Annotated in this window: 52 protein-coding genes and 1 pseudogene; 20 read left to right on the forward strand and 33 right to left on the reverse strand. The window is 60.0% G+C overall.

Annotation, left to right across the window (positions count from 1 at the left end):
* Positions 1–79 precede the first annotated feature (79 nt).
* From AAEZ05_RS07520 to AAEZ05_RS07530, 3 genes are read left to right on the forward strand one after another with little or no spacing between them, the layout of a single operon-like run.
* A complete protein-coding gene (locus AAEZ05_RS07520; protein WP_045058155.1) occupies positions 80–421 on the forward strand; it encodes a helix-turn-helix domain-containing protein in 342 nt (113 codons plus the stop codon).
* Positions 418–789 (forward strand): hypothetical protein, encoded by a 372-nt coding sequence (locus AAEZ05_RS07525; RefSeq protein WP_045058069.1) that lies wholly within the window; start codon positions 418–420, stop codon positions 787–789. The genes AAEZ05_RS07520 and AAEZ05_RS07525 overlap by 4 nt, the downstream gene beginning before the upstream one ends.
* Positions 790–1,200 (forward strand): SEL1-like repeat protein, encoded by a 411-nt coding sequence (locus AAEZ05_RS07530; RefSeq protein WP_045058070.1) that lies wholly within the window; start codon positions 790–792, stop codon positions 1,198–1,200.
* A gap of 43 nt (positions 1,201–1,243) precedes the next feature.
* Here AAEZ05_RS07530 and AAEZ05_RS07535 read toward each other — a convergent pair whose 3' ends face one another.
* Positions 1,244–3,073 (reverse strand): bifunctional diguanylate cyclase/phosphodiesterase, encoded by a 1,830-nt coding sequence (locus tag AAEZ05_RS07535; protein WP_082069122.1) that lies wholly within the window; start codon positions 3,071–3,073, stop codon positions 1,244–1,246.
* Between the two features lie 130 nt (positions 3,074–3,203).
* A complete protein-coding gene (locus AAEZ05_RS07540; RefSeq protein WP_177328527.1) occupies positions 3,204–5,285 on the reverse strand; it encodes a carboxy terminal-processing peptidase in 2,082 nt (693 codons plus the stop codon).
* Between the two features lie 139 nt (positions 5,286–5,424).
* On the opposite strand from AAEZ05_RS07540, the gene AAEZ05_RS07545 reads away from it, so the two are divergent.
* Positions 5,425–6,387, forward strand: a complete 963-nt coding sequence (locus AAEZ05_RS07545; RefSeq protein ID WP_045058072.1) for a zinc-binding dehydrogenase — start codon at positions 5,425–5,427, stop codon at positions 6,385–6,387.
* Positions 6,388–6,558: 171 nt separating this feature from the next.
* Here AAEZ05_RS07545 and AAEZ05_RS07550 read toward each other — a convergent pair whose 3' ends face one another.
* The 6 genes from AAEZ05_RS07550 to AAEZ05_RS07575 form a co-directional block, all read right to left on the reverse strand.
* Entirely contained in the window at positions 6,559–7,212 is a 654-nt protein-coding gene (locus AAEZ05_RS07550; RefSeq protein WP_045058073.1) for an HAD family hydrolase, read from the reverse strand.
* Positions 7,213–7,246: 34 nt separating this feature from the next.
* Positions 7,247–8,236, reverse strand: coding sequence for an ABC transporter ATP-binding protein (locus tag AAEZ05_RS07555; RefSeq protein WP_045058074.1), 990 nt, complete (start codon positions 8,234–8,236; stop codon positions 7,247–7,249).
* Complete coding sequence (locus AAEZ05_RS07560; RefSeq protein WP_045058075.1) at positions 8,233–9,033, reverse strand: ABC transporter permease; 801 nt, start codon at positions 9,031–9,033, stop codon at positions 8,233–8,235. Before AAEZ05_RS07560 ends, AAEZ05_RS07555 begins: the two co-directional genes overlap by 4 nt.
* Positions 9,020–9,865: an ABC transporter permease gene (locus AAEZ05_RS07565; protein ID WP_045058076.1), complete on the reverse strand. Its 846-nt coding sequence runs from the start codon at positions 9,863–9,865 to the stop codon at positions 9,020–9,022. The genes AAEZ05_RS07560 and AAEZ05_RS07565 overlap by 14 nt, the downstream gene beginning before the upstream one ends.
* Positions 9,862–10,668 (reverse strand): alkaline phosphatase family protein, encoded by an 807-nt coding sequence (locus AAEZ05_RS07570; RefSeq protein WP_045058077.1) that lies wholly within the window; start codon positions 10,666–10,668, stop codon positions 9,862–9,864. The genes AAEZ05_RS07565 and AAEZ05_RS07570 overlap by 4 nt, the downstream gene beginning before the upstream one ends.
* A 119-nt stretch (positions 10,669–10,787) precedes the next feature.
* Positions 10,788–11,852: an ABC transporter substrate-binding protein gene (locus AAEZ05_RS07575; protein WP_045058078.1), complete on the reverse strand. Its 1,065-nt coding sequence runs from the start codon at positions 11,850–11,852 to the stop codon at positions 10,788–10,790.
* A 339-nt stretch (positions 11,853–12,191) separates the two neighbouring features.
* On the opposite strand from AAEZ05_RS07575, the gene AAEZ05_RS07580 reads away from it, so the two are divergent.
* A complete protein-coding gene (locus tag AAEZ05_RS07580) occupies positions 12,192–12,905 on the forward strand; it encodes a UTRA domain-containing protein (RefSeq protein WP_350646881.1) in 714 nt (237 codons plus the stop codon).
* A 29-nt stretch (positions 12,906–12,934) separates the two neighbouring features.
* On the opposite strand, the gene AAEZ05_RS07585 is transcribed toward AAEZ05_RS07580, so the two are convergent.
* Positions 12,935–13,702 carry a DODA-type extradiol aromatic ring-opening family dioxygenase gene (locus tag AAEZ05_RS07585; RefSeq protein WP_045058080.1) on the reverse strand — a complete coding sequence of 256 codons (768 nt, stop codon included), beginning with the start codon at positions 13,700–13,702 and terminating at the stop codon, positions 12,935–12,937.
* Between the two features lie 103 nt (positions 13,703–13,805).
* Between AAEZ05_RS07585 and AAEZ05_RS07590 the strand changes: the two genes are divergently transcribed.
* Entirely contained in the window at positions 13,806–14,462 is a 657-nt protein-coding gene (locus AAEZ05_RS07590; RefSeq protein ID WP_045058081.1) for a thiopurine S-methyltransferase, read from the forward strand.
* 121 nt (positions 14,463–14,583) lie between these two features.
* Here the strand turns inward: AAEZ05_RS07590 and htpX are convergent, their stop codons facing one another.
* Together htpX and AAEZ05_RS07600 are read right to left on the reverse strand one after the other, a co-directional pair.
* Positions 14,584–15,471, reverse strand: a complete 888-nt coding sequence (gene htpX / locus AAEZ05_RS07595) for a protease HtpX (RefSeq protein ID WP_045058082.1) — start codon at positions 15,469–15,471, stop codon at positions 14,584–14,586.
* Between the two features lie 318 nt (positions 15,472–15,789).
* Positions 15,790–17,001 carry a pyridoxal phosphate-dependent aminotransferase gene (locus tag AAEZ05_RS07600; protein ID WP_008030363.1) on the reverse strand — a complete coding sequence of 404 codons (1,212 nt, stop codon included), beginning with the start codon at positions 16,999–17,001 and terminating at the stop codon, positions 15,790–15,792.
* A gap of 226 nt (positions 17,002–17,227) precedes the next feature.
* Between AAEZ05_RS07600 and msrB the strand changes: the two genes are divergently transcribed.
* The 3 genes from msrB to AAEZ05_RS07615 all read left to right on the forward strand — a co-directional run bounded on the left by msrB (position 17,228) and on the right by AAEZ05_RS07615 (position 19,668).
* Positions 17,228–17,623, forward strand: coding sequence for a peptide-methionine (R)-S-oxide reductase MsrB (msrB, locus tag AAEZ05_RS07605; RefSeq protein ID WP_045058083.1), 396 nt, complete (start codon positions 17,228–17,230; stop codon positions 17,621–17,623).
* 1,104 nt (positions 17,624–18,727) lie between these two features.
* Positions 18,728–19,213 (forward strand): glutathione peroxidase, encoded by a 486-nt coding sequence (locus tag AAEZ05_RS07610; protein WP_045058084.1) that lies wholly within the window; start codon positions 18,728–18,730, stop codon positions 19,211–19,213.
* Complete coding sequence (locus AAEZ05_RS07615; RefSeq protein ID WP_045058085.1) at positions 19,210–19,668, forward strand: MarR family winged helix-turn-helix transcriptional regulator; 459 nt, start codon at positions 19,210–19,212, stop codon at positions 19,666–19,668. The genes AAEZ05_RS07610 and AAEZ05_RS07615 overlap by 4 nt, the downstream gene beginning before the upstream one ends.
* Here the strand turns inward: AAEZ05_RS07615 and AAEZ05_RS07620 are convergent.
* Positions 19,652–21,973, reverse strand: coding sequence for a hybrid sensor histidine kinase/response regulator (locus tag AAEZ05_RS07620; RefSeq protein ID WP_350646882.1), 2,322 nt, complete (start codon positions 21,971–21,973; stop codon positions 19,652–19,654). The two genes, AAEZ05_RS07615 and AAEZ05_RS07620, sit on opposite strands and share 17 nt — an antisense overlap.
* Positions 21,974–22,139: 166 nt before the next feature.
* On the opposite strand from AAEZ05_RS07620, the gene AAEZ05_RS07625 reads away from it, so the two are divergent.
* Together AAEZ05_RS07625 and msrC are read left to right on the forward strand one after the other, a co-directional pair.
* Positions 22,140–23,030 carry a DUF815 domain-containing protein gene (locus AAEZ05_RS07625; RefSeq protein ID WP_205892142.1) on the forward strand — a complete coding sequence of 297 codons (891 nt, stop codon included), beginning with the start codon at positions 22,140–22,142 and terminating at the stop codon, positions 23,028–23,030.
* On the forward strand, positions 23,027–23,509 hold the full coding sequence (gene msrC / locus AAEZ05_RS07630; RefSeq protein WP_045058088.1) for a free L-methionine (R)-S-oxide reductase MsrC: 483 nt from the start codon (positions 23,027–23,029) through the stop codon (positions 23,507–23,509). The genes AAEZ05_RS07625 and msrC overlap by 4 nt, the downstream gene beginning before the upstream one ends.
* On the opposite strand, the gene AAEZ05_RS07635 is transcribed toward msrC, so the two are convergent.
* The 9 genes from AAEZ05_RS07635 to AAEZ05_RS07675 all read right to left on the reverse strand — a co-directional run bounded on the left by AAEZ05_RS07635 (position 23,510) and on the right by AAEZ05_RS07675 (position 35,346).
* Positions 23,510–26,455 carry an HD domain-containing phosphohydrolase gene (locus AAEZ05_RS07635; protein ID WP_350646883.1) on the reverse strand — a complete coding sequence of 982 codons (2,946 nt, stop codon included), beginning with the start codon at positions 26,453–26,455 and terminating at the stop codon, positions 23,510–23,512.
* Positions 26,456–26,504: 49 nt separating this feature from the next.
* Positions 26,505–30,149 (reverse strand): transporter substrate-binding domain-containing protein, encoded by a 3,645-nt coding sequence (locus tag AAEZ05_RS07640; protein WP_350646884.1) that lies wholly within the window; start codon positions 30,147–30,149, stop codon positions 26,505–26,507.
* An 8-nt stretch (positions 30,150–30,157) separates the two neighbouring features.
* On the reverse strand, positions 30,158–30,784 hold the full coding sequence (locus AAEZ05_RS07645; protein ID WP_045058091.1) for a response regulator transcription factor: 627 nt from the start codon (positions 30,782–30,784) through the stop codon (positions 30,158–30,160).
* Positions 30,785–31,035: 251 nt separating this feature from the next.
* Complete coding sequence (locus AAEZ05_RS07650) at positions 31,036–31,425, reverse strand: response regulator (protein WP_045058092.1); 390 nt, start codon at positions 31,423–31,425, stop codon at positions 31,036–31,038.
* Between the two features lie 180 nt (positions 31,426–31,605).
* Complete coding sequence (locus tag AAEZ05_RS07655) at positions 31,606–32,934, reverse strand: deoxyguanosinetriphosphate triphosphohydrolase (protein ID WP_045058093.1); 1,329 nt, start codon at positions 32,932–32,934, stop codon at positions 31,606–31,608.
* Between the two features lie 69 nt (positions 32,935–33,003).
* Positions 33,004–34,167, reverse strand: a complete 1,164-nt coding sequence (locus tag AAEZ05_RS07660) for an EAL domain-containing protein (RefSeq protein ID WP_045058094.1) — start codon at positions 34,165–34,167, stop codon at positions 33,004–33,006.
* A gap of 135 nt (positions 34,168–34,302) precedes the next feature.
* Positions 34,303–34,644: a hypothetical protein gene (locus AAEZ05_RS07665; RefSeq protein ID WP_045058095.1), complete on the reverse strand. Its 342-nt coding sequence runs from the start codon at positions 34,642–34,644 to the stop codon at positions 34,303–34,305.
* Complete coding sequence (locus AAEZ05_RS07670) at positions 34,641–35,030, reverse strand: phage holin family protein (protein WP_045058096.1); 390 nt, start codon at positions 35,028–35,030, stop codon at positions 34,641–34,643. Before AAEZ05_RS07670 ends, AAEZ05_RS07665 begins: the two co-directional genes overlap by 4 nt.
* Position 35,031: 1 nt before the next feature.
* A complete protein-coding gene (locus AAEZ05_RS07675) occupies positions 35,032–35,346 on the reverse strand; it encodes an ElaB/YgaM/YqjD family protein (RefSeq protein ID WP_045058097.1) in 315 nt (104 codons plus the stop codon).
* Positions 35,347–35,651: 305 nt separating this feature from the next.
* On the opposite strand from AAEZ05_RS07675, the gene AAEZ05_RS07680 reads away from it, so the two are divergent.
* Positions 35,652–36,860 (forward strand): ammonium transporter, encoded by a 1,209-nt coding sequence (locus AAEZ05_RS07680; RefSeq protein ID WP_045058098.1) that lies wholly within the window; start codon positions 35,652–35,654, stop codon positions 36,858–36,860.
* A gap of 1 nt (position 36,861) precedes the next feature.
* Here the strand turns inward: AAEZ05_RS07680 and AAEZ05_RS07685 are convergent, their stop codons facing one another.
* On the reverse strand, positions 36,862–38,574 hold the full coding sequence (locus tag AAEZ05_RS07685) for a cation:proton antiporter (protein ID WP_045058099.1): 1,713 nt from the start codon (positions 38,572–38,574) through the stop codon (positions 36,862–36,864).
* 205 nt (positions 38,575–38,779) lie between these two features.
* Between AAEZ05_RS07685 and AAEZ05_RS07690 the strand changes: the two genes are divergently transcribed.
* The 3 genes from AAEZ05_RS07690 to AAEZ05_RS07700 all read left to right on the forward strand — a co-directional run bounded on the left by AAEZ05_RS07690 (position 38,780) and on the right by AAEZ05_RS07700 (position 40,425).
* Positions 38,780–39,016: a glutaredoxin family protein gene (locus AAEZ05_RS07690; protein ID WP_045058100.1), complete on the forward strand. Its 237-nt coding sequence runs from the start codon at positions 38,780–38,782 to the stop codon at positions 39,014–39,016.
* A 129-nt stretch (positions 39,017–39,145) separates the two neighbouring features.
* Positions 39,146–39,463 (forward strand): transcriptional regulator, encoded by a 318-nt coding sequence (locus AAEZ05_RS07695; protein ID WP_122841352.1) that lies wholly within the window; start codon positions 39,146–39,148, stop codon positions 39,461–39,463.
* Positions 39,464–39,534: 71 nt separating this feature from the next.
* A complete protein-coding gene (locus tag AAEZ05_RS07700; RefSeq protein ID WP_350646885.1) occupies positions 39,535–40,425 on the forward strand; it encodes a pseudouridine synthase in 891 nt (296 codons plus the stop codon).
* Between the two features lie 68 nt (positions 40,426–40,493).
* On the opposite strand, the gene AAEZ05_RS07705 is transcribed toward AAEZ05_RS07700, so the two are convergent.
* Together AAEZ05_RS07705 and mobA are read right to left on the reverse strand one after the other, a co-directional pair.
* A complete protein-coding gene (locus tag AAEZ05_RS07705) occupies positions 40,494–40,715 on the reverse strand; it encodes a YgdI/YgdR family lipoprotein (protein WP_045058103.1) in 222 nt (73 codons plus the stop codon).
* A 77-nt stretch (positions 40,716–40,792) separates the two neighbouring features.
* A complete protein-coding gene (gene mobA, locus AAEZ05_RS07710) occupies positions 40,793–41,395 on the reverse strand; it encodes a molybdenum cofactor guanylyltransferase MobA (RefSeq protein ID WP_045058104.1) in 603 nt (200 codons plus the stop codon).
* An 80-nt stretch (positions 41,396–41,475) separates the two neighbouring features.
* On the opposite strand from mobA, the gene moaB reads away from it, so the two are divergent.
* The 3 genes from moaB to yegS all read left to right on the forward strand — a co-directional run bounded on the left by moaB (position 41,476) and on the right by yegS (position 44,318).
* Entirely contained in the window at positions 41,476–42,015 is a 540-nt protein-coding gene (gene moaB, locus AAEZ05_RS07715) for a molybdenum cofactor biosynthesis protein B (RefSeq protein WP_045058105.1), read from the forward strand.
* 22 nt (positions 42,016–42,037) lie between these two features.
* On the forward strand, positions 42,038–43,225 hold the full coding sequence (locus tag AAEZ05_RS07720; protein WP_177328529.1) for a molybdopterin molybdotransferase MoeA: 1,188 nt from the start codon (positions 42,038–42,040) through the stop codon (positions 43,223–43,225).
* 175 nt (positions 43,226–43,400) lie between these two features.
* Entirely contained in the window at positions 43,401–44,318 is a 918-nt protein-coding gene (gene yegS, locus AAEZ05_RS07725; protein WP_045058107.1) for a lipid kinase YegS, read from the forward strand.
* Here yegS and AAEZ05_RS07730 read toward each other — a convergent pair.
* Positions 44,302–44,508 (reverse strand): annotated as a pseudogene (locus tag AAEZ05_RS07730) (response regulator transcription factor); the annotation flags it as partial. The gene yegS and the pseudogene AAEZ05_RS07730 sit on opposite strands and share 17 nt — an antisense overlap.
* Before the next feature lie 260 nt (positions 44,509–44,768).
* Between AAEZ05_RS07730 and AAEZ05_RS07735 the strand changes: the two are divergent.
* Positions 44,769–45,704: a chemotaxis protein CheV gene (locus AAEZ05_RS07735; RefSeq protein WP_205892155.1), complete on the forward strand. Its 936-nt coding sequence runs from the start codon at positions 44,769–44,771 to the stop codon at positions 45,702–45,704.
* 76 nt (positions 45,705–45,780) lie between these two features.
* On the forward strand, positions 45,781–46,587 hold the full coding sequence (locus AAEZ05_RS07740) for an MOSC domain-containing protein (protein WP_205892156.1): 807 nt from the start codon (positions 45,781–45,783) through the stop codon (positions 46,585–46,587).
* Positions 46,588–46,655: 68 nt separating this feature from the next.
* On the opposite strand, the gene ppnP is transcribed toward AAEZ05_RS07740, so the two are convergent.
* The 8 genes from ppnP to AAEZ05_RS07780 form a co-directional block, all read right to left on the reverse strand.
* Positions 46,656–46,940: a pyrimidine/purine nucleoside phosphorylase gene (gene ppnP, locus AAEZ05_RS07745; protein ID WP_045058110.1), complete on the reverse strand. Its 285-nt coding sequence runs from the start codon at positions 46,938–46,940 to the stop codon at positions 46,656–46,658.
* Between the two features lie 69 nt (positions 46,941–47,009).
* The gene (locus tag AAEZ05_RS07750; RefSeq protein WP_045058111.1) at positions 47,010–47,552 is read right to left on the reverse strand and encodes a 3'-5' exonuclease; all 543 of its coding nucleotides are present in this window, start codon (positions 47,550–47,552) and stop codon (positions 47,010–47,012) included.
* Positions 47,553–47,623: 71 nt separating this feature from the next.
* The gene (locus AAEZ05_RS07755) at positions 47,624–49,585 is read right to left on the reverse strand and encodes an acetyl/propionyl/methylcrotonyl-CoA carboxylase subunit alpha (RefSeq protein WP_350646886.1); all 1,962 of its coding nucleotides are present in this window, start codon (positions 49,583–49,585) and stop codon (positions 47,624–47,626) included.
* Positions 49,586–49,702: 117 nt separating this feature from the next.
* The gene (locus tag AAEZ05_RS07760) at positions 49,703–50,500 is read right to left on the reverse strand and encodes an enoyl-CoA hydratase/isomerase family protein (protein ID WP_045058113.1); all 798 of its coding nucleotides are present in this window, start codon (positions 50,498–50,500) and stop codon (positions 49,703–49,705) included.
* Positions 50,497–51,654, reverse strand: coding sequence for a citronellyl-CoA dehydrogenase (atuD, locus tag AAEZ05_RS07765; protein WP_045058114.1), 1,158 nt, complete (start codon positions 51,652–51,654; stop codon positions 50,497–50,499). Before atuD ends, AAEZ05_RS07760 begins: the two co-directional genes overlap by 4 nt.
* A 24-nt stretch (positions 51,655–51,678) precedes the next feature.
* Entirely contained in the window at positions 51,679–53,295 is a 1,617-nt protein-coding gene (atuC, locus tag AAEZ05_RS07770) for a geranyl-CoA carboxylase subunit beta (protein ID WP_045058115.1), read from the reverse strand.
* A 3-nt stretch (positions 53,296–53,298) separates the two neighbouring features.
* Complete coding sequence (locus AAEZ05_RS07775; protein WP_205892158.1) at positions 53,299–54,168, reverse strand: SDR family oxidoreductase; 870 nt, start codon at positions 54,166–54,168, stop codon at positions 53,299–53,301.
* 12 nt (positions 54,169–54,180) lie between these two features.
* Positions 54,181–55,971, reverse strand: a complete 1,791-nt coding sequence (locus tag AAEZ05_RS07780; protein ID WP_177328530.1) for an acyclic terpene utilization AtuA family protein — start codon at positions 55,969–55,971, stop codon at positions 54,181–54,183.
* Position 55,972 lies beyond the last annotated feature (1 nt).

Raw genomic sequence — 55,972 nt, forward strand, 5'->3', positions numbered from 1 at the left:
GCGACCGTGGTCGCTGTTAGGATTACACTTCAAGGGAAAAGTGCCGACTCGCAAAGTGTCGTTGTCCTACGGGGAAGTCATGGATATTCAGATAATCACACGCGAAGGCGAGCCCGAGTATGCGGTTTTGCCGTGGGCTCAGTACCAGGCTTTATTGAAAGCAGCAGGCATCGACCAGCCATCGCCGCGGGTCGCACCACAACCTCCCGTGGCAAACCCGGACCAGATTCTTCCTGGTCTGGATCAACTACGCAGTTTGCGCGAAGCAAAGGGCATCGCCATTGAGGCGCTCGCCCGCACGGTAGGCATCAGCCCGTCTTATCTGGCCTTGATTGAAAGTGGCGAGCGTCTACCCGACGCTGCGATTCGCCGCAGCCTGGCCTGGGAACTGACGGTGCCAGGGTGGAGGGACGAATCGTGACGGTACGCATCAGTCGTCAACATTGGGACGGGTTGCTGGGAGAGCTGGATCAGGCGCGACGACAGCGACATTTGCTGACCTACCGCGCATTGCTGGAGCGATTGCAGCTGCCGACACCTGCCATGCAGACCCTGACTGCGGCACTTGAGCACCTGGCCGCACTGGACGCCAAGGCGGAACAGCCATTGCGCAGCTCGCTGGTGATCAGCCAGGGTGCCAGCCGCCTGCCACGTACCGGTTTTTTCGAATGTGTTGAACGCCTTGGGCGTTTTTCCGGGCCGTCGGATGGTGTGGCCGCCGCGTCCTGGCACGCTTCGGAGGTGGTTCGGGTGTTTGAGTACGAATACCCCGAATCGGCAGAGGCCTGAGTGTTCCTCAAGCTCAAGGCTCGGGCCGGTTACTGGCTGGCCCGCCGGCTGTTCCACTGGTCGTGGTTCGTGCGTCAGCCCCGGGGGTGGAGCTGGCTCGAAGGTCAGTTCGCACGCATGGCCAACCTGGGCGATGCAGGGGCGCAAAGCTTCTATGGGCACATCCTGGCCTTTCGTGGTGTCGGCCTGGGTGCTCGTGAGGAAGGCGTGCGATTGTTGCGTCTGGCGGCGTTGGCGGGGGATGGCAAGGCAGCGTATCAGGTAGGCGTGTTCAGTTTGGCCGGGACGGCGAGCAAGGCGCCGGATCCGGTTGAAGCGACGCGGTTCTGGAAGATTGCGGCGAAGGCCGGGCATCCGTTGGCTGAGATCAAGCTGCAGGAGTTGGCGTCTCGCGGTCCTTTGGATAATTAGTGCCTGGTCTGACGCCTTCGCGGGCAAGCCCGCTCCCACAGGTTTATGTGTCGTTTGCAAAATCCTTTACCAACACAGGTCCCTGTGGGAGCGGGCTTGCCCGCGAAGGCGCCCGCCCGGACATCACCAGACTATCAATCAAATACACGCTATACCCCGGTACATTCTTCGCATGATGCTTGGCCTGGGAGGCCATCTCCGCCAATTGACTCGCATCGAGTTGCGCGCATGCCTGAGGATGCAGGTGCACCACGCCAATCGACAATGACAGCAATGCAAATTCCTGGCGCACACCCTGCCGGTTTGGGGCGATAAAGCAGCCGGCCTCCAGGTGTTCGCTGCGGTAGAACCGCCGGCATTGGCTCTGGAAATCATCCACCAGCTGGTTCAAGCGTTTGCGCCAGTCTTCGGGTCCAAGTACCAGCAAAAAATCATCGCCGCCGATATGGCCAACGAAGTCGCGGGAGGGGTCCACGCGGTCATTCAGGCATTGCGCCAGGCACAGCAGCACTTCATCCCCACGACCGTAGCCATAGATGTCGTTGAAGGGCTTGAAGCTGTCGATGTCCACGTAACAGATCACCGACTCACGTTGCTGCTGGAGCAAACGAGTGAGGCACTGCTGGATTGGCACGTTGCCTGGTAGCAAGGTCAGCGGATTGGCGTAGCGGGCCTGCTGAATCTTCAGTTCGGTGATCAGCTTCAGCACGTCGATTACCCGGCCCAGGCCCAGGTAGCCGCCATCGAGGGTAATGATGAAATCCTCTTCGATGCGCTGCCGCGCCCTGCTGGTGATCAGCCGGCTGACCTGCTGCAGCGATTGGGTCATCTCCACGGCTAGAAAGTCATCGTTCATCAGGCGGCTGATCGGCTTGCGGGCAAACAGGTCTGTGGCGAAGGGCTTGAGCAATGCGTCCGAGAGGGAATGCCTGTGGACGATGCCACAGGGGTGGCCCTGGGCGTCCAGTACCGCCAGCGAGTTCAGGTTGGCCTGGCGGCGAAAGGCTTCCAGTACCGTGGCTGTCGGCGTCTCGCGGGCCACCGCCGGTTGTTCATTGAGCAAGGCGCTGAGGTCGCAACCTTCATCGTTCAGCGCCACGGTGCTGCTGTCGTGTTTGGGCAGCATTTTGCGCGCATCCCTCGGCGGTTGCTCCTGAGGGCGGCACAGCAGATAGCCCTGGACCAGGTCGACCCCCATCTCCGTCAGCACTGCAAGTTCTTCCGCCAGCTCGATGCCTTCGGCGATCACCTGCGCACGGGAGGCCTTGGCGATTTGCAGGATCGAGCCGACGAATTCGCGTTTGAGCGCGTCCTGATGGATACCGTCAATGAAGTGCCGATCGATCTTCACGTAGTCCGGGCGCAGTTCCGACCATAGCCGCAAGCTGGAATACCCTGCGCCCAGGTCATCCAGTGCGATGGAAAAACCCATGGCCCGATAATGATGCAACGCGGTTTGTAACAGCTGGAAGTCATCAGTCGGGGTTTGTTCGGTCAGCTCGATCACCACCTGGCTGGGCGGAATCCCGAAGTCCTGCAGCAACTGCAACGTGCGTCCGGGTTGATGCGCGGCTTCCAGTAGCGATTCCGGCGAGACGTTCAGGAACAGCTTGCCGGGGAGTTGCTGTTCATTGAAGCGTCGGCAGGCACTCTGGCGACAAGCGATCTCCAGCTCGCTCAGACGGCCTGCCTGGCGGGCCACGGCGAACAATGCGAGCGGGGAGTGCAGCGGGCTGTTGGAGGGGCCGCGACTGAGGGCTTCGTAGCCGATCACGCGTTTTTCCGAGAGGCACACAATTGGCTGGAACAGGCTGTGCAATCCACCCTGAGTCAATATTGAACCCAGTGCGCTCAGCTGTTCGGTTGTGGTCATGGCAATCTCTGGCAAAAAAAAAGGACCGGACGAGCGCTTGGTCAAGCGCGCTTCCGGTCCCGTATTTCACGACAGATTGATGACTATTTGATGACGCTCCGCAGAGCGTCGCCGTTATATCGCCATCATCCTAGTGCTTGGCCACCGCAGTATTGAGCTTCAGGTAGTCCAGCAGGATGCGACCGGTCTCGCTCAGATAAGCGTCGTCTTCCGGTTTGGTCTTGTCCGGCTCCGCCGCGAGGGCGTCTTCGTCTTCCTTCTTCAGCTCCTTGAGCGGCTCTTCGCCTTTGGCCTTGCGGCGGATGTTCTCCATCACCAGCTGCTTGTTTTCAATATCGGCGTGCTGGGCGCGGCGCTCGGCTTCATTAAGGCTGACGGTTTTTTCTTCCATCAGCTTCTGGGCCAGTGCCAGCTTGTCACGAATGAACACGAACTCGGCGTCCTTGCCCGAACGCAGGTCGTGCTCGGATTTGAGCTGCGCCAGGTAGGGCTTGAACGGGTCGGCTGCCGGCTTGATGGCGGGTTTGATGGTGTCCCACGGCATGGCCTCGGGCAGCGCGCTCTCACCGATTTCCTTGGTGTCGATGATCGACGGGTAGTCGATGTCCGGCAGAACGCCCTGATGCTGGGTGCTCTGGCCGGATACCCGGTAGAACTTCGCCAGGGTCAGTTTCAATTCGCCATGGTTCAGCGGCTGAATGGTCTGCACGGTGCCTTTGCCGAAGGTCTGGCCGCCGATGATCAGTGCACGGTGGTAGTCCTGCATGGCGCCGGCGAAGATCTCCGAAGCCGAGGCCGACAAGCGGTTGACCAGCAACGCCATCGGGCCTTTGTAGAAAGCGCCGGGGTTTTCGTCTTCCAGGACATCGACACGGCCATCGGCATTACGCACCAGGACGGTCGGGCCTTTGTCGATGAACAGGCTGGTCAGCTCGGTGGCTTCCTGCAGGGAGCCGCCGCCGTTGTTGCGCAAGTCGATGACCACGCCATCCACTTTCTCTTTCTGCAACTCGGTCAGCAGTTTCTTGACGTCACGAGTGGTGCTCTTGTAGTCCGGATCACCTGCACGGAAGGCCTTGAAGTCCAGGTAGAACGCTGGAATCTCGATCACTCCCAGCTTGTAGTCCTTGCCATCCTGCTTGAGGTTGAGGACCGACTTCTTCACCGCCTGGTCTTCAAGCTTCACCGCTTCGCGGGTAATCGGCACGATCCGGGTGGTCTGGTCATTCGGCGCATTGCTGGCTGGAATCACTTCCAGGCGCACCACGGTGCCTTTTGGACCGCGGATCAGCTTGACCACTTCGTCCAGGCGCCAGCCGACCACGTCGACCATTTCCTTGTTGCCCTGGGCAACGCCGATAATCTTGTCGGCGGGTGCCACCAGCTTGGTCTTGTCGGCCGGGCCAGCGGGCACCAGGCGCACGACTTTCACCTGGTCATTGTCGCTTTGCAACACGGCGCCGATGCCCTCGAGGGACAGGCTCATGTTGATGTCGAAGTTCTCCGCGTTATCCGGTGACAGATAATTGGTGTGCGGGTCGTAGGACATGGCAAAGGTGTTGATGTAGGCCTGGAAGATATCTTCCGCGCGGGTCTGGTCCAGACGCGCCAGTTGATTCTTGTAGCGCTTGGTCAGGGTTTCCTGGATTTGCTTGGAGTCCTTGCCCGCGATCTTCTGACGCAGCACTTCGTCCTTGACGCGTTTGCGCCACAGGTCGTCGAGCTCGGCAGTGGACTTGAGCCAAGGTGCGTCCTTGCGGTCGATCAGCAAGGTTTCCTTGGTCGTGAAGTCGATCTTGTCGACGCCCTTGTTCAACTCGGCAAGGGCAAAGTCCAGACGCGACTTGACGCGGTCCAGGTAGCGCTTGTAGATGGTGAACCCGGCGTTGAGGTCGCCGCTTTTGAGGAAGTCGTCGAACTGGGTCTTCCACTTGTTGAATTCGTTGATGTCGCTGGCCATGAAATAGCTGCGCGACGGATCCAGCAGCTTCAGGTAGCTGTCGTAGATGATCACCGAGCGCGCGTCGTCAAGCGGCGGCTTGCTGTAGTGATGGCGCTTGAGCAACTCGACGACGTTCAGGCTGGCGATCACTTCGTCACGATCAGGCTGAAGCTTGTCCCAGCTATTGGCTGCAAACGAATTGGTCGACATCGGCAGCAGGCCGATACCAATGACTAGAGCTAGGGCGGTGCTGGGGAAAAAATGCTTCATGCTGATTCGACGCGGGGACAATTGATCACGCATATTAGGCCGTCTTTGAAGTCGCCGGTTCCACGAGGGCCGGTCGCATAATGCAAGAAAGCCCGACGCTACAGCTACGGGCTCAGTCCAGACTCACTATGGAGGCACTGTGAAAGCATTGCAAGGCGTGGAAGGTCAAGTGGTATGGGCGCAAGTGCCCAGTCCTACCTGTGATGTAGGGCAAGTTCGCATTCAAGTGTCGGCTGCGGGACTCAATCGGGCGGATTTGCTACAGAAAGCGGGACTGTATCCACCCCCTCCCGGGGCCAGTCATGTGCTGGGGCTGGAGTGTTCCGGGATCATCAGCGAGGTCGGCGCGGGGTCTTCATGGCAGGTGGGTGATCGCGTCTGCGCGTTGTTGGCAGGGGGTGGGATGGCCGAAGAGGTGGTTGTCGACGGGCGGCATGTGCTGCCGGTCCCGGACGGATTGTCCCTGACCGAAGCGGCAGCGCTGCCTGAGGTTTACGCCACTGTCTGGCTGAATCTGTTTCAACTTGCGGCGCTCAAACCCGGTGAGAAAGTTCTGCTGCATGCCGGAGCGAGTGGAATCGGTTCAGCTGCCATTCAGCTGTGCAAGGCATTTGGCAACCCGTGCTGGGTCAGCGTCGGGTCGAAAGAGCGTTTGGCCTACTGCGAGGCTCTGGGAGCCCAGGGTGGGGTGATCCGTGGCGATGACCTGGACAGCCTGAGCGACCTGGGGCCGTTCGATGTCATCCTCGATCCGGTGGGGGGCAATTACGCAGCGCTGAATCTCAAGCTGCTGGCCAGTGATGGCCGCTGGGTCCTGATCGGCCTGATGGGCGGTCGGGAGGCCAAGCTGGACCTGGCCCAGGTGCTGGCCAAGCGCGTGCAACTGTTGGGTTCGACGCTGCGCGCCAGAGATGACCAGTTCAAGGCCGACCTGTTCAGCGACTTGAGTCAGCACGTCTGGCCGCTGTTTGCCGAAGGACGGTTAAGTCCGCAGTTGGCCAAGACTTTTGCGATCAAGGATGCCGAAGCGGCGTTTGCAGAGTTGGCGAGTAATACCGTGGCGGGAAAGGTGGTGCTGTTGATCGACGAGAGCCTCGCCTGACAACACGCGACCTTTGGGGGCAACGCTGAGCTTGTCGAAGCAAAGCTGAGCTTATGGAAGCGAAGCTGAGCTGTGGGAGCAAGGCTTGCCCGCGATGGGTTCGACTCGGCGTGCCAGCTTACCCGCGTTATCGTACCTCGCGCGCAAGCCGTGCTCCTGCAGGGTTTTGCGTTATTTCCAGAGATGGATCGGCCAGCCGGCTTTTTCGGCGTGCTCAAGCAACACCGGGTCCGGGTTCACCACGTGCGGGAAATCCACCTTGAGCAACAGCGGCAGGTCGTTACGTGAGTCCGAATAAAAACTCGCGCCTTCCAGATTCTCTTCTTCGGCATCCAGCCATTCCAGCAACCGGGTGATCTTGCCTTCGCGGTAGGTCAGGGTGCCGACGGTGTGGCCGCTGTACACGCCATGTGCGACTTCCAGCTCTATCCCGAGAATCTCGTCAATGCCCAGGCGATCGGCAATCGGCCTGACCAGATGGGTGCCCGAGGCGGAAATCACCAGGATCCGGTCGCCTGCCTTGCGGTGGGCGGCGATGGCCTTGGTGGCGTCGCTGAAGATAATCGGCTCGATAAAATCCTCCACCCACGGTCCCACCAGATGATCGACCTCTTCGGGGGTGCGACCGATCATGGGTTCCAGGCTGAAGGTCATGTAATCCTCCATCCGCAGCTTGCCGTGGCTGTAAGCGTCCATCAGTTCGTTGTTCTGGCGCATGAACGACTCGGGATCGACCCAGCCCAGCCTGCCCATCTGTTCGCTCCAGAGGGTGGCGCAGTCGCCGTGAATCAAGGTTTCGTCCAGATCAAAAATTGCCAGGGCCATCAGTACGGTTCTCTCTTCAACATCAGCAAGGCCATCAGGCTACCTCACACAGGGCTGTCGGATCGATGGAAAGTGCCAGGCGCTGACCATCGGGGTGCAGATCCGCGGCTGAGCGGTTGAGCACATCCACCACCAGTTCCACGCCGCGTGCTTCGATCCGGTACCGAATCACGTTGCCTAGCAGGCTGTGGCTGCGCACTTGGGCATCCAGCGCGCCATTGAGGCTGAGCTCGATGGCTTCCGGACGAATGGCGATGCGTCCGGTGACCGGTCTTTGCAGCAGTTTCGAGGCACTGTCGGCATCCAGCAGGTTGTAGTTGCCGATGAAGCCGGCCGCAAATGCATCGACTGGCGCGGTGTACAGGGTTTCCGCGTCGCCGCTTTGTACGATCTTTCCCTGATTCATCAGGAATATTCTGTCAGACATCGTCAGGGCTTCTTCCTGGTCATGTGTGACAAAGATCGTGGTCAGGCCCAGTTCACGCTGGATCTGACGGATCTGTTCGCGCAAATGCTTGCGAATTCGCGCATCCAGCGCCGACAGCGGTTCATCGAGCAGTAACAACCGCGGACGCGTCACCAACGAGCGAGCGAGGGCGACTCGCTGGCATTGGCCGCCGGACAGCTGGTGGGGATAGCGAGCGGCGAAATCGTTCAACTCCACCAGCCCCAGCACTTCGGCGACGCGTTTGTGGCTGTCGTCGGCATTGACCTTCTGCATGCGCAGGCCGAATGCCACGTTTTGCTCCACGGTCATGTTCGGGAACAGCGCGTAGCTCTGAAACACCATGCCGATCCCGCGTTTTTGCGGGCTCATGGGCACCAGGTCGACACCGTCCAGCAAAATCTGCCCGCCATCTACCGGGGTCAGCCCGGCGATACAGCGCAACAGGGTTGATTTTCCGCAGCCCGACGGCCCAAGCAAGGTGACAAACTCGCCTTTGTGGATTTCGCAGTTGATGTCACTGAACACCGTGGTGCCTGCGTAATTTTTCTCCAGATGTTGGACGCTGACGTAGCTCATTCGCTTTTGTCCTTGTTCAAAATAGTGGCCACCCAGGTCAGAACCAGCACAAAAAAGAAGTAGGAAATGACCAGCGCACTGGTGAAGTGGCCGCTGCTGTTACGCATATTGTTGAGGTAGACCTGCAGGGTTTCGTAACGGGTGCCCACCAGGATGTTGGCGAACACGAACTCACCGAACAGGAACGAGAACGACAGCAGTAGTGCCACCATCAGACCTTTGCGCAGGTTCGGCAGGACAACCAGGAATGCCGCTTGCCAGGTGCTGGCGCCGAGCAATTGGGCGGCGTCCATCAGGTCGCGCAGGTTGATCGCCTGCAGATTGTTGGTGATTGCCCGGTACATGAAGGGCAGCGCCACGGTGAAGTAGCAGCCGATCAGGATCCACGGCGTACCGACCATTGCGAACGGGCCGGAACCATACAGCTGCAACAGCCCCACCGACGACACCACCGGCGGCACCGCGAACGGAAGCAGGATCAGGATGTTCATCAACGCGTCGAGTTTCGGGAAGTGGTAATGCACCACGAACAACAGCGGCAAGATCAGCACCACTGACAGGATCAGCGCACCGACGCACACCAGCAGCGACTGGCCGAATGCATGGAGGAAGCGCGGATCACTCCACAATTGCACGTACCATTTGAACGTGAAGCCGCTCGGCAGGATGGTCGCCGACCAACTGCTGGCGATTGAATAGATCAGGGTGCCAGCCAGAGGCAGCAACAGAATGGCAAACAGCAGGTACACCACAACCCGGTGGTAGATGCCGGCGGGACCCAGTTCAGCGCGAGACATGGTAGCTCCTCTTCAACAGCAACTGATGCACGATGGTCACCAGGGTCATCAACGCCACGAGTACCACGGCCAGGGCGCTGGCGAGGTTAGGGTCCAGGGAAATGTCGCCGGAAACCATGGCGGCGATACGGATCGGCAGTACGTTGAAGTTGCCGGTGGTCAGGGCGTAAACCGTGGCGTAGGCACCCAGCGCGTTGGCCAGCAGGATCACGAAGGTGCCTAGCAGCGCGGGCGTCAGCACCGGCAGGCCGATGTGGCGCCAGAATTGCCAGCCGCTGGCACCGAGCAGCGCCGCAGACTCGCGCCAGTCTTCACGCAGCGCATCAAATGCCGGATACAGCAGCAGCACACCGAGGGGAATCTGGAAGTAGGTGTAGAGAATGATCAGCCCGGTTTTCGAGTACAGGTTGAAATCCTGAATGATCCCGGCCTGCTTGAGCAGGATGGTGAAACTGCCGTTGAATCCCAGCAGGATGATGAACGCAAACGCCAGGGGCACGCCGGCAAAGTTGCTGGTCATGTTGGCGAAGGCGTTGACGAAGTTACGCAGCCTGGAATCGACCCGGCGCAGGGAGTAGGCGCCGAGCACCGCGATGATGATGCCGAATACGCTCGACCAGAAACTGATCTCGAGGCTGTACTGGATCGCCTGCAGATAGAACTTTGAATTGAAGATTTTCGTAAAGTTGGCAAGGCCCCAGCCAAACTCCTGTGATTCCAGGCTGTTGATCATGACCCACAGCAGCGGGGCAATCTGGAACACGATAAAGAACAGTGCAAAAGGCACCAGGCACAGGGCTGCCAACCATTTGCCACGAGTCATGGTGTTCATTTGAGCAGCTCCCGGCACACAGGTTTATCGTGGGCCACGCCCAGCAGCTCGCAGACCGTACCGCAGATCTCGATCTGTTTCGGCGCAGCACCGGCATCGAGGCTGAAGGCGTCGCCGAGCACGAACAGCGGTACTTCGCGTTCTTCGGCCAACAGGCCGTTGTGCGATCGGTCATTGTTCATGCCGTGATCGGCGGTCACCAGTACCTGGTAGCCCGCGTCGAGCCAGCCTTGCAGGTAGTCGGCGAGAATGATGTCGGCGGAGCGGGCGCTGTTGCGGTATTGCGCGGAGTCGAGGCCGTGCTTGTGCCCGGCGTCGTCGATGTTCATCGGGTGGACCAGCAGGAAGTTTGGCGAGTGGCGCTGGCGCAGGTGTTCGGCGTCGGCAAACAGGTGTGAATCGGGGTAGTGGTCATTCCAGTAGAAATGCGCATGCTGGATCGGCAGGTCGGGATCGTCGGTGTGACGGTCCCGGGCGGCCACGAACGGTGATCGGTTGTACAGCTCACTGACCCAGTGATAGGCCGCCGCCGCAGTCTTGAGCCCGGCGTCGCGTGCGTAGTGATAGATGCTGCGCTGACTGGACAGGCGCGAGACATTGTTATGAACGATACCGCTGTCAATTGGCGTGACGCCGGTCAGGATGCATTCGTAAAGCGGACGGGACAACGCCGGCAATTCGCACTCCAGCTTGTAGAGCGCCGCGCGTCCTGCGCCGACGTACGCCTGCAGGTGCCCCATGGCGTGGCGAGCAACCTCATGGTTGAGGCCGTCGAGCACGACAAGGATGACGTTGTGGTTCATAGGGGCGATGACTCCAGAATCATTGCTGAACGGTGCAGGAGCTGCCAAAGGCTTTGATCTTTTGATGTTGCTTGAAAAAACAAAGATCGCAGCCTGCGCCAGCTCCTACGGATGCAGCATTACTGCATGTTGATAATCACTTCTTCCTGCCACTTCTGCGGCAGCGACTTGGAGGTTTTTTCCCACGCATCTGCGTCCTTGATCGGCGTCACGCCTTTGTACTGTTCGTTCGGCAACAGCTTGGCTTTGACGTCATCCGGCAGCTTCACGTGTTCGGCGCGGATCGGGCGGGCGTTGCCGCGTGCCAGGTTGGTCTGGCCGGCGTCGCTGAAGATGTATTCGCGGGTCAGTTTGGCCGCATTAGGGTTTTTCGCGTATTTGTTGATGATGGTGGTGTAGCCGGAAATGACCGAGCCATCGGAAGGGATCAGCACGGTGTAATCATCCGGATTCGCCATCTTGGCCTTGTAACTCAGGCCGTTGAAATCCCAAACCACGCCGACTTCGATCTCGCCCTTTTCCATGGTGGCAATGGTCGGGTTAGCCATCGACAGGCGGCCTTGCTTGGCAATGTCGGCAAACATCAGCAGGGCTGGCTGGATGTTCTTCTCGTCACCCCCGTTGGCCAATGCGGCAGCCAGGACACCGTTGGCCGCCTGGGCCGCAGTGCTGACGTCGCCAATGGAGACCTTGTACTTGCCGCTCTTGAGATCGGCCCACTTGGTCGGTGCTTCGGAACCGTGCAGCAGTTTTTTGTTGATGATGAAGGCGATGGTTCCGGTGTAGGCCAGCGCCCAGTTGCCATCCTTGTCCTTGGCCCAGTCCGGCACCTGGTCCCAGGTCGTTGGTTTATACGGTTGCACCACGCCTTGCTTGACTGCGATAGGCCCGAAAGCTGCACCTACGTCACCGATGTCCGCGCTGGCGTTATCTTTTTCGGCGGCGAATTTGGCGATTTCCTGCGCGGAACTCATGTCGGTATCGATGTGTTTCAGGCCGTAGGTCTTGGCCAGGTCATCCCAAGTGCCTTTCCAGTTGGCCCAGTCATCGGGCATGCCGACGCTGTTGACTGTGCCTTCCGCTTTCGCTGCGGCCTCAAGGGTTTTCAAATCATCAGCCGCCATGGCGGCGGTGCACATGGCAATGGTCGAGCCTAACAGTGATGCCAGGAAAAGCTGTTTCATCCGAAGCTCCTTTGGGCGTTTTCAACGCTGCGATTGCGGTTGTGTTGGTCTAGGTCAGCAATACCTGAGCCAATCTAGGCGGTCTGGATGACATTTTGATGTCGATGAGTGGCCTGCCCAAATTTCCTGTAGGGGAACACTCAGGCTGCAAAGTAAGCGTAGACCATGGCTAAGAGGCTGATATGAAAGGACATGGCCGTAATATTGCAGGCAACGTTCAACACCGTTCGGCACGTTTGTCATCCACCAGTCACATGCAGGGCCTAGGCTACTTGGAGGGTAAACCAATGCAGGTTCCGCCCCGAAACAGTGCTGGTCTAGTCCAGATAGGTAACGTTGATGCGCGTCGAGACCACCAAAGCGGTGACAGCCATAGGGCAGGTGCTACAGGAACAGCTCGATCACGGGCTGTTGGCGCCCGGAAGCAAACTGCCAGCGGAGCGCAAGCTCAGTGAGTTGTTCGGTACCACCCGAATTACCGTGCGCGAGGCGTTGTTGCAACTGGAGGCACAAGGGCAGATCTATCGCGAGGAACGCCGGGGCTGGTTCGTCTCGCCACCACGCCTGGCCTATAACCTGATGCAACGCAGTCACTTTCACGCAATGGTCAGCGCCCAGGGCCGGGTGCCGTCCACCGAGGTGATTAGCGCTCGCCTGCAACCGGCGTCAGCGGCGGTCTGTGCCTGGTTGCAGTTACCCGCACTGTCCAGCGTGATCCAGATCTGCCGGGCGCGGCGCATTGACGAGCGGCTGGTGCTGTACGTCGAGCACTATCTGAACCCACGGTTTTTCCCGGGAATACTCGACTTCGACCTGAATCAGTCCATTACCGAACTGTACGCCCGGCATTACGACCTGCACTACGGCAGGGTACGTTTTGAAATCGTGCCGACGGCGCTCTCCGTGGACGCTTCGGCAGCGCTGCGAGTGTCGGTGGGTAGCCCGGGATTGCGTATTGCCCGGGTCAACTACGACCAGCACGAGCGACTGATCGATTGCGACCTGGAATTCTGGCGACACGATGCCATTCACGTGGGCGTCGATGTCACCTGAGCCAGGTCGCCGGCGGTTGCAACAGCTCTTTATCCGAATCGATAGATGTCCATGCCCAAGGCGCCCATGGTGAAGCCCTTGTGGCTGACGCTGAACGGACCTCCGGCAGCGCGAGCGAAATACAACGGCAGCAGGTGTTCATCGCTGGGATGGTTACGCACGGCATTTGGCGCCTGGCGGCGGTAATCATGCAGCGCGGCTTCATCGTTGGCAGAGAGTTTCTCGATCATCCATTCACGGAACGCTTCGGCCCAGGGCTCCACGCTTTCCGGGCCGGCGTGCCAGTCCAGTTCACCGAGGTTATGGGTGATGCTGCCTGACCCGATCAACAGCACCCCTTGTTCACGCAGGCTGGAGAGGGCGTGTCCGACCTGAGTCTGCAACGCGGGGCCGCCCCGTGTGGGCAGAGAGACCTGTACCACCGGGATGTCGGCCTGCGGGTACATCAGCGAAAGCGGTACCCAGACACCGTGGTCAAACGGCCTTTTGGCATCGATGCGAGCGGGCAAGTCGGCGCATTTGAGCAGGTCGACTACCTCCACCGCCAGTTGCGGATCACCGGGCGCGGGGTATTGCACTTCGAACAGCGCCTTGGGGAAACCGCCGAAGTCGTGCCAGGTGTCCGGATGCGGATTAGCGCTGACCAGCAGTTCATTGCTCTCCCAATGCGCCGAGACAATCACGATCGCCCTGGGTCGCGGCAATTGGGCCGCAAGCCTCGCCAGTGCGGGGCCGCTGGCGCCCGGTTGCAGCGCCAGCATGGGGGAGCCGTGGGATATATACAGGCTGGGGAACATGTAGGAGCTCCTGAGAGTTAAGATGGGCTCATCTTCAGTCAGATCATTGATCTAAATCTAATATAAGTTTTAGGGTGTTTTGATCGAATTTTCGGGGTTATTTATGCAGCCGGAGTTTTGGCACAAGCGTTGGCAGTCAGATCAGATCGGCTTCCATCTGCGGGAAGTGAATCCTTATCTGCAACGGTTCTGGCCACAATTGGACCTGGAAGAGGGCGCTCGCGTGTTGGTGCCGTTGTGTGGAAAAAGTCTGGATTTGCTGTGGCTTGCTCATCAGGGCCATGAAGTACTGGGGATTGAACTGTCGGAAAAGGCCGTTGAGGACTTCTTCAGCGAGCATCAGTTTGATCCTGATGTCAGTGAACAGGGGCCGTTCAAGGTTTATCGCGCCGGTTCGATCGAACTGTGGTGCGGGGACTTTTTCGAGTTGACTGCAGGGGATGTGGCCGACTGCGCCGGTCTGTACGACCGTGCTGCGCTGATTGCGCTGCCACCCGCCATGCGCGAGCAGTACGCGGCGCACCTGAACCGCATACTGCCGAAGGACGCGATGGGGTTGCTGATAACCCTCGATTACGATCAGACGCAAAAGGACGGACCGCCGTTCGCTGTGCTTGATGATGAGGTACGGCACTTGTTCGGCAACTTCTGGGCGCTGAAGATCCTGGAAGATCAGGATGTGCTGGGTGAGAGCTGGAAATTTATCGAGAGTGGCGTGACGCGCCTTGAAGAGCGGGTTTATCGGGTTTCTGCCCGGTAAGAAAGCTGTCTGCGCTGGCGATTCGTGAGCAGGCTCGCTCTTACATAAGGTCAGCAGCACAAATCTGGACAGACAAAAAAGGCCCGCATCTGTGCGGGCCTTTCTGTTTTAGCGCAACCTGTCAGCCGCGACGACGCAGTGCGTCGATACGCTCTTCCAGCGGCGGGTGGCTCATGAACATGCGAGCGAACCCTTGCTTGATGCCGCCGTTGATACCGAATGCATTCAGCGTGTCCGGCATATGTACTGGCAACCCCTGTTCAGCCCGCAGGCGTTGCAAGGCACCAATCATCGCGCTGGTACCCGCCAGGCGGGCACCGGCTTCGTCTGCACGGAATTCGCGTTTACGCGAGAACCACATGACGATCGAGCTGGCCAGGATGCCCAGCACCAGTTCGGCAAAGATGGTCGCGATGTAATACGCGATACCCTGGCCTTCTTCGTTCTTGAAAATCACTTTGTCGACGAAGTTACCGATGATTCGCGCAAAGAACATCACGAAGGTGTTCACCACACCCTGGATCAGCGCCAGGGTGACCATGTCGCCGTTGGCAACGTGACCAATTTCGTGGGCCAGAACGGCTTTGACCTCATCCGGCGAAAAGCGCTCCAACAGGCCTTGGCTGACCGCAACCAGTGCATCGTTCTTGTTCCAGCCGGTGGCGAAGGCGTTGGCCTCATAGGCCGGGAAAATACCGACCTCGGGCATCTTGATCCCGGCTTCCCGGGACAGTTGCTCCACCGTTTGCAGCAGCCATTGCTCGTGACGTGTGCGCGGCTGGGTAATGATCTGGGTGCTGGTGCTCATCTTCGCCATCCACTTGGAGATGAACAGCGAGAACAGGGAACCGGCAAAACCAAAGACCGCACAGAAGATCAGCAGCTGATTGAGGTTGAGATCAACCCCGTTGGCCGCCATGAACCCGTTGAAGCCGAAAAGGCTCAGGGTGATGCTGGCAATCAGCACGACCGCCAGGTTAGTGGCCAAAAACAGCAGGATGCGCATCATGGTTGTAGAAATCTCCTCAAGCTAAAGATGTAGCGTACTGCGGGGTATATAAGGTGCTGCAACGGGCTATTCAACCGGGTGACTATTTCAAACTGTGTCCTACGGCAAAAGACTAGCTGTTTGAAGGACGCTTGCGACTCGGTCTGATGAAATTCCTGTAGGGCATTTCCGAGGTCCGGGCCCCGTCGTTGTTAGACCGCGGCCTGAAAACGCGTCCAGGTCTGTGAGCGCCTTAGCGTTGCAGGGTAGGGGGGAAATATGTATTGCTGAATTAGTCACCGTGCGACGGGAATGAAGGTCGCACGGTGACTGGCGGTGTTACTGGCGGTAGGACTTGAGGAAATTGCCGATGCGGCCTATGGCCATATCCAGGTCATCCACTCGTGGCAATGTCACCACCCGGAAGTGATCGGGCCATGGCCAGTTGAACGCCGTGCCTTGCACCACCAGCAGCTTTTCCGACAGCAGCAGGTCGAGCACGAATTTCTCGTCGTTGTGGATCGGGCAGACTTTCGGATCGATCCGTGGGAAGGCATACAGGGCACCCATCGGTTTAACGCAGCTTACGCCGGGAATGTCGTTGAGCAGCTCCCACGTACGGTTGCGCTGTTCCAGCAGTCGGCCCTGGGGCAGCACCAGGTCATTGATGCTCTGGTAGCCACCGAGAGCGGTCTGTATCGCGTGCTGGCTTGGCACGTTGGCGCACAGGCGCATATTGGCCAGCATGTCGATGCCTTCAATGTAGCTCTGGGCGTGGTGTTTCGGGCCGGAGATGGCAATCCAGCCGGAACGGAAGCCCGCCACGCGGTAGGACTTGGACAGGCCGTTGAACGTCAGGCACAGCAGGTCCGGCGCCAGGGACGCGGTGCAGATGTGCACGGCATCGTCGTAGAGGATCTTGTCGTAGATCTCGTCGGAGAAAACCACCAGGTTGTGCTGGCGGGCCAGTTCCAGCATGCCCAGCAGGACTTCTTTCGAATACACCGCACCGGTCGGGTTATTCGGATTGATGATCACCAGGGCCTTGGTGTTCGGCGTGATCTTGGCCTTGATGTCGGCCAGATCCGGCCACCAGTTGGCCTGCTCGTCGCACAGGTAATGCACCGGGTTGCCGCCCGAGAGGCTGACAGCCGCGGTCCACAGTGGGTAGTCCGGGGCCGGCACCAGCACTTCGTCGCCATTGTTGAGCAGGGCCTGCATCGACATCACGATCAGCTCGGAAACGCCGTTGCCCAGGTAGATGTCTTCAATGCCGACGCCTTCCACCTGCTTTTGCTGGTAGTACTGCATGACGGCCTTGCGTGCGCTGAACAGCCCTTTGGAGTCGCTGTAGCCCTGGGCGGTAGGCAGGTTGCGGATCACGTCCTGGAGAATTTCGTCCGGTGCTTCGAAACCAAAGGGCGCAGGATTGCCGATGTTCAGCTTGAGGATGCGATGGCCTTCCTCTTCCAGGCGTTTGGCGTGCTTGAGCACTGGGCCGCGAATGTCGTAGCAGACGTTGGCGAGCTTGTTCGATTTGCTGACCTGCATGGCGATGTGTTCCTGAAAATGAACGATCCAGGCGGCATATGAACTACCGTACTGGGAATCCTGCGTATTCACACAGGCCTGGCGCCTTGAAAGGCAGCACCCGTAAATCCGTTTGAATGCGCGTGGTCTGGCTGCCAGACTGGCGTTTGACGAGGCGCAATCATACGTGCCGCCCGATCCGTGGAAAAGGTACAGATCGGGCTTTTTCAGCTGCTGAGGTGTGACGATGGAAAAGTTGGAAAAAACCCTTGAAGAATGGAAGGCCATGCTCGATCCGGAGCAGTACAACGTTTGCCGTCTCAAGGGCACCGAACGTCCGTTTTCCGGCAAATACAATGGCACCAAAACTGATGGTGTCTATCACTGTATCTGTTGCAGCGAGCCGCTTTTTGATTCGAAGACCAAATTTGACTCAGGCTGCGGCTGGCCGAGCTTTTATGCGCCGATCGGTGACAGTGCGATGGTTGAGATTCGTGATGTGAGTCACGGGATGATTCGTACTGAGGTGGTGTGTGCCAAGTGCGATGCGCATTTGGGGCATGTGTTTCCGGATGGGCCGCCGCCGACCGGGTTGCGGTATTGCATCAATTCGGTGTGTCTGGAGCTTGTGCCTCGGGAATGACCGGGGTTGATCCGTGCTGATCCGTGCTGATCGTGTGCATATCCATTCCTGGGTGAAGGCTTCTATTGGTTCCGCCCTTACGGCGGGTCACTTTTGAAAAGCGCAAAAGTAACCAAAACGCTCTTGCCCCACCACTTGGCACCTCGCCTAGGCTCGGTGTGCCCGAACGCAGGCATTGCTCCGCGGGTCGCCGCGATGGGCCGTCCCTGGCCCAGCGCGGCTAAACCGGCATCCTTGCCGGTTTCCCCGCTGCGCAATGCCTGCGTTCGGCCAGCGTGGTTAACGGGGCGTCCGCGATCAAGAACCGGGCCGTGGCGGCCTTCGGGCCGACCAAGGCATCAAGCCGGCACGCTGCGCTTCTCTGATGTGCACTGCTTCCGGGCTGGTGTTGTACCTGTGGGAGCGAAGCTGGACTGCCTTCGGGCTGATGTTGTTCCTGTGGGAGCAAAGCTTGCCTGCCGGGCTGATGTTGTTTCTGTGGGAGCAAAGCTTGCTCGCGATAGCGGGGTGCCAGTCAGCATCAATGTTGGATGCGAAACCGTCATCGCGAGCAAGCTTTGCTCCTACAGGTATCAATCCCTCCACAGAGATGACTTTCCAGATGGATCACTTTCCCTAGAGTCCACCTTCCACGGATACCGCCTCACAGCGCTCATTTCCTATCCAGAAAAGGTGCACGACCCAACAAGCGAAGCGCGCCGGCGTGATGCCCTGGTCGGCCCGAAGGCCGCCACGGCGAGCTGTAGATTGCAGGCGCCCCGTTAACCACGCTGGCCGAACGCAGGCATTGCGTAGCGGGTAAACCGGCAAGGATGCCGGTTTAGCCGCGCTGGGCCAGGGATGGCCCATCGCGGCGACCCGCGGAGCAATGCCGGAGTGAGGGCACACCGAGCCTAGGCGAGGTGCCAAGTGGTGGGGCAAGAGCGCTTTGGTTACTTTCGCGCTTTTCGAAAGTGACCCGCCGTCAGGGCGGAACCATAAGCAGCCCAGACCAAAAAAACGGATCTGCCCACGTCCGAAAGAAACCAATACAAAATTAAATTGCACACAATTCAATTGCGAACTATTTTAAACAGGCCACCCCTAGACCCCCAGAGCCAAACGATGACCGACCCCCTGCTGACCATCCCCTGCACCACCATCACCGGCGAACAGAAAACCCTGGCCGACTACGCCGGCAAAGCCGTACTGGTCGTCAACACCGCCAGCAAATGCGGCTTCACCCCACAATACAAAGGACTCGAAGCGCTCTGGCAGACCTACAAGGATCAGGGCCTGGTAGTCCTGGGTTTCCCCTGCAACCAATTCGGCAAACAGGAACCCGGTAACGAAGGCGCGATCTCCGAATTCTGCGAACTGAATTTCGGCGTCAGCTTCCCGCTGTTCAAAAAAATCGAAGTCAACGGCGCCGGCGCCCACCCACTGTTTGTCCAGCTGAAAAAACGCGCCCCCGGGTTATTGGGTTCCCAAGGCATCAAGTGGAACTTCACCAAATTCCTGATCGGCAAAGACGGTCAACTGGTCAAGCGCTTCGCACCGGCGACCAAACCGCAGGACCTGGGCCGCGAGATTGAAGCCCTGCTCAAATGAATCCGCCGTTCGACTCCCTGCAGCTCGACAGCCAGCTGTGCTTCAAGCTGTACGCCGCGTCCCGTGCGGTGATCCGGGCCTACAAACCAATGCTGGACCAGCTCGGGCTGACTTACCCGCAGTACCTGGCGATGCTGGTGCTGTGGGAATGGCAGGAAAAGGCCCCACAGCAGCCAACAGTCAAGGCCCTGGGTGAACGGCTGGCGCTTGATTCCGGGACTCTGACGCCGTTACTCAAACGACTCGAACAGCTGCAATTGGTCCAGCGCCAGCGTTCATTACGGGATGAACGCGAAGTGCACCTGAGCCTTACGGTTGCGGGCCAGGCGTTGCGTGATCGGGTCGCGCCGCTCAAGGCCCGGCTACTGTGCGACAGCGGCGTGGATCTGGATCGGCTGCATGATTTGCGTGAAGGGCTCGATCATTTGCTGGGGCAGATCAAGGCGTTGTCGTAGCCGGCATCCATGAATCCAGCAGGGCCGCCAGCTCTTCGCGGCGGAAGGGTTTGGCCAGGTAATCGCTCATGCCCGCGGCACGGCAGCGCTCGCGTTCCTCGGACATGGCATTGGCGGTCAAGGCCACAATAGGCAATTGTGGCCAGCGTCCGCTGCGACGGATTTGCCGACTGGCTTCATAGCCATCCATCACCGGCATGTTGCAGTCCATCAGCACCAGGTCGAACTCATCGTGCTCAAGCAGATCCAGGGCCTCGGCACCATGCGCGGCGACGATGACCTCGCAACCGAGCTTGCCCAGCATGCCCTTGGCTACCAGCTGATTGACCGGATTGTCCTCCACCAGCAGCACCCGCCCGCGGCGCTGGGGTGACAGCGTTTGCAGTCGCGCATCGTTGATCGTATTGATCTCAGGTTGCAGTACCCGTCGCAATGTCTGGAACAGTGCGTTTCGCGCCAGCGGCCGCGCCTGCTGTTGCAAAGGGGCGAGGGCGCTGGCCTGTTCGCTGGGCATGAAGCTGCCGTAGGCAGTCACCAGCAGGATCGGCGCAGTGCAGGCGGGGCGCAGGACAAACAGGCATTCGGGGCAATCGGTGATGACCACGTCGGGGTCCAGGCCGATCATCGAATCATCGATCGAGCGCTGTTGATACTCGAGCCCCCACACCGGCAACACGGTCTTGAGCAGCTCTGCCAGGCCGCTGCTGGCTGCCGTGATGGCAATGACCTTCCCCCGCAAGGGTGCAGGCGCCAGGGCGCGGGTGTGGCAGGGCAGCGGCAGGTCGGCGCAGAACTGGCTGCCAAACCCGGCCTCCGAACTGATGGACAGTCGTCCCTTCATGGCTTCGCACAGGTTGTAGGTCAAGGCCAGGCCCAGGCCGGTGCCGCCAAATTGTCGGGTAATGCCGGCACCCGCCTGGGTAAACGGCTGGAAAATCTTCACTTGGGCGTCCTGGGGGATACCGATGCCAGTGTCGCAGACTTCGATTCTGACGCCGTCCTTGAAGGTGCCGAGGCGCACATCGACGCGGCCGAAACGAGTGAACTTGAGCGCGTTGGACAGCAGGTTGCTGACGATTTGCCGAACCCGAGTCGGATCACCCAACACCAGTGCCGGAAACTGCGGATCGATCAGGCAGGTCAGTTCGACACTGGGCGCGGCGTTCTGGGACAGCAGGTTGGCAGTGTCCTCGACCAGCGCACCGAGGTCGAATGGAATGTGTTCGAGTTCGAGCTGGCCAGCGTCGAATTTCGACAGGTCGAGAATGTCGTTGAGCAGTTCCACCAAGACCTTGCCGGAGTCATGGGCGATGGACAGTTGTTGCTGCTGCTCAGCATTGAGCGGACCGTCCAGGGACAACGCGATCATCCCCAGCAGGCCATTGAGCGGCGTGCGGATTTCGTGGCTCATGTTGGCCAGAAACACCGAGCGCGCTTCCGCCATATCCAGGGCGGTGCTGCGGGCAATTTCCAGTTCCTGGTTGGACTGGCTGAGCCGACTGTTGATCGCCTTGAGCTCCGCAGTCCGGGCGGAGACGATGTTCTCCAGTTGCGCGAGGTAGTCAGTCAGGCGGTTTTCGGCATTGCGCCTTTGCTGGATTTCCGTGGCGATGTTCTCGAATTGCTGGTTGGCGACCTTGACCAGCACGCCGATTTCATCGTTCTGATGCCCCGCCGGGTACTCCAGCCAGGTCGGTTCGACGCTGCGTGGATCGCGGCCACTCAGTTCGCGGATAACGCGCACCAGCGGTTTGGTCAGCATCACATAGAACAGTGCGAGCAGGATGCCAGTCAGCAACAGGCTGCGGGCAAAACCATTGAGCAGCGTCACTTCGGCCCGGCGCAGAAAGCGGCTGCCGAATGCGTAGGTGTCGACGTCCAGGCGCAGGGTGCCGAGGGACTCGGCGGGCAAGTGATCCAGGTACAGGCGGTCTTCAAACTGACGTTCGGCGCCAAACATGAAGTCGCTGATCATCCGGTAATTGCTTTGCTGCCCGGGTCGCTTGACGTTGGCCAGTACCGTGCCGTTATTGTCGATCAATCGCGCGCCGATGATGGCGGGCGAACGCAACAGGCCCAAGGTCAGCTCCTGGGCGAGTTCTGCATCGATGTTATAGGCGATGCGCGAGGCCGGGTTATGGCTGATTTCCAGCAAAGACTGGATTTCCCGGTTGATGGAGGCATCTTCACTGGCATAATCGATGCCAATCTGCAGCAGGCTGAGCAGCGTGCCGAGAATGAAACCCACGAGCACGGTCAGCCGGGCTTGTTTGTAAGACAGCCGGTTGGTGAATTTGATATCCATAGGGTGTTGAACCACTTCCGTTTCCCTTCGCTGCTCAAGCATAGTCGATGATGCATGGATACCGCTGTTGTCGCGAGCCCTCAAACATGGGTTGGGACAGGCACCTGGTCGTTGTGGATTATCGCTGTTGCGCAATCATTAATGTGAATGTGCCCAAGGAGAAGACGTGGATTCCCGATTGAATGCTTTCCTGGAGCGCGCCGATGCCGTTCTGGCCCGTATCGAACCGCTGCTGCCCGCACCCCGGCAGGCCATCGACTGGACCACTTGCCTGGCTGCGCGCTGGCAGCGCGAGGGGCGCAGCGGATTTCTACTGCCCCTGGAAGTCAGCCTCGACATGCGCTTGAGCGACCTGATCGGCGTCGATCGGCAGTTGGAGCAGTTGGGTCGCAACACTCAACAATTCCTCGATGGCATGCCCGCCAACCATGCGCTGCTGTGGGGCTCCCGGGGGACCGGCAAGTCCTCGCTGGTCCGGGCGCTGCTGGCCGAACATGCCCAGGCAGGCTTGCGCCTGATCGAGATCGAGCGCGATCACCTGGCGGACCTGCCCCGCGTGGTTGAACAGATCGCCAAGCTGCCCCAGCGGTTCGTGCTGTTTTGCGACGACCTGTCGTTCGAATCCGGCGAGGGCGATTACCGGGTGCTCAAGAGCGTACTCGACGGCTCCCTCGAGCAGGCCCCGGACAACGTATTGCTGTACGCCACTTCCAACCGCCGGCACCTGGTGCCGGAAAAGGAAAGTGACAACGAAAACTGGAAACGCGTCGACGGTGAACTGCACCCCAGCGAAGCGGTGGAAGACAAGATCGCACTCTCGGACCGCTTCGGCTTGTGGTTGTCGTTCTATCCGTTCACTCAGGAGCACTTCCTGAACGTGGTCGAACACTGGATCGGGCAACTGGCTGACAAGGCAGGCCTCAAATGGCAGCGTGACGAAGCGCTGGATATCCTCGCCGTGCGCTGGGCCACCGGACGCGGCAACCGCAACGGCCGTTGCGCCTATCAATTTGCCCGTTATTGGGTCGGATTAAAGCTGTTGGAGCACAAGGCATGATCGATTTACAACAGAGCGGCCAGGGCCTCGAAGGCTACGGCATGTTGCAGGCGCAATTGGAGTCGCTGCTGGCGGACGAGCGCGATTTCATTGCCAACGCAGCGCAATTTTCCGCGTTCCTGTTCAATCAGCTCGATGATTTGAACTGGGCCGGCTTCTATCTCAACCGTAACCATGAGTTGGTGCTGGGGCCGTTCCAAGGGCAGATCGCCTGCGTGCGCATTCCTTTCGGACGGGGTGTATGCGGGGCTGCGGCGGCGACTTTACAGACTCAGCGGGTCGAGGATGTTCATGCGTTTGCCGGGCATATCGCCTGCGACAGCGCCTCCAACAGCGAGTTGGTGGTGCCTCTGGTCAAGGACGGTCAGCTGATTGGCGTGCTCGATCTCGACAGTCCGAAACTGGCCAGATTTACCGCGCTGGACCAGGCGGGCATCGAGCAGTTGGCCGCGATTTTCCTGCGCCTGACCGATTGCTGATCACCCCTGCAAGCCTGCCTTGACCAGCAGGCTTGCAGTGTCTACCACATCAATCTGCTGTGGATCGAGGAATTGCTCTGCGTATTGCCGGTAGATTCCGGCATCGATGAACAATTCGAACAACTCGGGATCGATGTGCGCGTCCCGGCACATCGTCGCCATGATGCCCAGTGCTTCGCTCAAGGACTTGGCCTTCTTGTAGGGACGATCGGCGGCGGTCAGCGCTTCAAAGATATCGGCAATCGCCATCATCCGCGCCGGCAGGCTCATTTCTTCTCGCTTCAACTGCTTGGGGTAGCCGGTGCCGTCCATTTTTTCGTGATGCCCGCCGGCGATTTCCGCGACGTTGTCAAGGTGGCCGGGAAAGGGCAGGTGGCTGAGCATCAGTATCGTCTGCACCATATGGTGATTGATAATGTAGCGCTCCTCACGAGTCAGCGTGCCGCGGGCAATGCTCAGGTTGTACAACTCACCCCGGTTGTACTTGTAGCGGGGCACGTCGAGCTTGAAGCCCCAGGGATTTTCCGCAGGAATAAGCTCACTCTCTGCCCGCTCGAACAGATGCTCGGGTTTGTCCGCCAGCAGGGGTTCATTGACCGGCAGGATCGGCGCCGGGGTGCGCGCCTGACGGCGGTTCTCTTCCCAGGAAACTCCCAGGCGATCGTCCAGGGTGCGGTTCCAGGTGCGTTGCGCGAGGCTGCGCAGGCGCTGCAGATCATCTTCAGCCATGGCTTCGCTGCCCAGGTTGCAGCGGGCGATGAAGGCGAAGTCTTCATCCAGCGCCGCCAGGCTGGTCTCTCGCAAGTCAGCCAGTGGCTGCTCGTCTGCGCCCTGAGCCACGCCTTGCCAGTAATCGATCCAGGCGTCGCGCTTGAGCACTTCGAAACGGGTGCGGATTTCGTGGATACGGTCATTCAGGGTTTCAAGCTTGGTGGCTTTATCGACCACGTATTCCGGGGTCGTGACCTTGCCGCAGTCGTGCAGCCAGGCAGCGATGTGCAAGGCTTCCCACTCGTCTTCGGTCGGCTGGTAGCCTTTGAACGCCGGCGCCTGGCTGGCGGCAGCGGCTTGGGCGAGCATCAGGGTCAGCGCCGGCACCCGCTGGCAGTGGCCGCCGGTATAGGGACTTTTCGCGTCGATTGCACCGGCCAGCAGTTGAATGAACGAGTCCAGCAACTGTTTCTGTCTGGTTTGCAGGCGCTGGCTTTCGATGCTCACCGCCGCCGCTCCGGAAACCGCCTGCAGAAAGGCGATGCGATCCGGGCGCAGTTTTTCCAGGTCGCTCGGGTGGCCGCTGTCGGCCAGCAGCAGTACCAGCAGGCCCACCGTCTCGTTATGCCGGTTGCGCAGGCGAATGCCGATCAGGTGAACCCGCGGGCACTCCAACGCCAGCAGCACCTTGCGCCAATCCCCGGCCTCTTCGAACCCCAGACTGGTCACCATGGTGTCGACTTCCACCAGTTGCCCAAGCCAGGCAGGACTCTGCGCAGACTTCGGCTCGTGCGCCTGAACGTCGAATGTGGGCAAATCCTGGGACGCGCCGTCGATCACCAGGCCGAGGGGAGCGAAGCGGTCACCGTCATTTTCCCGCAAGTAGATCAGGCCGGCCTGGGCCTGGCCGATCTTTACCGTTTCAAACAGCACGCGCTCCAGCAGCGGGCCAAAGCGGGTCTCGGCGCTGAGGCTGTCGGTGATCTGGAAGAAACTGGCCAAGGTGTCTTTCATGCGCTCCATCGACACGCCCAACTGGTCCACTTCGAGTACCGGTGAACGCCTGACGGAGGGAAAATTAAAGTCGAAACTGCGAATAGCGTCAGCTTCCTGAACCAGCGCGCGCAGGGGGCGGACCAGTATTCGGGAGGTCAGCCATCCCAGCGGCAGGCACAACAGCAACGTCGCCAAGGTCACCAGCGCACCTTGCCAGCGCAGGCGATACGCATCGACGAGCAGTTCATCCTCGGGCACCAGCAAAGCCAGGTGCAATCCCTTTGGACCACCTTCCTGGATGCTGCTTTGGGCCACAATCCAGCGTCGACCACCGGCCTCCAGCCGATTGCCCGGCGCCTGGTTGTTCAGCAGGGCGCCGAGGCCCGGGCTCAAATCGGCCGCCTTGATCAAGCGGGCGCTCTGGTCGTCAACAATCAGCCTGCTGCTGTCGGGATAGGCAATGGCATTGCCCTGGGCGTCGAACAGCACGATTTCGGTTGCCGGGGTCACGACGTGTTTCGCCAGGGTGGCTGACAGTTCGGCCAATGTCAGATCGGCGCCCATGACTGCCTGTTCGCCACTGCGTCGGGCCAGCGTGGTGCCTACGTTGTGGGTGGAGAAGAACACGTAAGGCTCTGTGGTGATCTGTTCCTGCTCGCTGCGAGCGCTGGAAAACCAGGCGCGAGTCCGCGGATCGTAGTCGTCGTCGGGGTGGTCCAGACGGCCAAGGAGCCTCAGGTTGCGGTCAAAAAACAGTGATTGGGACCTGACCTGGCCGCTGCGGTCGCGCTCGATGCTCCAGACCTGGAATGCGGCGGCGTCCGGCGCCTGGGTGCGCGCTTTCATGTCCGAGGTGCGCAAGGGCCGCACCATGAAGAAATCACCGTTGCCATAACCCAGATACAGCGATGCCAGGTCTGGATTGTCCGTAAGCGCCTGGCTCAAAGGCTTGAGCAAAGCCAGTCGCTGCTCGAGGTCTGTGGCCTGGGTGGCCGGGTAGTCCGCCAGCAGGCTCAACAGATGACGAATGGGTTGGTAGGTGGCGTGCAGGTCAAGCCGCACGTCCTGCTCGATCCGTTCGAAGAGCTTTTCACTGCTCGACAATATGATCTGGGTGGTCTGTCGATAGTTGAAGATCCCCAGCACTACGCCGGTCAGCAGCAACAGCAAGGTGAACATGACGCTGATATGGATATGCAACGGCAAACGCCGCGGATCCGGGCGCAGTGGGCTGGGCATTGCAGTGTTCTCCATGGGATTTAACTCACTGCTTAGCGCCCAAGCATAGTTAAGGCTCCCCCTTTGTGCTGCGCTCGTGCTCGCTTATTTGCTGCAAAAGAGCCAGTTCCAGTTGCACCATGTCGCGTGCCATCGCCTGGGTGCAGTCGGATACGGCCTCCGCGTCCAACGGACCCTGGCAGGCTGCCTCCAGTGATTCGCAGCTGTCGATGAGGCACGAGGCCTGGATGATCCGCGCTGCGCCCTTGATTTTGTGGGCAATATCCAAAAATGCCTGTGGCTCAGCGGTGCTGGGCACCGCCAGTAACTCCTGGCGGTCCAGACGATTGCTTTTGAGCAGTTCGTTGAGTAATCGCAGATCCAGCGCCGGGTTGCCTCCCGTCAGTTGCTGCAGCCCCTCAAGGTTGAATGCCGGGGACTGCGCCTCGGGATTGAGGTTTTCAATCCAGTGGCTCAATGCGGTCAGGGTGAGCGGCTTGAACAGGCAGTCATCCATGCCGGCTTCTTTGCAGCGGGCGATCTCTTCCGGCTGGGCATTGGCAGTGAAACCCAAAATGACCGTGGGTGCACGTTGCAGGCGTTGCTCCTCGTCGCGAATGGCGCGAACCAGTTCATACCCGCTCATGACCGGCATGTTGCAGTCGGCGATCACCAGGTCGAACGCCTCGGTCTGCCAGAGGCTGAGCGCCACTGCGCCATCCTCCGCAACCCAGGACATATGACCCAGAAATTCCAGTTGCTGGCACATGAGCAGCCGGTTGGCAGGGTGGTCATCGACCACCAGGACTTTCAGGACTGTCCTGGGCGGCTGGGGTGCCTGTTCAATGGTCAATGCCGCCTGTTGCTGCGCCAGAGCTGGCAGGTGCAGTGAGACCTGCACTTGAGTTCCAAGACCTGGGCGACTGCTCAGTTGCAGGCTGCCGCCCATCAACTTGCACAGGCTGCGACTGATCATCAGCCCCAGGCCTGCTCCGCCACGGCCCGCTTTGGCACCGTTGTCTGCCTGGGCGAAAGGGGCGAACAGCCGACTCTGATCGTCTTCGCTGATACCGATGCCGCTGTCCTCAACGCTCAGATGCATCTGCACTTCGTCCGGCCCGGTGGGGCTCAGGTCGACGACGATACGGACATGGCCCTGGGGGGTGAACTTGATGGCGTTACTGATCAGGTTGGACAGCACCTGCTTGAACCGCATAGGGTCCAGCAGCACATCAATAGCGGGGTTGTCGCAGTGAAACTCCAGCAGTAGCTCGAGTTTTTTCTGCCGCGCGAGGCCCTCGAAGATATTGACCACCGACGCGACGACAGCGTGGAGGTTGACCCGTTCCGGGTTCAATTCCAGGCGGCCGGATTCGATCCGCGCAATGTCGAGAATGTCACCAATGAGCTCCAGCAGGTCCCGCGCCGAGTTGTAGGCGACGTCGATTGCGGGCCGCTCCGGGTGATTCTGTTCGATGCGCTTGAGCGTCAACTCCAGCATGCCAATGACGGCGTTCATCGGGGTGCGGATTTCATGGCTCATGGTCGCCAGAAAATTACTTTTGGCTCGGTTGGCTTCATCGGCGCGCTCCTTGGCATGCCGCAGTTCTTCGAACAATTGGCGCCGTTCACTGATGTCGATCCAGCCGCCGATGATGCCCTGGACCATGCCGCGCGAATCACGATAGGGCAGTACCCAGTGATAAATGGTCAGCCGGCGTCCACCGATGTGCAAAGCCCGGTCAAGCACCAGCGGGGTGCCTTCGGCAACCACGCGCTCATAGTCGGCCTGATATTCCCGGGCCTCGAACGCGTTGCTCATGTTGCCCGACATCACGCTTTTGCCGATGACGTCTTCGCGTTTGGCGTTGAATGCTTCGAGATAGCTGTCGTTACAGCTTTGCAGCACCCCCTGGCGGTCGCGGACATACATGGGATGCGGCGTGCCATTGACCAGCGATCGCATGAATTCGTATTGATCACTCAGCGCACGCGCCGCGGCCTGGCGCAGTTTGATCTGCCAGCGCATGTAAGCGTTCCAGGCGGCTAAAATCAGCAGCAGTACGCCGGTAATGATGACGATCTGGAAAAAAATGCGTTGGTAGTCTTGCCAGGAGTCCTGCGCCGATGCCGAGTAGCCGCGCCAGCGACTGTTGATCACCCCCAGTTCGTCCGGTGCGATGCTCAGCAGCGCTTTGTCGAGAATCGAGTTCAGCTCCCTGGAGTCCCGCGCAGTCGCCAGAGAAAACGCGGCCTGCTGAGTGCCGATAGTGGTGCTGATCTGCAGATCGTGCTCGAAAATCCGCGCGGACATGAAGTAGTTGGCGATGACCAGTGAGTTGACCGCAGCGTCGGCGCGACCGTCGGACAGCATTTCCACGGCGCTGAAGGTGTCGGGTGTCTCGATCAGTTTTATTTGCGGGAATTCGCGACGCAGATAATCCACCATCGGATTGCCCTGGGCGATGGTCAGGCGCTTGCCCTGCATCTGTTCGAGATTGGTTGGGCTACCGGCCAGTTTTCGCGTCAGCAGGACAAACGAGTTCTGCAGGTAGGGCCGTGTGAAATTCAGGTTAGCTTCACGTTGGGTGCTGGGGAGCAGGGCGGTGATCATGTCAGCCTGCCTGTCAGCGACGCGCTTGATCATCTCGCCATCATTGCGGCTGCGCTGAATATCGAAGCGCAAGCCGGTGCGCAGCCTGATCAATTCCAGAAGATCGGCCGTGACGCCGCGAAAGTTGCCGTCGCGGTCGAAGAACGTCAGCGGTGCATAGGCTTCGTTCACCACTACACGCACCACCGGATGGGCTGCCATCCAGCGCTTTTCGCGATCGGTGAACTGCAGGCTTTGATCGCTGAGCAGAATGTCACTGCCGGCGCTCCAGCGCTTGCCGATGTTGTCTTTTTCACTGGGTGGGAGTGCGGCCAGCATCGAGTTGATGATGCCCAGCAATTGCTGATTGTCTTTATGCACCGCGAAACTGAAGCCATGCGCTTCATGCTTGCCGAAGCTCGCCATGCGGATGTTGTTCAGGTAGCCCTTGTTTATCATGTAGTGAGTTGAAATCGTGTCGCCGAGAAAAACATCGGCCTGATCGAAGGCCACTGCATTGATCGCATTCTGGTAGGAGGGGTAGGGCGTGATGACCGCGTTGGGGTATAGCCTCTTGACTTCCCTCAGCGGCAGATAGTGATAGACCATACTCATTCGTAAACCCCTCAGCCCATCGGACAGGGATCGGGTTTCTTCCTCGCGCGTGACCAGCACCGGTTGATCAACGGCATAGGGTGCGGACAGCAGGATGTCCGGATGTTCGGCTTCGAAGCCGTTGGACGTGCCCAGCAAATCGACTTCGCCATTCTCCAGCGCCTCGATGGCATCGTCCCGGGTGGAGAACCGCCTGACCTTGATCGGTAAACCGGTGGTCGCGCCGAGCAGACCTGCATAGTCGGCGGTCAACCCTTCATAATCCTGGCTGCTGTCGATGGTCATGTCGAAGGGCGGATAATCGGGGGCTGAGGTGCCCAGAACCAGCTCGGACCTGTTCAGCAACCAGAGTCGTTGCGGTCGATCCAGTTGCACCTCATGTTGTGCGGCCGTGGCCCGACTGAGCAAGGAGTAGCTTTGACTTTCGATCGGCGCGGCCTGTACCGAACTGCTCGGGAAAAGAGCTACGGTCATCAGCATCAGGTATTCCTTGGCGCGACTGGGCATGCTGTTTCTCACACGAGTGCGTTGCGTTTTGCCAGTTCAATGAGTTCGACCAGCGATCTGGCCTTCAGCTTTTGCATGAGTCTTTTTTTATAAGTGCTGACGGTCTTGTTGCTCAGGAGCATGGCCTTGGCAATTTCCTTGTTACTGCGGCCCTGGGAAAAAAGTTGTAGCACCATCAGTTCTCGATCATTGACTGATTTGAACAGTTCGATCTCGGCGTGGCGAATGTGGTCGCCACGAATGGGATTGAGCGCCGCACTTGGAAAGTAGTTGTATCCTGATAATACAGCGTTGATTGCGCTCACCAGTTCACTCAAGCCTTCCTGCTTGCACACATATCCGGAGGCGCCCGACTGCATGCATCGTATGCCAAACAGTGTCGGGCATTGCGCCGTCAATACCAAAGTCTTGATGCGGGTATTCATGGCATTGAGTCGGGTGAGAATTTCCAGCCCGTCAAGTTTGGGAATGCTGATGTCGAGAATCACCAGGTCAGGCATGCATTCGCGAATCATCTGCATCGCGTCTACGCCGTTATCCGTTTCACCGACGACTTTGAATTTTTCATGCTCCAGTAACATTCTTACGGCAAGGCGGATAACTGGGTGGTCGTCGACGATAAAAACGGAGTTCATAATCAAATCCCATGCGAATGTAGATAAAGCGCGCACCTTAGCTCAGAAGGTTCCGCTATCGCATGAACAGGTCTACCTCTATCCTTAATATCAGATGATTCCTACAGCAGAGCAGGAAAAGTACTACGTTCCAACTAGTGATTTTCTTGGATAGTTAAAAGTTGCAAGGTTTCTAGCGGGCGACGATAAGTTTTAAAAAAAGCTCCAGAGCGATTTTTACTGAGTTTAAGTCTGCGAGATTTTGGCGTTAATTACTTGGCTGAAGTCAACAGTGTTATAAGTTCCAGATGTTTCAGAGGCTTTATCAGAAAACCTGATAGCGGTAATCCCAGTCTGATCGCCGACTGTGCAAGTTCGTCCAGTTCCACTGATGTCAGGCTACTGAGCAGTATCGCGCGCTTGATCATTCCCATGTGCGTTGCCGCTTCGATCAGTTGCAAGCCGCGCAAGTCGGGCAAACATTGATCACACAACAGGACGTCGTAGGGTATAGGCGTCGAGCGCATCCTTTGCAGGGCGACCTCGGCACTGCCGGCCGTGGTGATGTGTTCGAAACCGTAACTTTGGAGCAGGATTTGAGTTGCTCGAAGTTGGAAGCCGTGATCTTCAACCAACAGGATGCGCAAGTCTGCTTCTTTCATCGGGATACTCACACTGAGCCGTCGAGCTGACGGAGGGTGATTATTTCGCAACAGATGGGAGCAATCGATCAGCCGGCGCGACATGCGCTGTAGGACGATTCGTCAGGCCTTGAGTGTTTCAGGGCTACTGAGGGCTGATCGGCCACACGCAGGGCGTAATGGGCGATCAGCAGGTGTCGGTCAGTGACTGGAACGACCGGTCATTTCAAGGGCCATTTCGCTGGCGTAGCTGTCGGTCATGCCGGCGATGAAGTCGATCATGCGCAAGAATGACGTATGCAACGGGCCGCGAGGGTCGGGTGCATTGTTGCCAAGCAAATCCAGGATGCGCCGGCTCTTGAAGGACGGCGTTCGACCGTCGTGCTGTTCCAGCGCCGCACCGCAGAAGGCATTCAGCAGGATCTCCAGGGTCGTGTAGGCCCCGATCTCATGCAGGGTCTTGCGTTTGTCCTGGAAGATCTTTTTACGCGCCATGTCCTTGGCATTCAGCACGCAGCGTTTTGCCGGACCGTGCATGTGCTCCACCAGATCGCCGGGCAGCATGCCGGCCAGAAGTGCGTCCTGTTGCTCGACAAACGCCCGCGCGGCGGCGTTGGTCAGGTGTTCGATGGCTTTGCCGCGCAGGATCGCCAATTTGCGCCGCCGCGAATCCGCCGGGCCTAGCTGGCGGTAGGTTTCAGGCAGATCGTCACCCACCAGGTCCAGCAACAGCGCCTCGACTTCCGCGTACTCGAGCAGCTCCATTTCCAGGCCGTCTTCCAGATCGATCAGCGCGTAGCAGATGTCATCGGCAGCCTCCATCAGGTAGACCAGCGGATGGCGCGCCCAGCGCTGATCTTCAAGCTGCGGCAGGCCGAGTTTGTGGGCGATCTGTTCCAGTAACGGCAGCTCGCTCTGGTAGCACCCGAACTTGTGCTTCTTGTAGCCCAGGGAGTCGGCATGTTTTGCCGTCCATGGGTACTTGAGGTAAGTCCCCAGAGTGGCGTAGGTCAAACGGGTGCCGCCATCGAACTGGTGGTATTCAAGTTGCGTCAGCACCCGGAAGCCTTGGGCGTTGCCTTCGAAATTGAGAAAATCATTGCGCTCGACCTCGCTCATCGCATCCAGCCAGCCGCGCCCGGCGGCCTGCTGAAACCAATGGCGGATGGCGTCTTCGCCGGAATGGCCGAACGGCGGATTGCCAATATCGTGCGCCAGGCAAGCCGATTGCACCACCATGCCCAGGTCGCTGGGTTCACACCAGTCGGGCAGGGCGTTGCGGATGGTCTCGCCAACGCGCATGCCCAGGGACCGCCCGACGCAACTGACTTCCAGCGAGTGCGTCAGGCGAGTGTGGATGTGGTCGTTGCTGGTGACCGGGTGAACCTGGGTCTTGCGCCCCAGGCGACGGAACGCTCCGGAGAAGATGATGCGGTCGTGGTCCTTGTGAAAGGGGCTGCGTCCGAGCTCTTCCGGACTGTGCAGGGGCTTTCCGAGGCGTTCGCGAGTGAGCAGGGTTTGCCAATCCAAGGCTGATTCTCTCCGTCAGGTGACTGATGGCCTAAGCTTCCGGGTTCAGGTCGGGACGTGCAAGCGGAACTAAAGCCCGGCGGCGTCGATGTCGATGAGTAACAGTCTTTCTCCATGGGCGAAAAACTGTCCGGCGGTCAGGCAATACTGGTTGGTGGTGGCATCTCGGTAAGTATTGGAGAGCGTCAGGCGGCGCTCGTCCCAGCCTTCGGCCAGCAGGTGATAGAAGTATGGGCGCCATGACCAGTTGTGGCCCAGATAGCGATTGTCGGCTTTCCAGCCATTCTGGCTCCATTCCAGGTTCGGCGTCAGTTGTGTGCCGTGTCGATCACATTGGTAAAACCGCAGCAACCAGGGGAAGGCATCGAGCCGGGGCAGAGCGCTGAGCGGTGCGCTAGCCTGGGCCCAGTCCTGCAGAATGCCCATCAGCTCGCTCAGCTGCTGGCGCATGACCATTAGGCGGCCACGCTCAAGCAGTTTTTGCTGGACGTAGCGGTGGCGCAACTGGGCGAAATGGTCGACGAACGCATCGGTGTGGAAGAAGTCTTCCTCGGCCCGGGCGAACAGAAAGCCCTGGACGTAGCGCGAACCGCACTCCAGGGCAAAATTGAGCTGGGCATCGGTTTCCACCCCTTCGGCGATGATCCAGCAACCGGTCTTTTCGGCCATTTGCGCCAGGGCCTTGACCACATCGCAACTCGGCCCGCCCAACGCTGCAGCCTGAAACAGGCGCATGTCGAGTTTGAGAATATCCGGTTGCAGGGCCAGTACCCGATCGAGCTGGGAATACCCGGCACCAAAATCATCAATGGCAATCCTGGCGCCTGCCCGGCGATATCGCGCGACCACATCGGCCAGGCGCTGGATGTCGCCACCGAGCTCGGTGATTTCGTAGACGATGCGTTGCGGGTCGACGTCATGCCTGGTCATCTGCTTGAGGCTTGGCAGGTCCTGCTCTGGACGCAGGCGATTGACCCATCGTGGTGACATGTTCAGGCTCAGGAACCAGTCTGCGGGGGCTGCATGCAGGCGGCTCAAGGCGTGGTCGCGGATCTGCCGGTCAAGGCGACGCAAGGCGGCTGCAGGGATTCTGGGATCGGCAAACAATGGGCCGACCGACGTCAACTGGCCGTCCGCCTGACGCAGTCTTCCCAAGGCCTCGACGCCTGCGATGCGACCGGTGGCGGTATCAATGAACGGTTGGAAACAGGCGAGCGGTTGCCCGTCGATCACGAGGCCTCCTTGCTAAATTCTTGTTCTGGGATTATCCGGGTACCTGTCAGGCACGCAGCAGTAGGCACGCGGGGTTGAACCTCTTGTCCAAGAGATCCAACCCCGCATGATGTTGCAAGAATACAGCCAGCTTGCTTAGTGTTTGCGCGATGAGCCCTGCATGACCAGTTTGATCAACGGGCCCAGGGTCGTAGTCAGGCGAATCAGCCGGGTAACGCCACCGGCGCCGCCGCTCTTGGCGCCTTTGCCCGTCAGGAAGCCCAGCAGTGTCACTGCGGCGACGCCCCAGAGCGGCGCATGCTTGATGCCAAACCCGCCTTGAATGCTTTGTGTCATCCCGCGCACTCGGTGCAAAGGCTGCAGCAATTGCGCGGATTCGTGGCGAATTTCCTGGCGATGCATTTCCATGCGCAGGCGGATCAGCGCCTTGCGCATTTCAGTGCGTGAGGTGTTGTGTGGCAGTTCGGGCAGACTCATGGCAACAGGCGCTCCCGGTCATTGGCCAGTTCTTCCAGCGTACCGTGGAATGGCGAGGATTCATCGAAAATCGCTGCCTTCAGGCGCACCGCGCAGAAGATTGCTGCCAGCGTGTAGAACACACAGAGGCCGATGATGGCTGCCAGGCGGTAGGTATCCCAGAACAGGATCATGACCAGGGTCGACAGGCCCACCAGTAACAGCAGGGCAAACACCAGCGCCAGGCCCGCAAACAACAACAGGCTTACGGTGCGGGCTTTCTGTTCCTGCAACTCGATGCCGAAGAGCTCGACATGGCTGTGCAGCAACCCGAGAAAAGCGGCACCCAAGCGCCGCGGTGAGGAGCTTGGGCCCGTCGCGGACGAGCTGGATTCGCCGATCGCCATATCAGCGCCGGGTGGCCAGAAGGCCAATCAGGAAACCCACGCCGGCGGCAATCCCGACCGATTGCCACGGGTTGGCCTGGACGTAATCTTCGGTCGCAGTGACCGCAGCCTGACCGCGCTCGCGCAGGGAGTCTTCGGTCAGTTTGAGGGTTTCCCTGGCGCGCAGGAGGCTGTCGTGAATCTGGTCGCGCAATTCATCAGCCTGATCACCAGCGATGGTTTTGGTGTGTTCCAGCAACCGTTCAGTGTCGCTGACCAATGTTTGAAAATCATTCATCAGTATTTCTTGAGCAGTCTTTGCCTTGATGCTGGCCATTGGTGATCTCCGTAAGTGGCGTCTGTTGCGTTCGAGTATGAGCGGTAAGCGAAGGTTCAGTCCAAATGACTGGTACAGCTTTTGCTTTGCCATGGTGCGCCAGCCCGCGCCGTTGCGCTGTTGCTGGGCACGGTTTGAGCAAAACCATAACTCAAATAATTGAAACCCGCGCATAGGTCATGACCTTGCGCACCAAAACGGCTCCCCAGGCTTCACTTGAGAACCCTGCCGAGGCGCAACTTGGTGCATAAATCTTCTGCGCGAACTGCTTTGGTGCTTTTTTAGCCTTAAGGTCTGCCGATCCCATGGAAAATCTGCAAAGCGCTGTGAACACTCTGGTTCACAGCTCCAATACGTTGTTCATTCTGATCGGCGCCGTCATGGTGTTGGCCATGCATGCCGGTTTCGCCTTTCTCGAGGTCGGCACGGTTCGCCAGAAAAATCAGGTCAACGCGCTGTCGAAAATCCTCAGTGACTTCGCCATTTCGACCCTTGCCTATTTCTTTATAGGCTACTGGATCTCGTATGGGGTCACCTTCATGCAACCGGCGGCGATATTGAACGCCGATCATGGTTATGGACTGGTGAAGTTTTTTTTCCTGCTGACCTTCGCTGCTGCAATCCCGGCCATCATCTCCGGGGGCATCGCCGAGCGCGCAAGGTTTGTACCACAGCTGTGCGCGACAGCTTTGATCGTGGCGTTCATCTACCCGTTTTTCGAAGGCATGATGTGGAATGGCAACTACGGCCTGCAAGCCTGGCTGCTGGCGCGTTTTGGCGCCAGCTTCCATGACTTTGCCGGGTCGGTGGTAGTCCATGCCATGGGCGGCTGGCTGGCGCTGGCGGCCGTGTTGCTGTTGGGACCACGGCAGGGCCGATATCGCGACGGCCGTCTGGTTGCGTTCGCGCCGTCGAGCATTCCGTTCCTGGCGTTGGGGTCGTGGATTCTGATCGTTGGTTGGTTCGGGTTCAACGTCATGAGCGCGCAGACCCTGGGTGACGTCAGCGGACTGGTGGCAGTGAACTCGCTGATGGCCATGGTGGGCGGTACTGTGGCGGCACTGATCGTCGGGCGCAACGACCCCGGCTTTCTGCATAACGGGCCGTTGGCCGGTCTGGTTGCGATCTGCGCCGGTTCCGATTTGATGCACCCGGTGGGCGCTCTCGTTACCGGTGCGATTGCCGGGGCGCTGTTTGTCTGGTGTTTTACTGCCGCGCAAGTCAAATGGCGCATCGACGATGTGCTGGGAGTGTGGCCGCTGCATGGCCTGTGCGGGGTTTGGGGTGGGATCGCCTGCGGGATATTCGGCCAAGTCGCACTGGGCGGCCTGGGCGGCGTCAGCCTGATCAGCCAGTTGATCGGTACGGCGCTGGGCATAATCGTGGCACTGCTCGGCGGCCTGGCGATCTATGGCGGCATTAAGGCGCTGCATGGCCTGCGCTTGAGCCAGGAAGATGAGTATCACGGTGCGGACCTGGCGATCCACAAGATCGGCGCGGTCAGCCAGGATTGATTCAACGTTCATCGTCGTCCGAACCTGGATAGAAGTCGTGCAACAGGCGATAGCGATCGCTGCGAACCTGGTCTACCCGGTCCTTAACCTGTTGTGCGGGCAGGCCGAGCATGATCAGCGCGTGGGAGGCGAGCATCAGGCTCGATTCCAGCAGTTCCGGGACGACCTCGCTGGCCCCTGCTGCATTCAATTCGGCGAGCTGGCTGTCATCGCGAGTGCGCACCAGGATCGGCACGCTCGAGTTGAGCACGCGCGCCTGCTTGAGGATGAGCATGGCAATGTCGGCCCGGTCCACGGCAATCACCAGCAGCCGGGCGCGGTCCAGTCCCACTGCGAGCAGCAGTTCGCCGCGGCGGGAGTCGCCGTAGTGCACGCAACGTTCGCTGACAGCGGCCTCCTGTACTCGCACCGGGTCGTTGTCCAGCGCAATGTAGGCTTGATGTTCATGGCGCAGGAAGCGGCCGATGGACTGGCCAACCCGGCCGTATCCGCAGATGACTACGTGACCGTCCAGGCCAGCATTGAGTGCGCTGATTTGTTCCAGCTGCGCTTCTTCGTTAGGTTTGCGATGCAAGCGCGCTGCTATACGCGGCGCTGCGCGCAGGAGCAAGGGCGCCACCAGCATCGAGCAAAAAGTGGCGGCAAGCAGCAGTGCGGCGAAGTCGCCCGCAAGCATTTTGCTCGTTTGCATTTGCGCCATCAGCGCAAAGCAGAACTCCCCGCCCTGGGCCAGCGCGAGGCCGCTGCGCCAGGCGGTTTCGGTGTCACTGCCACGCCATTTGACCAGCAGCGCGACAACGCTGCCCTTGATCAGCAGCAACGCCAGCGTCAACCCCAGGATCAGCAGGCCATGGCTGGCAAATAGCTGCAAGTCGATCAACATGCCGATGCTGACAAAAAACAATCCCAGGAGGATGTCGCGGAAGGGGCGGATGTCAGCCTCGATCTGATGGCGGTAGTGGCTTTCCCCCAGCAACATGCCGGCGAGAAACGCCCCCAGTGCAGGCGACAGGCCTAGCAGGTGGGTCAGCCACGCGGTGAGCAGGACAATCACCAGCGCCAGCAGCACAAACAGCTCTGCGGAGCGAGCCGCCGCCACCTCATGGAATAACCGCGGCAACAGCCAGCGGCTGGCCATCAGCAAGCCGACAAACAACACCAGGGTTTTGCCCAGCGTCATGGGCAGCGCCCAGTACCAGGGTTGCTCGCTACTGCCTGCAAACACGGGCACCAGTGTCAGCAACAGAACGGCGACCACGTCCTGGAACAACAGCACGGCGATGGCGTTCTGGCCGTGGCTGCTGAATATTTCACCAAGGCTGCCAAGCTCCTTGCTGACGATGGCGGTGGATGACAGGGCCAGCCCCGCACCCAGTAACAGCGCAGGTATACCCGGCATGCCGAACAGCATCAGCAGGCTTCCCAGCAATACCGCACATATCAGCACTTGCAGGCTGCCAAGGCCGAACACCACCTGTCGCAGTGCCAGCATTTTCGACAGGGAAAATTCCAGCCCCAGGGAAAATAGCAGGAACACCACGCCCAGCTCGGCGAGATCGGGCAGCTCTTCGCTTTCATTGACCCAATTGAACGCAGTGGGTCCGATCATCAGCCCTACGCACAGGTAGCCCAGGACCGGCGGCAGGCGCAGTCGCTGGAACAGCGCAATCACCACCAGTGAGGAGGCGAGGATGATCAGCAGATTGGCGAACACGGACTCTCCGAATTTGAAGTTGGCTAATGAAGCGTAGAGGCAAAAAAATACCGAGCATCACTCATATGGCATTTGCCGGGAATGATTTGAGTCAGGGGATTGCCAGGTACCTCGAACCGCCATTGCCCAGGGGCTGCAGGCTTCGTCTCGACTGACTTGAATCGTGGGCCTAGAATGAACCCCTACTTTGCCTGGGCCCCTCGCCATGCCTCCTGAATGCCAGCTGTTCGGCACCCTTGGTTGCCATCTGTGTGAACTTGCCGAAGAAGAGTTGATGCCCCTGGTCGAACACGGTTTGCTGGTCGAGCTGATCGACATTGCCGAGAACGAGGACTGGGTCGAGGACTACGGCTTGCGAATCCCGGTGCTGCGCCGCGTGGATACTGGAGCGGAGCTGGACTGGCCATTCGATGCCGAGCAGGTAGTGGCTTTTTTGCGTTGAACAGCGCTCCACTTATCGCTCTGCCCGATTGATCCGTTGGCGAAAGCTCGCTGATTCGGTTACTGTATGTGTATACAGTTATTCGGATGGCCTGTCTTGCGGGCGATCCTGCGAGTCAGAGGATGAGTCATGGTCAATGTCGAACAGTTGAAGAACAGCGTGAACCGCATGTCGGCGGACGTGGTGCGAGAGGCCGTTCTCGAACTGCGCCTGGACGGCCTGGTGACCGAAGGGAAGACCCCCTTCAACAAACTGCATTTCAACACCTGTTTCGCCGAAATCGAAGCCTTGTTCCAGCGTGCAGGGTATCACCGGCAGCTGGATGTGGTCGGTTACCAGGGCTTGCTGTACGCATTGTATGACCCTGGCCGCTGGGAGGCGGTCGACGTGTTGCGCTGGCTCAAGGAGTTCACCGAGGCCGCCGCCCGCGACCGGATACCGGCGTGAGTAATCTCTTCTAGGATCGTTCTGGCCGCTGCAGGATAATGCTGACCTGCATTAGGGGTCAGAGCGTTCTTATGTCCACTTCATCGTTTTGTGCTGCGCGCACTCAAGCCAGTACTCTGTATCTGCCCCCGGGTGCGTGGCAGACCGTGCTCGACTGCCTGTGCGAGCACTTCAGTGCCATCGGCCGCGAGCAATGGCTCGACCGCATCGCCCGCGGTCGTGTCCTGGATGGCTTTGGGCAACCTATCCCCCTCGACTTGCCGTACAAGGAAGGTCTGCGCATTTATTATTTTCGGGAAGTCGCGGATGAAAAACCGATTCCGGTGGTCGAGTCGATCCTGTACGCAGATGAGCATCTGGTGGTGGCGGACAAGCCGCACTTCCTGCCAGTAACGCCTGCCGGTGAATACGTCGAGCAAACCCTGCTACGCAGGTTGATCCATCGCCTGGATAATCCGCATCTGGTGCCCCTGCATCGCATTGATCGCCACACAGCGGGCCTCGTGCTGTTTTCAGCCCATCCTGACAGCCGCTCGGCCTACCAGTCCCTGTTCCCGACCCGGCAGATCGAAAAACGCTACGAAGCTATTGCTCCTGCGTTGCCCGGGCTGTGTTTCCCGCTGGTGCACAAAAGTCGGCTGGTGGAGGGCGAACCTTTTTTCCGCATGCAGGAAGGTCCCGGCGCGACCAATACCGAGACAGCCGTGGACGTTAGGGAAAAGAATGGCGACCTCTGGCGTTATGCGCTGTACCCGGTCACGGGCAAGAAACATCAGCTGCGCGTGCACATGGCCGCCCTGGGCGCGGGCATCTGTAATGATCCGTTCTATCCCCAGGTGCTCAAGGACGTCGTCGATGACTATGCCAATCCCTTGAAGCTGCTGGCCCAGGGCTTGCGTTTCGTGGACCCGCTCACCGGGCAGGAGCGTTGTTTTGAAAGCTCGCTGTTTCTGGACTGGTGATGACGGTATTGCAGGCATGAAAAAGCCCGCAGAAGCGGGCTTTTCTGTATCGGGCTATGCCGTAAAGATTACAGCTCTTTAACGGTACGAACCTGATCCTTGTTGATGCGGGTTTCTTTACCGTCGAGTTGCTGGAACTCGTAGAAACCGGAATCTTCATCATACTTTGGTGCGTCAACAGCCTGGATTTCGCGACCGTCATTCAAGGTGATCACGGTAGGCGAAGAGCAACCGGCAAGGGTCGCGAGGCCCAGTGCGAGCATGAAAGTGGCGAGGGTCCGTTGAGTCATGAGTGTGTCTCCGATATGAATTCTTTGGTTACTGATCTTGTAGACGTGTACAACGCGCGCAAGTTCCTTGGCTAGTGTCAGTCTGACACAGTGCCGTGGCTGCTTAACAGCTCCGGGGTATTCAGGTTGGCCAGCCGCGGGTCGTTTTCGGGGCATTGCAGGGCGATCGCACCCAGTTTGCGCATTATCCGGCCGGGACTGCGTTCCCCCTCACTCCAAGCCTCATCGAATGCCTGGCAGAGTTCCGCGGGGATGATGCATAACAGCGGTTCCCAATGCTCGCCATGGCGCAGCATCAAGGGTTTTTCGGGATGCCGGCTGGCGGTTTCGCGCATGGCCTGCAGCAGCGCGGCATCAATGCGCGGCACATCACACGGCAAGACCATCATGAAGCGGTGCCGTGCGGCCTGCAGGCCTGCGCGAATCCCGGCCAGGGGCCCCGGGAAATCCCCTTCATCGTCATGCACCAGGCGGTCGGCATAGGGTGCGTATTTGTCCAGATTGCGATTGCAGGAAATAATCAGGTCATCGCTCAGTGGCCGGGTCTTGCGGTGCAGATGCGCAATCAGCGGCTCGCCGTGCCAGTCCAGCAACCCTTTGTCCTGCCCCCCCATGCGTTGGCCGCGACCGCCGGCCAGGAGCAGAATGGAGCAGGGCGGCAGTTGGGTCTCGAGGGTCATGGCGAGCCTTCATGGGGCGGCGAAAAAAGTGAGGGCTGTGATATAACACCGGCCTGTTTTTCCTACAACTGGACGAGCCTATGAAAGCCAAGGCTGATGTACCTTTCGCGCCGCTGAACATTGCGGTGCTCACGGTCAGCGACACCCGTACCCTGGAAACCGACACTTCTGGCCAGGTCTTCGTCGACCGCCTGAGCGCTGCCGGGCATCGCCTGGCCGAGCGGGTACTGCTCAAAGATGATCTGTACAAAATTCGAGCGCAAGTCGCCCACTGGATTGCCGAAGATGTCGTGCAGGTCGTACTGATCACTGGCGGCACCGGGTTCACCGGCCGCGACAGCACGCCGGAAGCGGTGAGCTGCCTGCTGGACAAGCAGGTTGACGGATTTGGCGAGCTGTTTCGGCAAATTTCCGTAGCCGACATCGGCACTTCCACTGTGCAATCCCGTGCGCTGGCCGGCCTGGCCAATGGCACGCTGGTCTGCTGCCTGCCGGGTTCGACCAATGCAGTACGTACCGGGTGGGATGGCATCCTCGCCGAACAGTTGGACTCGCGGCACCGCCCGTGCAACTTCGTGACTCACCTGAAACAGGCGGCTCCCTGTGAATCCCGCGGGTAAGTCCGGCAAGACCGGCACTTTGATGCCGGTCGAAGCCGCACTGGCACGCCTGCTGGAAATGGCTGGCGCCACGCCTATTCTGCAGCGTGAACGCTTGCCCCTGGCCCAGGTGCAGGGCCGCGTTCTGGCCGATGACTTGATCTCAACCCTGGATTTGCCGCCCTGGCCGAACAGCGCCATGGACGGCTATGCGTTGCGCTTGGGCGACTGGACCGGCGAAGCGCTGGTGGTTAGCCAGAAGATTTTCGCCGGTAACGCGCCGCAGCCCCTGCAGTCCGGTACGTGTGCGCGAATTTTCACCGGTGCACCAGTGCCGGCGGGTGCCGACTGCGTCGAGATGCAGGAAAACGCCGAGGTCCAGCCGGACGGGCGAGTAGCGTTCACCCAAAGTCTGAAAGTGGGGCAAAACATCCGTCCCCAGGGCCAGGAAACCACTGCCGGAGAACAGGTGCTGGTGGCCGGGACTCGCTTGGGCCCGATCGAACAGGGCCTGGCGGCATCACTGGGCTGCGCGGAGCTGGAAGTCATTCGCAAGGTTCGCGTTGCGGTGCTTTCCACCGGTGATGAACTGATCGAGCCCGGTCAGCCCCTCGGCCCGGGGCAAATCTACAACAGCAACCGGGTGCTGCTGTGCAGCTGGTTGCAGCGCCTGGGTTGCGAGGTGATCGACGCCGGTATTCTCCCCGACGACCTGCCCACTACCCGCGCTCGCCTCGGCGAGCTCAACGACGTTGACCTGATCCTTTCCACCGGAGGCGTCTCGGTGGGTGAGGCTGACTTTCTTGGAATTGCCTTGCGCGAGGAGGGTGAGCTGACGCTATGGAAACTCGCCATCAAGCCTGGAAAACCGCTGACCTTCGGGCACTTTCGCGGGGTGCCGGTGATCGGTCTGCCAGGTAATCCGGCCTCGACCCTGGTGACCTTTGCGTTGTTGACCCGGCCTTATCTCTTGCGCCGTCAAGGCGTGCAGGACGTAGAACCCCTGAAGTTCCAGGTGCCGGCGGGTTTCGACTGGCCGATGGCAGGCAATCGTCGAGAGTACCTGCGAGGGCGTCTGGAGAACGGCCGGGCGATCATCTACAAGAACCAGAGCTCCGGTGTGTTACGCAGTGCAGCGTGGGCCGAGGGACTGGTTGAGGTGCGGGAGGATCGCACGCTGGTCGAAGGCGAGCTTGTCGGGTTCATTCCACTGAGTGAAGTCCTGGGCTGACACCTGTGGCTGGCAACTAAGGGGTGCGTGTTGCACCCGGTCACCGGGCCAGCATGGTCACCGCTGTAGGACTCGCCTCTGGCCTCGCTTAAATATTTGGTTTTTTTTACGGCTTTTTTGGCCGTGGGCGCGGTCAACATCTGCCATACGGAATCCAATCCTGGGAGTGACTGCCATGAGCGAACGCAAAGCGCTGTTAATTCTGCACGGCAAGCAAGCGCTCAACGAAGCGGTGCGTAACGCAGTTGAAGAGAAACGGCAGCAGGGCTGGGACCTGGCTGTACGGGTGACCTGGGAGGCTGGCGATGCCCAGCGGCTGGTCGATGAGGCACTGGATGCCGGTTATGTGCAGATTATCGCCGGGGGCGGAGATGGCACCCTGCGCGATATCGCCGAAGCAATCGCCAATCACTCGGCAGATGCCAGCCTGGTGCTGATGCCCTTGGGCACCGCGAATGATTTTGCACGCGCCGCCGGGGTACCGCTGGAACCTGGGCCCGCATTGGAGCTACTGGATGCTCCGGCCAGTGCCATTGACCTGGGCGAAGCCGGCTCGCAAGTTTTCTTGAACATGGCCACGGGTGGTTTCGGTAGCCAGGTCACCGCCAACACGTCGGAAGACCTGAAAAAAGTGCTCGGTGGAGCTGCCTATCTGTTTACCGGATTGTCGCGTTTCAGCGAGTTGCACGCCGCCTACGGCGAGTTGCAGGGGCCTGATTTCCACTGGAGCGGCGAGCTCCTGGCACTGGGCATTGGCAATGGTCGACAGGCCGGTGGCGGGCACGTCCTGTGCCCCGAAGCACTGGCTGACGATGGTTTGCTTGATATCAGCATTCTGCCTGCACCCCAGGAAGTGGTCGGCACCCTGAAGAACCTGCTGGCCGATGGCTTCGGTCTGGACAACATGTTCGTGCGCGCCCGCTTGCCCTGGGTCGAAATCAAGGTTTCGGAAGGGCTCTACATCAACCTTGATGGCGAGCCACTGGAAGGCGACAACCTGCGCTTCGCGGCGCGTCCGGCAGCCCTTCGAGTGCATCTGCCGGCGAACTCACCCTTGTTGACCGGTTCGACGATCGTTAATCATCCAGACTGATGATCCGCTCACGCACGGCAAACAGGACCAGCCCGGCCACGTCGTAGATCTGCAAGCGCTTCATGATCTGCGAGCGATGGGTTTCCACGGTCTTGATGCTCAGCCCCAGGCCGCTGGCGATTTCCCGGGTGGATTTGCCGCGAACGATCAGGCGCAGGATTTCCAGCTGGCGCGCCGTCAGGTTGTGGGTCACTGATTTGGGCCTGTTGCCGGGTCGGTGTGCATCGACAAGATCAATCGATCGCATCGTTGTCGTTGCTGATCAGGTTGCAAGTGACTCAGGCATTCCTCCGTTTTGGCCAAGAGCGGCTGCGTTCCTGCTGTTGCGGATGGCGTCCGCGTATTCGGTCGGGCACAGGAGCGGGGCATCTTAATCAAGGGGTCAAGGTCTGCCGTTGGCAGCCGATAAACCGTTTTAATGAACTCACCCGTACAAGCCCAGGAGTCATAATGGCCGGCATTCTCGACACGGTAGATAAACGCACGCAACTGGTGGGTGAGAATCGCCTTGAAATCCTCATGTTCCGCCTGGCAGGCCGGCAACTGTTTGCGATCAACGTGTTCAAGGTCCAGGAAGTGTTGCAGTTGCCAAAGCTGACCCTGATGCCCCAGCGCCACCCATTCGTCTGCGGCGTGGTCAATTTGCGGGGTCAGACCCTGCCAGTGATCGACTTGTCCCAGGCTATCGGCATGCGGCCATTGGTTCCGGGGCCGACCAGCACGATCATCGTCACCGAATACAACCGCTCGGTGCAGGCATTCCTGGTCAGTGGCGTAGATCGGATCGTGAACATGAACTGGGAAGCCATCCTGCCTCCACCGACCAGCGCCGGCCGCCAGCACTACCTGACTGCGATCAGCAAGGTGGATGACCAGTTGGTGGAAATCATCGATGTCGAGAAAGTCTTGGCGGAAATCGTCCCGTACAATGCCAAAGTGTCTCGCGAGAAACTCGAGGACCCGGTGCTTGAGCGCGCAAGGGGCCGTGAAGTGTTGCTGGTGGATGACTCAAACGTGGCCTTGGCGCAATTGCGCGACACCTTGGGCCAGTTGGGCGTAAAGATGCATATCGCCAGCGATGGTCTCAAGGCCTTGAGGATGCTCAAGGCCTGGGCCGATACAGGGGAGAACATGACCGACAAGTTGCTGATGGTATTCACTGACGCCGAGATGCCGGAAATGGACGGCTACCGCCTGACCACCGAAATTCGCAACGATCCGCGCTTGCGCGGGCTTTACGTGGTGCTGCATACGTCGTTGTCCGGCAGTTTCAACGAGTCGATGGTGAAGAAGGTGGGTTGTGACAATTTCCTGTCCAAGTTCCAGCCGGACAAGCTGGTTGATGTGGTGCGCCAGCGATTGATGCTGGATGAAGTACCGGTTTGATCAACGCCAGACACCCGTTCTTTGATTCAGGCCCCAAGCTCGTATAGGGTGACGTTTTCCCCTCAGGAACCTGGCCATGCTGCATCTGAGCGCACTCTACCGTTACCCCCTGAAATCCGGCAAAGGCGAGGCCCTGCAACAGGTCAGCCTGGACAGACTGGGCGTGGACGGTGATCGACGCTGGATGCTGGTGGACGAAGCCACCGGCCGCTTCCTCACCCAGCGTGCGGTGGCAACGATGAGCCAGTTGTCCGCCTTGTGGAATGCCCAGGGCGGCCTGACGCTTAGCGCTCCGGGGCATTCGACCATTGATATATCCCTGCCTGGCGGCGATGCCGAACTGCGCGGAGTGACCATCTTTAGCGACAGCCTGCGCGTACCCGATGCCGGAGACGAGGCGGGTGCCTGGGTCAGCGAGTTCATAGGCAAACCTACTCGACTGGTACAAATCCCCCTCGATCGTGCCCGTACGACCCAGTCCGGCTATGGCAAGGACGATGATCAAGTGGCTTTCGCCGACGGCTTTCCGCTGTTGCTGATCGGCCAGGCGTCCCTGCAAGACCTGTCGCAACGGGTCGGGCGCCCGCTGGAAATGCAGCGCTTTCGACCCAACCTGGTCATCGAAGGCAGTGACGCATTTGCCGAGGACGGCTGGAAGCGCATTCGCATCGGTGATGTCGAGTTCCGGGTGGTCAAGCCCTGTTCGCGCTGCATCCTGACCACGATCGATCCACAGACCGGTCAACGCAGCGAAGACCGTGAACCCTTGGCCACCTTGCAGAAATACCGGGCCCAGGCTGACGGCGCGATGTTCGGCCAGAACCTGGTGAACGACGGCAATGGCCGGCTGGAAGTCGGCATGCCAGTGACGGTGCTCGAATAACGGCGCTGGAAATAAAAATGCCCGGGTCAGATGCCCGGGCATTTTTTTCGCTATGAAAACCCGCGGTTTTAGCCGCGGTATTCGCACAGGTAAGCGGTATCGACAGCCACTTTCAGCTGGAACTTGCTGTTAGCTGGCACATTGAACTGGCTGCCTGCAGCGAAGGTTTCCCAGTCGGTGCTGTCTGGCAGCTTGACGGTCAGTGCGCCGCTCACGACATGCATGATTTCACGCTGGCTGGTGCCGAATTCATACTCGCCCGGTGCCATGACGCCGATAGTCGCGGGACCTTCTGCAGTGCCGAAGGCGATGGACTTGACGGTGCCGTCGAAGTACTCGTTGACTTTAAACATGGGCGATTCCTCGAAAAGGGCTAAAAAGGGCCGGCCAGTATGCACAAGCCCCTGGGCGCCGTCACCACTCTAGGCGGGGAGAATCAGCGGCAACAGGCGCGCTGTATTGCGTGCGTCCTCGAGTGCCCGATGTTGTTGCCCGGTGAACTGCATGCCCGCCAGTTGCAGGGCGCCGTTGAGGCCCAGCGGGCGTTCCAGCCTGCGCACCTTGGCGAAGCGCTGCTTGAGGTTCATGTGCGGCACCCGACCGAGCAGGCTGTCGAGTTGCAGGCGTTGCCACTCCTGTACCAGCTGCTGGCGATCGTAGTCGCCCCAGCTGGCCCAGCCCTCCAGGCGTGATTCATGCTGGCCGAGCCAGCGCTCGAAGGCAGCCCAGACTTCGTCCAGGGGCTGCGCGGCGTCGATGTTGGCCTGGGTGATGTGCGTCAGTTCGCGGCAGAACGGCGTCAGCAAGGGACGGCGTAGCGGCCGGACGAAACGCTGGAAATGATCGAGCTCGCGACCTTGGCGATCCACCAGGGTGGCACCGATTTCGATGATTTCCATTTCCGTTACTGGCCAACCACCCTCATCGGTGGTGGCTTCAAGATCAATGACCAGCCAATGGGGCATCGCAGGTTTCCTGGTATCCGCGTCCTGATAGGCTTTGAGCGTAGCCAAACCCTGCGGTTCCGCCTAGCGGCTTATTCGACCTCGAGCAAAATCTGCCGATTTTTCACCTGGTCGCCGACACTGACCTGCAGGCGCTTGAGCACGCCGTCGATGCCGGACTTCAGCGGATGCTCCATTTTCATGGCCTCCAGCACCACCAGCAGTTGGCCTTTGTGCACGGTGCTGCCCTCGCTGACCAGTACGTCGACGATGGCGCCATCCATCGGTGCCTTGAGGGTGCCGGAGCTGATACTGGCCTGCGCGCTGACCGGCGCTTGCGTGCGGTCTTCCAGGCACAGGCTGCCGGGACGGGTGAACAGCCACAGGCGGTCGGCTTCGAGACGGTAGGCATGGCGCTGGCGAATGCCGTCGATGTCCAGGATGGCCCAACAGCCGTCGCATTCGATCACGTTCAGGGTCAGGGCCTGGCCGGCGATGTGTACCCGGTAGGGTTGTCCTGCAAGCCCATTCAACTCCACGGCCCAGTCCTGCTCCGCCAGGCCCAGGCGATAGAGCAGGGGTACGCTGGCATTGCTGCGCCAGCCGGCCAGCGGCCCGGCATGCACCCGGGCCGAATGGTGATGGAACAGTGCGGCTGCGATCGCCAGTTCTGCAGCGCTCGGCACCCGCGGGCGCAAACAGTCGTGATCGGCGAAATGGGTCGCGATGAACCCGGTGTTGAATTCACCGCTGACGAACTGTGGATGTTCCAACAGGCGCGCCAGTAGCGCCTGATTGGTCTGCACGCCCAGCAGCACGCTGTCCTGCACGGCGCGCACCAGCTTGCGCCGGGCTTCCTCGCGGGTGGCGCCGTGGGCGATGATTTTGCCGAGCATCGGGTCGTAGAACGGGCTGATATTCTGGCCCGCAATCAAGCCGTGGTCGATCCGCACAGTGCTTTGCAAGACGGGCTCCCATACCCCGACACGTCCGGTTTGCGGTAAAAAGCCCTGGGTTGGGTCTTCGGCGTACAAGCGCACTTCCATGGCATGACCGGTGAGCTGCACTTGGTCCTGGCGCAACGGCAGCGGCAGTCCTTGCGCGACCAGCAACTGCCACGCCACCAAATCGAGGCCGGTGATCATTTCGGTCACCGGGTGCTCGACTTGCAGACGGGTGTTCATTTCCAGGAAGTAAAACCGCCCTTTCCGGTCCAGCAGGAACTCCACGGTCCCGGCGCCGACGTAATTCACCGCGCGGCCGGCCTTGAGCGCCGCTTCTCCCATGGCCTGGCGCAAGGCTTCGGTCATCACCGGGCAGGGCGCTTCCTCGATGACTTTCTGATGGCGGCGTTGAATCGAACAGTCGCGCTCCCCGAGGTAAATCAGGTTGCCGTGCTGGTCGCCAAACAGTTGCACCTCGACATGCCGAGGATCGATCAGCGCCTGTTCCAGGATCAACTCATCGCTGCCAAAACCGTTCAACGCTTCGGAACGTGCGGTGTGAATCTGCGCCAGCAGGTCACTTGCATCCTGTACCAGGCGCATGCCGCGACCGCCGCCTCCGGCACTGGCCTTGATCATCAGTGGATAACCCAGGCGCGCGGCTTCACGACCGAGGCTCGCGTCGTCCTGTTCAGCGCCCTGATAGCCATCGATACAGGGCACTCCTGCGGCAAGCATGGCGATTTTCGACAGCCGTTTGCTGCCCATCAGTTCTATGGCTTCGGGGCTCGGGCCAATAAAGGTCAGGCCGGCCTCCCGGCAGGCGAGGGCAAATTTGGCGTTTTCCGAGAGGAAACCATAGCCCGGGTGAATGGCGTCGGCACCCGTGCGGCGCGCGGCGTCGATGATCGCCGCAATGCTCAGGTAAGACTGTTGCACCGGGGCCGGGCCTATGTTCACGGCCTCATCGGCCATGCGCACGTGCAGTGCGTCGGCGTCGGCGTCACTGAAGACGGCGACGGTGCGATAGCCGAGGGCTTGGGCGGTGCGCTGGATGCGACAGGCGATTTCACCGCGGTTGGCGACCAGGATTTTGTTGAAGGAGGGCATGGAGTCTTCGCTCTGGTTACACGGTGGATTTTCGGGCCTCTACGCGAGCAAGCCCGCTCCCACAGGGGATCTGTGGCGTTGACGAACCCTGTGGGAGCTGGCTTGCCTGCGATGCTGTCACAGAGCCCATCCTGGTTTACGTTTTTGCACGAAAGCCATAGTCCCCTCGACTCCTTCAGGCCCGGTCACTGCGTCGCTGAACCATTGCGCCGCTTCATCCAGCAAGGCATCAGTCGGCTGTCCGGCACTGGCCAGCAACAGACGCTTGGTCAGTGCATTCGCTCCCGGCGCGCAACGCAGCACATGGGCCAGCACTTCATCGAGCCGCTCGGCCAGGGCCTGGGCGTCATGCTCGACGAAGTGCACCAGGCCGATCTGTCGCGCCTGGGTGCCATCAAATCGCGCGGCCGTCAGCGCCAGGCGCCGTGCTTGCGTCAAGCCAATGCGCTGGACCACGAACGGGGCGATCTGCGCCGGCAGGACTCCGAGGCTGGTTTCCGGCAAACCGAACTGCGCCTGGTGATCCGCCAGCGCGACATCGCTCACGCACGCCAGCCCCAGGCCACCGCCCAGTACTGCGCCCTGCAGCACCGTGATCACCACTTGCGGCGCGTGCTGCACTTCCTGCAGCAGCGCACCAAACGCCCGATTCAGCTCACGAAACCCTTCCGGGCCTTGAGTTCGGGCGTTGGCCATATCCTTGATGTCGCCGCCGGCGCAAAAATGCCCCCCGGCGCCGCCGATCACCAATGCCCGAATGGCTTGGTCCTCGCGCACGCTCGCCAACAAGCCCCGCAGTTCGGCAACCATTTGCAAGCTCATGGCGTTGCGACTTTCCGGGCGATTGAGCGTGACGTGCAGCACGCCGTTATGCAATTCGAGCAGCAACGTCTGGCATACCGGCAAGCGGTTCATTTCTTCTTCCCTGGCAGGATGCCCATGAGTTTGCAGATGATCCCCAACATGATTTCGTCGGCGCCCCCGCCGATCGACACCAGGCGCACATCCCGATAGGCCCGTGCCACGGGGTTGTCCCACATGAAGCCCATGCCGCCCCAGTATTGCAGGCAGCTGTCGCTGACTTCACGCCCCAGGCGCCCGGCCTTGAGCTTGGCCATCGACGCCAGGCGGGTGACGTCCTGGCCCTTGATGTATTGCTCGGTGGCCTGATAGACCAGCGCCCGCAGGCACTCGATTTCGGTTTGCAGTTCGGCCAGGCGAAAGTGAATCACCTGGTTGTCGATCAGCGCATTGCCAAAAGTCTTGCGCTCCTTGCAGTACTCGATCGTGCTGTCGACGCAGTACTCCAGGCCCTTGAGCATGTTGGCCGCACCGAACAGGCGTTCTTCCTGGAACTGCAGCATCTGCATCATGAAGCCTGCCCCTTCGTGGCCAATGCGGTTGCGCTGCGGTATACGCACATTGTCAAAAAACACCTGGGCGGTTTCCGAACTGCGCATGCCGAGCTTGTCCAGGTGCGAGCTGAGGCTGATGCCCGCAGTATTCATGGGCACCATGATCAGCGACTTGTTGATGTGCGGCTTGTCGTCCGAAGTGTTGGCCAGCAAACAGATGAAATCGGCGCTCGGTGAGTTGGTGATCCACATTTTGCTGCCGTTGATCACATAATCGTCGCCATCCTTGCGTGCGCTGGTTTTGAGCCCGGCGACGTCAGAACCGGCTCCGACCTCCGACACGCCGATGCAACCGACCTGCTCACCAGTGATCGCCGGGCGCAGAAATTCTTCCCGCAGTTCGTCGCTACCAAAACGCGCCAACGCCGGGGTGCACATGTCGGTCTGTACGCCGATGGACATCGGAATACCGCCGCAGTGAATGGTGCCGAACTCCTCGGCCGCGACGATCGAGTAGCTGTAGTCCAGCCCCATGCCGCCAAACTTCTCCGGTTTGGAAATTCCCAGCAGGCCCAGTTCGCCGGCCTTGCGAAAGAGCTGGTGAATGGGAAAACGCCCGGCTTTTTCCCATTCGTCGACGTGGGGATTGATCTCGTTGTCGACGAATTGCCGGACCGTGCGGCGCAGTGCTTCGTGTTCCTGGGTGAAGATCATTTTTATTGTTCTCCTGATCGCCCTTTAGAAGCGGGCTACACCAAAACTGTTGGCGTGCAATGGCCGCACTTCGGCCTCGTGGCAGATGTCCAGCAGGTAGCCGAGCAAGGTCCGGGTGTCGCGCGGATCGATCAGGCCGTCGTCCCACAAGTTGGCGCTGCCATACAGGGCAGTGGACTGGCCGTCGAGTTTCTGCGCAGTGACCTGCTCCAGCATGTCGAGCATTTTCGGATCGGGCACCAGGCCATCCTTGAGTTGTTTGGCCTCGGTGACAATGCGCAGTACCTTGCCCGCCTGGGCGCCACCCATGACCGCCGTGCGGCTGTTGGGCCAGGCGAAGATGAAGCGCGGATCGAGGCCGCGACCGCACATGGCATAGTTGCCGGCGCCGTAGGAACCGCCGACGACGATGGTCAATTTGGGCACGCGGGCGTTGGCGACTGCCTGGATCATCTTCGCACCATGTTTGATCACGCCTTGCTGTTCCGACTCGGTGCCGACCATGAACCCGGTGGTGTTGTGAAAGAACAGCAGGGGCGTCTGGCTCTGGTCACACAGCTGAATGAATTGCGCCGCCTTGCTCGCCCCCCTGGGCGTGATCGGGCCGTTGTTGCCGATGAAGCCGCAGGCGCGACCCTGGATCTGCAAATGCCCGCAGATTGTCTGCTGATCGTACTCGCCCTTGAACTCGAGGAAATTCGACCCGTCGGCGATCCGCGCAATGATCTCCCGCGCGTCGTAGGGTTTTTTCGCGTCGTCGGGGATCAGCCCGAGCAACTCGTCGATGGGGTATAGAGGTTCTTCGAACGATGGCCGAGGGGGCATGGCCAGGCGTGCGTTCCATGGCAGCAGGCGCAGAATCTCGCGCACCTGGCGCACGCCGTCGGCATCGTTTTCCGCCAGGTACTCCGCCGTACCTGCCACTTGTGCGTGCATCTCGGCACCGCCAAGCTCCTCATCGGTGGCGATCTCGCCCGTGGCCGCCTTGAGCAGTGGCGGCCCGGCCAGAAACAGCTTGGCCTTGCCGCGCACCACCACCACGTAATCGGAGAGGCCGGGCTGATAAGCACCGCCCGCCGTGGCCGAGCCGTGCACCACGGTAATCTGCGGCAAGCCCATGGCCGACATCCGGGCCTGATTGGCAAAGCTGCGTGCGCCTTCGACAAAAATCTCCGCCGCATAATTGAGGTTGGCACCACCGCTTTCGGCCAGGGTAATGACCGGCAGCTTGTTCTCCATGGCGATCTGCTGCAGGCGCAGGGATTTTTTCAGACCACTTGGGGAAATGGTCCCGCCTTTGATCGCGCTGTTGTTCGCCACCACCAGCACGCGCACACCCGACACGTAACCGATGCCGGCGATCAGGCCGCCACCCGCCGAATGGCCATCCTTGTCATCGTGCAGCTTGTAACCGGCCAGACTCGCCAATTCAAGAAAAGGCGCGCCGGGATCCAGTAGCAGGTTGAGACGTTCCCGGGGCAGCAATTGCCCGCGCTGGTCGAACCTGGATTTTGCCTCGGCAGCCTTGTTCAGAAGATTCTGTTCGAGCTGACGCACCTGCTCGATACCCGTCAGCATTGCGGCATGGTTCTGCGCGAAATGTTGGCTGAAGGGGTCGACCTGGGACTGTATGACCGGCATGGCTTAGTCCTTGTCCTGAAGTACTTCGGGCAGGTACGCTCGGTGGAAGCCGTTGTACGACTCGCTGTTGTGCGCCTTGTGCATGGGCCACGCCCGCCCGCCAAGACTCGCCGCGCCATCGATGCGCAGGGTGCTGCCGCTAATGAATGTCGCCGCCGGGCTGAGCAGGAAAACGATCGCCGCGCTGACTTCCGATTCGGTGCCGATGCGCTTGAGCGGTACATGCTCGCGCAGGGTCGGAATCACTGCCTTGAACGCACCCTCGTAAGTGTCCATGCCACTTGAAGCGATCCAGCCGGGCGCCACCGCGTTGACCCGCACGCCGGCGTACCCCCATTCGAATGCCGCCGTTTTTGTCAGGTTGTCCATGCCCGAGCGCGAGGCGCCGGAATGGCCCATGCCCGGCATGCCGCCCCACATGTCGGCGAGCATGTTGACGATCGAGCCGCCGTGCTTGCTCATGGATTGATTGAACACTTCCCTGGCCATCAGGAAACCGCCCACCAGGTTGGTGCGCATCACGGTCTCGAAACCCTTCTGGTTGATTGAGGCCAGCGCCGAGGGGAACTGCCCACCGGCATTGTTGACCAGGCCGTGGATGGGGCCATGCTCGCGGATCAATTCGCTGACAATATGCCGCACCGTTTCTTCCTCACGGATATCGCACACGACCCAGTCGGCCTGGCCGCCATCTGCGGTTATCTCGCCGGCGACGTTCTCCAGCTTGGCCGCGTTGCGCCCCACCAGCAGTACATGGGCACCCAATGCCGCCAGTTCATGGGCGGTGCAACGGCCGATGCCGCTGCCGCCACCGGTCACGATGATGTTTTGCCCGGTAAACAAGCCGGCTTTGAAAATCGAATCGTAGGCCACGGTGACAGTCCTCTAGTTGACCTGGTCGGCGATGCTTTGCGGCACCGGTATCTGGATTTCCAGCAGCTGCTGGGCGAACGCCTTGCCTTGCGGGTCGATGCGCAGACTGGCCACGCCACCGCCGCCGAGGGCGTTCTCCAGCAGGAAGTTCAGGCTGTGGGTGGCCGGCAGGTACCAGCGCTCGACTCGCCCGTATACCGGGTCGAGAACATGGCTCATCCAGTCGACCAGCACCTCCGGGGTCAAGGCTTCGGCGATCCACGGCAGGTACTCTGCTTCGCGGGCCATGACCCCGATATTGCTGTGGTTGCCCTTGTCCCCGGAGCGCGCAACCGCCAGCTTGACCAGCTCGACGCTGGCGTCGGCCAGGCCGACCGGTTTGGGCGGGTCGAGCGGCACCGGCAAGTCCTGGGTGTCGAGCGTCGCGATGGCGGGCAGGGCACAGGGATGGCGCTGACCGTCGAAGTGAATACCCAGGGTGCACGCGGATTTATCGATCAGGAATGAGAACAGGCGGATCAGCGGGTACACCGTCGGTCGCCCACCGACGATCCCGGTCAACCCTGGCGCCATGCCGGTCGCGGCCTGGGCTATTTCCCGGGAGAACAGGATCAACGCCTGTTTGTCCGGATGCCTCACCGCCAGCTTGATCACCACCTCGCGGGTGTCCTGGCGCTGACCGTGAGAACCGTAGGTGGCTTCGCTGCCGAGCAGTTCGACATTGACCTCGCTGTAGGGCAACCAGCCGCGCTGGCTGAAGATGTCCGAGGTTTTGTTGATAATCGCGGCGCTGACGCGTCGGGCCTTGTCGACCGCATCGATCCCGGCGATCAGACAACTGGCAGTGCAGCGAAAACCGTCGAGGAAGGTGGCGCTGACCTTGTACTGGTCAGTGGGTGGCAGGCCCTTGGCGCCGTGCACCTGAACCCGGTTTTTACCCTGTTGCACGAGCCTGACCCGGGTGAAATCACACACCACATCAGGCAGCAGGTAGGCTTGCGGGTCGCCGATTTCATAGAGCATCTGTTCGCCCACGGTCAGCGGCGTCACCAGGCCGCCGGAGCCTTCGGGTTTGCTGACGATAAACTGGCTGTCGCGGCTGACTTCGACGATGGGGAAACCGATGTGTTCGTAGTCTGGCACCTCACGCCAGTCGGTGAAGTTGCCCCCGGTGCATTGGGCTCCGCATTCGATGATGTGGCCGGCGAGGGCGGCCTGGGCGAGTTTGTCGTAGTCCTGCCACGACCAGCCGAACTCATGCACCAGGGCGGCGCTGACCACGGCACTGTCGACCACCCGCCCGGTGATGATGATATCCGCCCCCAGGCGCAAGGCTTCGACGATGCCAGGTGCACCGAGGTAAGCGTTCGTCGAGACGCACATCGCCGGCAACGGCGCGCCACTGAACATCTCCTGGATGCCGAGGGTCCTGAGCTGCTTGAGCTGCGGTTGCAGGTCGTCGCCCAGCAACACGGCAATTTTCAACCCCACCCCGGCCTTGTCGCAAGCCGCTTGCAGGGTCGCAGCGCAGGCTTGTGGATTGATCCCGCCTGCGTTGCTGATCACCCGAATGCCTTGCTCGGCGAGTTGCCTGAGCAGCGGAGTGAGAACTTCGACGAAATCGCTGGCATAACCGGCCTGGGGATCTTTCATCCGCGCTCCGGCCATGATCGACAGGGTGATTTCTGCCAGGTAGTCGAACACCAGATAGTCCAGGCTTCCCCCTTCCACCAGCTGCGCCGCGGCCGTCGAAGTGTCGCCCCAGAACGCGCTGGCGCACCCGATGCGAATGGTTTCCGGCACA

The sequence above is a fragment of the Pseudomonas sp. HY13-MNA-CIBAN-0226 genome, from assembly GCF_040310305.1.
GTDB lineage: Bacteria > Pseudomonadota > Gammaproteobacteria > Pseudomonadales > Pseudomonadaceae > Aquipseudomonas > Aquipseudomonas gregormendelii.

Excerpts from the sequence above, each read along its gene's own strand:
- AAEZ05_RS07520 (WP_045058155.1), top strand. The coding sequence starts at position 80 with ATGGATATTCAGATAATCACACGCGAAGGCGAGCCCGAGTATGCGGTT.
- AAEZ05_RS07535 (WP_082069122.1), bottom strand. The coding sequence starts at position 3,073 with ATGACCACAACCGAACAGCTGAGCGCACTGGGTTCAATATTGACTCAG.
- AAEZ05_RS07540 (WP_177328527.1), bottom strand. The coding sequence starts at position 5,285 with ATGAAGCATTTTTTCCCCAGCACCGCCCTAGCTCTAGTCATTGGTATC.
- AAEZ05_RS07550 (WP_045058073.1), bottom strand. The coding sequence starts at position 7,212 with ATGGCCCTGGCAATTTTTGATCTGGACGAAACCTTGATTCACGGCGAC.
- AAEZ05_RS07555 (WP_045058074.1), bottom strand. The coding sequence starts at position 8,236 with ATGAGCTACGTCAGCGTCCAACATCTGGAGAAAAATTACGCAGGCACC.
- AAEZ05_RS07560 (WP_045058075.1), bottom strand. The coding sequence starts at position 9,033 with ATGTCTCGCGCTGAACTGGGTCCCGCCGGCATCTACCACCGGGTTGTG.
- AAEZ05_RS07565 (WP_045058076.1), bottom strand. The coding sequence starts at position 9,865 with ATGAACACCATGACTCGTGGCAAATGGTTGGCAGCCCTGTGCCTGGTG.
- AAEZ05_RS07570 (WP_045058077.1), bottom strand. The coding sequence starts at position 10,668 with ATGAACCACAACGTCATCCTTGTCGTGCTCGACGGCCTCAACCATGAG.
- AAEZ05_RS07575 (WP_045058078.1), bottom strand. The coding sequence starts at position 11,852 with ATGAAACAGCTTTTCCTGGCATCACTGTTAGGCTCGACCATTGCCATG.
- AAEZ05_RS07580 (WP_350646881.1), top strand. The coding sequence starts at position 12,192 with ATGCGCGTCGAGACCACCAAAGCGGTGACAGCCATAGGGCAGGTGCTA.
- AAEZ05_RS07585 (WP_045058080.1), bottom strand. The coding sequence starts at position 13,702 with ATGTTCCCCAGCCTGTATATATCCCACGGCTCCCCCATGCTGGCGCTG.
- AAEZ05_RS07590 (WP_045058081.1), top strand. The coding sequence starts at position 13,806 with ATGCAGCCGGAGTTTTGGCACAAGCGTTGGCAGTCAGATCAGATCGGC.
- htpX (WP_045058082.1), bottom strand. The coding sequence starts at position 15,471 with ATGATGCGCATCCTGCTGTTTTTGGCCACTAACCTGGCGGTCGTGCTG.
- AAEZ05_RS07600 (WP_008030363.1), bottom strand. The coding sequence starts at position 17,001 with ATGCAGGTCAGCAAATCGAACAAGCTCGCCAACGTCTGCTACGACATT.
- msrB (WP_045058083.1), top strand. The coding sequence starts at position 17,228 with ATGGAAAAGTTGGAAAAAACCCTTGAAGAATGGAAGGCCATGCTCGAT.
- AAEZ05_RS07610 (WP_045058084.1), top strand. The coding sequence starts at position 18,728 with ATGACCGACCCCCTGCTGACCATCCCCTGCACCACCATCACCGGCGAA.
- AAEZ05_RS07615 (WP_045058085.1), top strand. The coding sequence starts at position 19,210 with ATGAATCCGCCGTTCGACTCCCTGCAGCTCGACAGCCAGCTGTGCTTC.
- AAEZ05_RS07620 (WP_350646882.1), bottom strand. The coding sequence starts at position 21,973 with ATGGATATCAAATTCACCAACCGGCTGTCTTACAAACAAGCCCGGCTG.
- msrC (WP_045058088.1), top strand. The coding sequence starts at position 23,027 with ATGATCGATTTACAACAGAGCGGCCAGGGCCTCGAAGGCTACGGCATG.
- AAEZ05_RS07635 (WP_350646883.1), bottom strand. The coding sequence starts at position 26,455 with ATGCCCAGCCCACTGCGCCCGGATCCGCGGCGTTTGCCGTTGCATATC.
- AAEZ05_RS07640 (WP_350646884.1), bottom strand. The coding sequence starts at position 30,149 with ATGCCCAGTCGCGCCAAGGAATACCTGATGCTGATGACCGTAGCTCTT.
- AAEZ05_RS07645 (WP_045058091.1), bottom strand. The coding sequence starts at position 30,784 with ATGAACTCCGTTTTTATCGTCGACGACCACCCAGTTATCCGCCTTGCC.
- AAEZ05_RS07650 (WP_045058092.1), bottom strand. The coding sequence starts at position 31,425 with ATGAAAGAAGCAGACTTGCGCATCCTGTTGGTTGAAGATCACGGCTTC.
- AAEZ05_RS07665 (WP_045058095.1), bottom strand. The coding sequence starts at position 34,644 with ATGAGTCTGCCCGAACTGCCACACAACACCTCACGCACTGAAATGCGC.
- AAEZ05_RS07670 (WP_045058096.1), bottom strand. The coding sequence starts at position 35,030 with ATGGCGATCGGCGAATCCAGCTCGTCCGCGACGGGCCCAAGCTCCTCA.
- AAEZ05_RS07675 (WP_045058097.1), bottom strand. The coding sequence starts at position 35,346 with ATGGCCAGCATCAAGGCAAAGACTGCTCAAGAAATACTGATGAATGAT.
- AAEZ05_RS07680 (WP_045058098.1), top strand. The coding sequence starts at position 35,652 with ATGGAAAATCTGCAAAGCGCTGTGAACACTCTGGTTCACAGCTCCAAT.
- AAEZ05_RS07690 (WP_045058100.1), top strand. The coding sequence starts at position 38,780 with ATGCCTCCTGAATGCCAGCTGTTCGGCACCCTTGGTTGCCATCTGTGT.
- AAEZ05_RS07695 (WP_122841352.1), top strand. The coding sequence starts at position 39,146 with ATGGTCAATGTCGAACAGTTGAAGAACAGCGTGAACCGCATGTCGGCG.
- AAEZ05_RS07700 (WP_350646885.1), top strand. The coding sequence starts at position 39,535 with ATGTCCACTTCATCGTTTTGTGCTGCGCGCACTCAAGCCAGTACTCTG.
- AAEZ05_RS07705 (WP_045058103.1), bottom strand. The coding sequence starts at position 40,715 with ATGACTCAACGGACCCTCGCCACTTTCATGCTCGCACTGGGCCTCGCG.
- mobA (WP_045058104.1), bottom strand. The coding sequence starts at position 41,395 with ATGACCCTCGAGACCCAACTGCCGCCCTGCTCCATTCTGCTCCTGGCC.
- moaB (WP_045058105.1), top strand. The coding sequence starts at position 41,476 with ATGAAAGCCAAGGCTGATGTACCTTTCGCGCCGCTGAACATTGCGGTG.
- AAEZ05_RS07720 (WP_177328529.1), top strand. The coding sequence starts at position 42,038 with ATGCCGGTCGAAGCCGCACTGGCACGCCTGCTGGAAATGGCTGGCGCC.
- yegS (WP_045058107.1), top strand. The coding sequence starts at position 43,401 with ATGAGCGAACGCAAAGCGCTGTTAATTCTGCACGGCAAGCAAGCGCTC.
- AAEZ05_RS07735 (WP_205892155.1), top strand. The coding sequence starts at position 44,769 with ATGGCCGGCATTCTCGACACGGTAGATAAACGCACGCAACTGGTGGGT.
- AAEZ05_RS07740 (WP_205892156.1), top strand. The coding sequence starts at position 45,781 with ATGCTGCATCTGAGCGCACTCTACCGTTACCCCCTGAAATCCGGCAAA.
- ppnP (WP_045058110.1), bottom strand. The coding sequence starts at position 46,940 with ATGTTTAAAGTCAACGAGTACTTCGACGGCACCGTCAAGTCCATCGCC.
- AAEZ05_RS07750 (WP_045058111.1), bottom strand. The coding sequence starts at position 47,552 with ATGCCCCATTGGCTGGTCATTGATCTTGAAGCCACCACCGATGAGGGT.
- AAEZ05_RS07755 (WP_350646886.1), bottom strand. The coding sequence starts at position 49,585 with ATGCCCTCCTTCAACAAAATCCTGGTCGCCAACCGCGGTGAAATCGCC.
- AAEZ05_RS07760 (WP_045058113.1), bottom strand. The coding sequence starts at position 50,500 with ATGAACCGCTTGCCGGTATGCCAGACGTTGCTGCTCGAATTGCATAAC.
- atuD (WP_045058114.1), bottom strand. The coding sequence starts at position 51,654 with ATGATCTTCACCCAGGAACACGAAGCACTGCGCCGCACGGTCCGGCAA.
- atuC (WP_045058115.1), bottom strand. The coding sequence starts at position 53,295 with ATGCCGGTCATACAGTCCCAGGTCGACCCCTTCAGCCAACATTTCGCG.